General features: G+C 72.0%; 55 protein-coding genes and 1 riboswitch (1 of these 56 running past the window's edge). Of the genes, 29 read left to right on the top strand and 26 right to left on the bottom strand.

The window, feature by feature from the left end; genetic code table 11:
• The 3 genes from ACFQ87_RS12685 to ACFQ87_RS12675 all read right to left on the bottom strand — a co-directional run.
• A protein-coding gene (locus tag ACFQ87_RS12685; RefSeq protein WP_380610795.1) for a metallophosphoesterase family protein crosses the window boundary here: on the bottom strand, positions 1-538 show its 5' portion. It extends 314 nt beyond the left edge of the window; 538 of the gene's 852 nt are visible here — the first part of the coding sequence; its start codon is at positions 536-538; its stop codon lies off the left edge, out of view.
• A 226-nt stretch (positions 539-764) separates the two neighbouring features.
• A complete protein-coding gene (locus ACFQ87_RS12680; RefSeq protein ID WP_380610685.1) occupies positions 765-1,115 on the bottom strand; it encodes a DUF4190 domain-containing protein in 351 nt (116 codons plus the stop codon).
• A 61-nt stretch (positions 1,116-1,176) separates the two neighbouring features.
• Entirely contained in the window at positions 1,177-1,332 is a 156-nt protein-coding gene (locus tag ACFQ87_RS12675; RefSeq protein ID WP_380610684.1) for a hypothetical protein, read from the bottom strand.
• 132 nt (positions 1,333-1,464) lie between these two features.
• Between ACFQ87_RS12675 and ACFQ87_RS12670 the strand changes: the two genes are divergently transcribed.
• The 6 genes from ACFQ87_RS12670 to ACFQ87_RS12645 all read left to right on the top strand — a co-directional run bounded on the left by ACFQ87_RS12670 (position 1,465) and on the right by ACFQ87_RS12645 (position 8,288).
• The gene (locus ACFQ87_RS12670; RefSeq protein ID WP_380610683.1) at positions 1,465-2,094 is read left to right on the top strand and encodes a TetR family transcriptional regulator; all 630 of its coding nucleotides are present in this window, start codon (positions 1,465-1,467) and stop codon (positions 2,092-2,094) included.
• 141 nt (positions 2,095-2,235) lie between these two features.
• Positions 2,236-3,177 carry a trypsin-like serine peptidase gene (locus tag ACFQ87_RS12665; RefSeq protein ID WP_380610682.1) on the top strand — a complete coding sequence of 314 codons (942 nt, stop codon included), beginning with the start codon at positions 2,236-2,238 and terminating at the stop codon, positions 3,175-3,177.
• Positions 3,178-3,430: 253 nt separating this feature from the next.
• On the top strand, positions 3,431-4,927 hold the full coding sequence (locus tag ACFQ87_RS12660) for a S28 family serine protease (protein WP_380610681.1): 1,497 nt from the start codon (positions 3,431-3,433) through the stop codon (positions 4,925-4,927).
• A gap of 184 nt (positions 4,928-5,111) precedes the next feature.
• Complete coding sequence (locus ACFQ87_RS12655) at positions 5,112-5,765, top strand: TetR/AcrR family transcriptional regulator (protein WP_380610680.1); 654 nt, start codon at positions 5,112-5,114, stop codon at positions 5,763-5,765.
• The gene (locus ACFQ87_RS12650; protein WP_380610679.1) at positions 5,749-7,383 is read left to right on the top strand and encodes an acyl-CoA dehydrogenase family protein; all 1,635 of its coding nucleotides are present in this window, start codon (positions 5,749-5,751) and stop codon (positions 7,381-7,383) included. The genes ACFQ87_RS12655 and ACFQ87_RS12650 overlap by 17 nt, the downstream gene beginning before the upstream one ends.
• Before the next feature lie 23 nt (positions 7,384-7,406).
• Positions 7,407-8,288, top strand: coding sequence for an amidohydrolase family protein (locus ACFQ87_RS12645; RefSeq protein ID WP_380610677.1), 882 nt, complete (start codon positions 7,407-7,409; stop codon positions 8,286-8,288).
• Here the strand turns inward: ACFQ87_RS12645 and ACFQ87_RS12640 are convergent.
• Positions 8,281-9,087 (bottom strand): inositol monophosphatase family protein, encoded by an 807-nt coding sequence (locus ACFQ87_RS12640; RefSeq protein WP_380610675.1) that lies wholly within the window; start codon positions 9,085-9,087, stop codon positions 8,281-8,283. The two genes, ACFQ87_RS12645 and ACFQ87_RS12640, sit on opposite strands and share 8 nt — an antisense overlap.
• 114 nt (positions 9,088-9,201) lie before the next feature.
• Here ACFQ87_RS12640 and ACFQ87_RS12635 point away from each other — a divergent pair, with 114 nt between their 5' ends.
• Positions 9,202-10,191: an Lrp/AsnC family transcriptional regulator gene (locus tag ACFQ87_RS12635; RefSeq protein WP_380610674.1), complete on the top strand. Its 990-nt coding sequence runs from the start codon at positions 9,202-9,204 to the stop codon at positions 10,189-10,191.
• A 70-nt stretch (positions 10,192-10,261) separates the two neighbouring features.
• Here the strand turns inward: ACFQ87_RS12635 and ACFQ87_RS12630 are convergent, their stop codons facing one another.
• From ACFQ87_RS12630 to ACFQ87_RS12615, 4 genes are all read right to left on the bottom strand, one after another.
• Entirely contained in the window at positions 10,262-11,095 is an 834-nt protein-coding gene (locus ACFQ87_RS12630) for a helix-turn-helix domain-containing protein (RefSeq protein WP_380610673.1), read from the bottom strand.
• Positions 11,096-11,167: 72 nt separating this feature from the next.
• Positions 11,168-11,650, bottom strand: a complete 483-nt coding sequence (locus ACFQ87_RS12625; protein WP_380610672.1) for a DUF2269 family protein — start codon at positions 11,648-11,650, stop codon at positions 11,168-11,170.
• A gap of 133 nt (positions 11,651-11,783) precedes the next feature.
• Positions 11,784-12,491 (bottom strand): 4'-phosphopantetheinyl transferase family protein, encoded by a 708-nt coding sequence (locus ACFQ87_RS12620; protein ID WP_380610671.1) that lies wholly within the window; start codon positions 12,489-12,491, stop codon positions 11,784-11,786.
• Between the two features lie 212 nt (positions 12,492-12,703).
• Positions 12,704-13,333: a TetR/AcrR family transcriptional regulator gene (locus ACFQ87_RS12615; protein WP_380610670.1), complete on the bottom strand. Its 630-nt coding sequence runs from the start codon at positions 13,331-13,333 to the stop codon at positions 12,704-12,706.
• Between the two features lie 76 nt (positions 13,334-13,409).
• Between ACFQ87_RS12615 and ACFQ87_RS12610 the strand changes: the two genes are divergently transcribed.
• Positions 13,410-14,372 (top strand): hypothetical protein, encoded by a 963-nt coding sequence (locus tag ACFQ87_RS12610; RefSeq protein ID WP_380610669.1) that lies wholly within the window; start codon positions 13,410-13,412, stop codon positions 14,370-14,372.
• A gap of 1 nt (position 14,373) precedes the next feature.
• Here ACFQ87_RS12610 and ACFQ87_RS12605 read toward each other — a convergent pair whose 3' ends face one another.
• The 3 genes from ACFQ87_RS12605 to ACFQ87_RS12595 all read right to left on the bottom strand — a co-directional run bounded on the left by ACFQ87_RS12605 (position 14,374) and on the right by ACFQ87_RS12595 (position 16,833).
• Entirely contained in the window at positions 14,374-14,496 is a 123-nt protein-coding gene (locus ACFQ87_RS12605) for a hypothetical protein (protein WP_380610668.1), read from the bottom strand.
• A 191-nt stretch (positions 14,497-14,687) separates the two neighbouring features.
• On the bottom strand, positions 14,688-15,914 hold the full coding sequence (kynU, locus tag ACFQ87_RS12600) for a kynureninase (RefSeq protein WP_380610667.1): 1,227 nt from the start codon (positions 15,912-15,914) through the stop codon (positions 14,688-14,690).
• A gap of 88 nt (positions 15,915-16,002) precedes the next feature.
• The gene (locus ACFQ87_RS12595) at positions 16,003-16,833 is read right to left on the bottom strand and encodes a tryptophan 2,3-dioxygenase (RefSeq protein WP_380610666.1); all 831 of its coding nucleotides are present in this window, start codon (positions 16,831-16,833) and stop codon (positions 16,003-16,005) included.
• A 221-nt stretch (positions 16,834-17,054) separates the two neighbouring features.
• Here ACFQ87_RS12595 and ACFQ87_RS12590 point away from each other — a divergent pair, with 221 nt between their 5' ends.
• The 5 genes from ACFQ87_RS12590 (at position 17,055) to ACFQ87_RS12570 (ending at position 21,627) form a co-directional block, all read left to right on the top strand.
• Positions 17,055-17,489 carry an Lrp/AsnC family transcriptional regulator gene (locus tag ACFQ87_RS12590; RefSeq protein ID WP_380610665.1) on the top strand — a complete coding sequence of 145 codons (435 nt, stop codon included), beginning with the start codon at positions 17,055-17,057 and terminating at the stop codon, positions 17,487-17,489.
• A gap of 50 nt (positions 17,490-17,539) precedes the next feature.
• Positions 17,540-18,079: an NADPH-dependent FMN reductase gene (locus ACFQ87_RS12585; protein WP_380610664.1), complete on the top strand. Its 540-nt coding sequence runs from the start codon at positions 17,540-17,542 to the stop codon at positions 18,077-18,079.
• A 166-nt stretch (positions 18,080-18,245) separates the two neighbouring features.
• Positions 18,246-18,806, top strand: coding sequence for a DoxX family protein (locus ACFQ87_RS12580; protein ID WP_380610663.1), 561 nt, complete (start codon positions 18,246-18,248; stop codon positions 18,804-18,806).
• Positions 18,807-19,013: 207 nt separating this feature from the next.
• Complete coding sequence (locus ACFQ87_RS12575; RefSeq protein WP_380610662.1) at positions 19,014-19,550, top strand: FxLYD domain-containing protein; 537 nt, start codon at positions 19,014-19,016, stop codon at positions 19,548-19,550.
• A 292-nt stretch (positions 19,551-19,842) separates the two neighbouring features.
• Positions 19,843-21,627, top strand: a complete 1,785-nt coding sequence (locus ACFQ87_RS12570; RefSeq protein WP_380610661.1) for a glycosyl hydrolase family 18 protein — start codon at positions 19,843-19,845, stop codon at positions 21,625-21,627.
• 118 nt (positions 21,628-21,745) lie between these two features.
• On the opposite strand, the gene ACFQ87_RS12565 is transcribed toward ACFQ87_RS12570, so the two are convergent.
• Positions 21,746-22,327, bottom strand: a complete 582-nt coding sequence (locus ACFQ87_RS12565; RefSeq protein WP_380610660.1) for a MarR family winged helix-turn-helix transcriptional regulator — start codon at positions 22,325-22,327, stop codon at positions 21,746-21,748.
• 154 nt (positions 22,328-22,481) lie between these two features.
• Here ACFQ87_RS12565 and ACFQ87_RS12560 point away from each other — a divergent pair, with 154 nt between their 5' ends.
• The 5 genes from ACFQ87_RS12560 to ACFQ87_RS12540 all read left to right on the top strand — a co-directional run bounded on the left by ACFQ87_RS12560 (position 22,482) and on the right by ACFQ87_RS12540 (position 28,870).
• Positions 22,482-23,789 carry an MFS transporter gene (locus ACFQ87_RS12560; protein WP_380610659.1) on the top strand — a complete coding sequence of 436 codons (1,308 nt, stop codon included), beginning with the start codon at positions 22,482-22,484 and terminating at the stop codon, positions 23,787-23,789.
• Between the two features lie 409 nt (positions 23,790-24,198).
• On the top strand, positions 24,199-25,368 hold the full coding sequence (locus tag ACFQ87_RS12555; RefSeq protein WP_380610658.1) for an RNA-guided endonuclease InsQ/TnpB family protein: 1,170 nt from the start codon (positions 24,199-24,201) through the stop codon (positions 25,366-25,368).
• Between the two features lie 286 nt (positions 25,369-25,654).
• The gene (locus ACFQ87_RS12550) at positions 25,655-27,265 is read left to right on the top strand and encodes a dolichyl-phosphate-mannose--protein mannosyltransferase (RefSeq protein ID WP_380610657.1); all 1,611 of its coding nucleotides are present in this window, start codon (positions 25,655-25,657) and stop codon (positions 27,263-27,265) included.
• On the top strand, positions 27,265-28,047 hold the full coding sequence (locus ACFQ87_RS12545; protein ID WP_380610794.1) for an ABC transporter permease: 783 nt from the start codon (positions 27,265-27,267) through the stop codon (positions 28,045-28,047). The genes ACFQ87_RS12550 and ACFQ87_RS12545 overlap by 1 nt, the downstream gene beginning before the upstream one ends.
• 235 nt (positions 28,048-28,282) lie before the next feature.
• Positions 28,283-28,870, top strand: coding sequence for a TMEM165/GDT1 family protein (locus ACFQ87_RS12540; protein ID WP_380610793.1), 588 nt, complete (start codon positions 28,283-28,285; stop codon positions 28,868-28,870).
• A 37-nt stretch (positions 28,871-28,907) separates the two neighbouring features.
• Here ACFQ87_RS12540 and ACFQ87_RS12535 read toward each other — a convergent pair whose 3' ends face one another.
• A complete protein-coding gene (locus ACFQ87_RS12535) occupies positions 28,908-30,017 on the bottom strand; it encodes a peptidoglycan-binding domain-containing protein (protein WP_380610655.1) in 1,110 nt (369 codons plus the stop codon).
• Between the two features lie 388 nt (positions 30,018-30,405).
• Between ACFQ87_RS12535 and ACFQ87_RS12530 the strand changes: the two genes are divergently transcribed.
• Positions 30,406-32,481: an MFS transporter gene (locus ACFQ87_RS12530; RefSeq protein ID WP_380610654.1), complete on the top strand. Its 2,076-nt coding sequence runs from the start codon at positions 30,406-30,408 to the stop codon at positions 32,479-32,481.
• On the opposite strand, the gene ACFQ87_RS12525 is transcribed toward ACFQ87_RS12530, so the two are convergent.
• On the bottom strand, positions 32,478-33,476 hold the full coding sequence (locus ACFQ87_RS12525; protein WP_380610653.1) for a S41 family peptidase: 999 nt from the start codon (positions 33,474-33,476) through the stop codon (positions 32,478-32,480). The two genes, ACFQ87_RS12530 and ACFQ87_RS12525, sit on opposite strands and share 4 nt — an antisense overlap.
• A 40-nt stretch (positions 33,477-33,516) precedes the next feature.
• On the bottom strand, positions 33,517-34,008 hold the full coding sequence (locus ACFQ87_RS12520; RefSeq protein WP_380610652.1) for a MarR family winged helix-turn-helix transcriptional regulator: 492 nt from the start codon (positions 34,006-34,008) through the stop codon (positions 33,517-33,519).
• A 53-nt stretch (positions 34,009-34,061) separates the two neighbouring features.
• Here ACFQ87_RS12520 and ACFQ87_RS12515 point away from each other — a divergent pair, with 53 nt between their 5' ends.
• Both ACFQ87_RS12515 and ACFQ87_RS12510 read left to right on the top strand, forming a co-directional pair.
• The gene (locus ACFQ87_RS12515; protein WP_380610651.1) at positions 34,062-34,466 is read left to right on the top strand and encodes a cupin domain-containing protein; all 405 of its coding nucleotides are present in this window, start codon (positions 34,062-34,064) and stop codon (positions 34,464-34,466) included.
• Positions 34,467-34,558: 92 nt separating this feature from the next.
• Positions 34,559-34,882, top strand: coding sequence for an antibiotic biosynthesis monooxygenase family protein (locus ACFQ87_RS12510; protein WP_380610650.1), 324 nt, complete (start codon positions 34,559-34,561; stop codon positions 34,880-34,882).
• Positions 34,883-34,987: 105 nt separating this feature from the next.
• On the opposite strand, the gene ACFQ87_RS12505 is transcribed toward ACFQ87_RS12510, so the two are convergent.
• Positions 34,988-36,232 carry a hypothetical protein gene (locus tag ACFQ87_RS12505; RefSeq protein ID WP_380610649.1) on the bottom strand — a complete coding sequence of 415 codons (1,245 nt, stop codon included), beginning with the start codon at positions 36,230-36,232 and terminating at the stop codon, positions 34,988-34,990.
• Between the two features lie 323 nt (positions 36,233-36,555).
• On the opposite strand from ACFQ87_RS12505, the gene ACFQ87_RS12500 reads away from it, so the two are divergent.
• Positions 36,556-36,891: a putative quinol monooxygenase gene (locus ACFQ87_RS12500; protein ID WP_380610648.1), complete on the top strand. Its 336-nt coding sequence runs from the start codon at positions 36,556-36,558 to the stop codon at positions 36,889-36,891.
• 192 nt (positions 36,892-37,083) lie between these two features.
• Here the strand turns inward: ACFQ87_RS12500 and ACFQ87_RS12495 are convergent, their stop codons facing one another.
• From ACFQ87_RS12495 to ACFQ87_RS12485, 3 genes are read right to left on the bottom strand one after another with little or no spacing between them, the layout of a single operon-like run.
• On the bottom strand, positions 37,084-37,782 hold the full coding sequence (locus ACFQ87_RS12495; RefSeq protein ID WP_380610647.1) for a pentapeptide repeat-containing protein: 699 nt from the start codon (positions 37,780-37,782) through the stop codon (positions 37,084-37,086).
• A 58-nt stretch (positions 37,783-37,840) separates the two neighbouring features.
• Complete coding sequence (locus ACFQ87_RS12490) at positions 37,841-38,314, bottom strand: NUDIX domain-containing protein (RefSeq protein ID WP_380610646.1); 474 nt, start codon at positions 38,312-38,314, stop codon at positions 37,841-37,843.
• 27 nt (positions 38,315-38,341) lie between these two features.
• On the bottom strand, positions 38,342-39,556 hold the full coding sequence (locus tag ACFQ87_RS12485) for a helix-turn-helix domain-containing protein (protein WP_380610645.1): 1,215 nt from the start codon (positions 39,554-39,556) through the stop codon (positions 38,342-38,344).
• A 262-nt stretch (positions 39,557-39,818) separates the two neighbouring features.
• Here ACFQ87_RS12485 and ACFQ87_RS12480 point away from each other — a divergent pair, with 262 nt between their 5' ends.
• From ACFQ87_RS12480 to ACFQ87_RS12465, 4 genes are all read left to right on the top strand, one after another.
• Entirely contained in the window at positions 39,819-39,977 is a 159-nt protein-coding gene (locus ACFQ87_RS12480; protein ID WP_380610643.1) for a hypothetical protein, read from the top strand.
• Between the two features lie 386 nt (positions 39,978-40,363).
• On the top strand, positions 40,364-40,516 hold the full coding sequence (locus tag ACFQ87_RS12475) for a hypothetical protein (RefSeq protein ID WP_380610642.1): 153 nt from the start codon (positions 40,364-40,366) through the stop codon (positions 40,514-40,516).
• A gap of 13 nt (positions 40,517-40,529) precedes the next feature.
• Positions 40,530-41,618: a methyltransferase domain-containing protein gene (locus ACFQ87_RS12470; RefSeq protein ID WP_380610641.1), complete on the top strand. Its 1,089-nt coding sequence runs from the start codon at positions 40,530-40,532 to the stop codon at positions 41,616-41,618.
• A 224-nt stretch (positions 41,619-41,842) separates the two neighbouring features.
• Complete coding sequence (locus tag ACFQ87_RS12465; protein WP_380610640.1) at positions 41,843-42,658, top strand: helix-turn-helix domain-containing protein; 816 nt, start codon at positions 41,843-41,845, stop codon at positions 42,656-42,658.
• Here the strand turns inward: ACFQ87_RS12465 and ACFQ87_RS12460 are convergent.
• The 7 genes from ACFQ87_RS12460 to ACFQ87_RS12430 form a co-directional block, all read right to left on the bottom strand.
• Entirely contained in the window at positions 42,631-43,617 is a 987-nt protein-coding gene (locus tag ACFQ87_RS12460; protein WP_380610639.1) for an RICIN domain-containing protein, read from the bottom strand. The genes ACFQ87_RS12465 and ACFQ87_RS12460 overlap by 28 nt on opposite strands.
• A 63-nt stretch (positions 43,618-43,680) precedes the next feature.
• Positions 43,681-44,520 (bottom strand): ECF transporter S component, encoded by an 840-nt coding sequence (locus ACFQ87_RS12455; protein WP_380610638.1) that lies wholly within the window; start codon positions 44,518-44,520, stop codon positions 43,681-43,683.
• The gene (locus tag ACFQ87_RS12450; protein WP_380610637.1) at positions 44,517-46,118 is read right to left on the bottom strand and encodes an ABC transporter ATP-binding protein; all 1,602 of its coding nucleotides are present in this window, start codon (positions 46,116-46,118) and stop codon (positions 44,517-44,519) included. Before ACFQ87_RS12450 ends, ACFQ87_RS12455 begins: the two co-directional genes overlap by 4 nt.
• Positions 46,115-47,221, bottom strand: coding sequence for an energy-coupling factor transporter transmembrane protein EcfT (locus ACFQ87_RS12445; RefSeq protein ID WP_380610636.1), 1,107 nt, complete (start codon positions 47,219-47,221; stop codon positions 46,115-46,117). Before ACFQ87_RS12445 ends, ACFQ87_RS12450 begins: the two co-directional genes overlap by 4 nt.
• Positions 47,222-47,276: 55 nt before the next feature.
• Complete coding sequence (locus tag ACFQ87_RS12440) at positions 47,277-47,987, bottom strand: SCO2322 family protein (protein WP_380610635.1); 711 nt, start codon at positions 47,985-47,987, stop codon at positions 47,277-47,279.
• Positions 47,987-49,291, bottom strand: a complete 1,305-nt coding sequence (locus ACFQ87_RS12435; RefSeq protein ID WP_380610634.1) for a prenyltransferase/squalene oxidase repeat-containing protein — start codon at positions 49,289-49,291, stop codon at positions 47,987-47,989. Before ACFQ87_RS12435 ends, ACFQ87_RS12440 begins: the two co-directional genes overlap by 1 nt.
• A gap of 108 nt (positions 49,292-49,399) precedes the next feature.
• Positions 49,400-49,484: riboswitch (cobalamin riboswitch) on the bottom strand.
• Between the two features lie 102 nt (positions 49,485-49,586).
• Positions 49,587-50,186 (bottom strand): TetR family transcriptional regulator, encoded by a 600-nt coding sequence (locus tag ACFQ87_RS12430; RefSeq protein WP_380610632.1) that lies wholly within the window; start codon positions 50,184-50,186, stop codon positions 49,587-49,589.
• A 272-nt stretch (positions 50,187-50,458) separates the two neighbouring features.
• Here ACFQ87_RS12430 and ACFQ87_RS12425 point away from each other — a divergent pair, with 272 nt between their 5' ends.
• From ACFQ87_RS12425 to ACFQ87_RS12415, 3 genes are all read left to right on the top strand, one after another.
• Complete coding sequence (locus ACFQ87_RS12425; RefSeq protein ID WP_380610631.1) at positions 50,459-51,769, top strand: glycosyltransferase family 4 protein; 1,311 nt, start codon at positions 50,459-50,461, stop codon at positions 51,767-51,769.
• A 139-nt stretch (positions 51,770-51,908) separates the two neighbouring features.
• Complete coding sequence (locus ACFQ87_RS12420; RefSeq protein WP_380610629.1) at positions 51,909-52,658, top strand: class I SAM-dependent methyltransferase; 750 nt, start codon at positions 51,909-51,911, stop codon at positions 52,656-52,658.
• Positions 52,655-53,716, top strand: coding sequence for a prenyltransferase (locus tag ACFQ87_RS12415; protein WP_380610628.1), 1,062 nt, complete (start codon positions 52,655-52,657; stop codon positions 53,714-53,716). The genes ACFQ87_RS12420 and ACFQ87_RS12415 overlap by 4 nt, the downstream gene beginning before the upstream one ends.
• Positions 53,717-53,884: the final 168 nt, after the last annotated feature.

Here is a 53,884-nt window from a genome sequence, read left to right as displayed (position 1 = left end):
CGGTCAGCCGGACGCGCTCGCGGCACCAGGAGTCCAGGTCCGGGAACGGGTCCGGGTGGAGCATCCGCTCGTCGGCGCAGACGATGCCGCTCTCGTAGGCGGCCGCCAGGGACTCCTCTTTGGTGGTCGTGCCGGGCGCGCGGAAGGAGTAGTCGTACAGGAGGAAGAGCGGGGCGATGCGGACGGGGCCTCCGGCGCCCTGCCAGAGCGGGTACGGGTCCTCGGGGGTGACGACGCCGAGGCCGCGGCACAGTTCCACCAGGTGCTCGTAGCGGGCCACGCCGCGGAGCTGGACCGGGTCCTCGGGGTGGGTCCACAGCTCGTGGTTGCCGGGCGCCCACACCACGCGGGCGAAGCGTTCGGCGAGCAGGCCGAGCGCCCACTCGATGCTGGTGGTCAGCTCGCCGACGTCCCCGGCGACGAGTAGCCAGTCGTCGGGGTGGGTGGGCTGGAGCTTCTCCACCAGGTCGCGGTTCTCCTGGTAGGAGATGTGCAGATCGCTCACCGCGAGCAGCCGCCCGCCCGCCCCGGTGCGCATCAGCTGTGCGTCGCTGTGGATCTCGGTAGTCACTCCTGCCCCCTGTGTTCACCCGGCCAATGGGGCCACCCTACGTGGCCGTCCAGGGTCGTGGGCGGGGTTGACGGGATCGGCTGTTCGAGGGCTGAGACAAGGGGTTGAGGCCCGCTCAGGGGCGGACCTCAAGCAGCACTCCTCTGGGGTGGGCCTAAGAGGTGGGCCCCGGAGGAGGGTCCCAGGGGTGGACTCAGGAGCTGATGTCGATGAGCACACCGTGGGAGGTGGCGGTGGTGACGGCGAGGATGACGAGGGAGGCGATGCCGAGGGCCAGGCCGAGGAAGGCGCGTCCGCGACGGCTGGTGCCACGGACCAGGGCCAGAGTGGCGAGGGTGATGGCGATCGGGCCCAGGACGATGTTGAAGAGCAGCAGGCCCGGGAGGCCGAGGAGGAAGGAGGCGATGGCCAGGTTGTCGGCCTCGGCGGTGCCCTGACGGTCGGCGCCCTGGATGCTGGTGCCCTGACGGTCGGTGGCAGCTCGGTTTGCGGCGCGATCGGTGGCAGCGCGCTGGGTGACGGCGCTTTCGGTGACGGTGCTCATGGCGGTGGCGGGTCCTCTCGGCGGAGTGGACGGGTCGGCTGGAGTGGCCGGAGCGGCCTGGTCAGCGGTGCCGCAGGCGGGCGATGCCCTCGCGGGCGCCGAAGCCGAGCAGCCAGGCGGTGATCGCGGCGGCGGCGGTGAGGAAGACCGGGAGGGGCAGGTGGGCGGCGGTGCCGATCAGGACGCCCATGGCGACCAGGGCGGAGAACAGGATCACGGCTGACTCCTTCAGCTGCGGGTGCGGCTGCGCCGGTTTCGGCTGTGTTTCGGTTGACAAGTGTTCACTGACTTCGGGCACCACTGTACGCCCGGCTGGCCAAGTTCGGCAAACGACTGTTTACTGAATGGCGTGAGTCACACCGTAGGGGCCAGACAGGCCCAGAAGCAGCAGAGTCGGCGGGCCTTGCTGGATGCCGGGCTGCACCTGTTGGCCGATCAGAACCTGGCGAGCCTGGGCGTCCGCGAGGTCACCCGCGAGGCCGGGCTGTCTCCGGCCGCCTTCTACCGGCACTTCCCGGACCTCGCCGCACTCGGCGTCGCGCTGGTCGAGGAGTCGCTGGCCAGCCTGCACGTCATGATCCGTTCGGTGCTCGCCGAGGCCGGCGGCGCCGAGGAGCTGATCGACCGGGCGGTCGGCGTGATCCAGCAGCACGTCCGCGAACACCGGTCGCACGTGCGCTTCCTGGCGCGCGAGCGACACGGCGGGGTCCGGCAGGTGCGCGAGGCGATCGACGCGGAACTCGGCCGCTTCGCCGCCGAGGTGGGCTCCGCCCTGGCGCTCCAGCCGGTCTCGCGAGGGTGGAGCGAGCAGGATCTGCGGATGCTCGCCGAGTTGTACGTGGACCACATGGTGTCGACGGCCTCCGCCTTCCTGGAGGCTCAGGAGGCGGATCCCGACCGCGAGCGGCGGATCGCCGCCACGGCCCGGCTCCAGCTGCGCCTGATCAGTCTCGGTCGGCATCACTGGCAAGGGAGTTGACCGTGCGGGTCGGCCGGAACCCCTGACGGTGCCCGACCGCTTGCCCTAGTGTGCCGAATGACCACTCCGTGATGGCGGACCCCTTGACATATCGTCATGTCCACGACAATTTTAGGGGACCCCCACACCGAGAGGTCTCTCATGAAGAAGCCGCTCATAGGCTTGCTCGCCGCGGTCCTGGTCGCCGGAGCCACCGTGCTGACCGGGGCCGTCCCGGCCCAGGCCGCCGCCGACACGATCACCAAGGTCGCCGAGGCCGCGAACGTCGAGGCCGCGAACGCCAAGGCCGCGAACGCCAAGGTCGTGAAAACCAGGGCCGCGAGCACCAGGGCCGCCGCCCGGCCCCTCGACGCCGTCGACTTCAGCGGCACGGTCGCGCTCAGCAACTGCTCGGGCTCGCTGGTCCGGATGCCCGGCTCGACCGGCAGCGACCCGGCGCTCGTGCTCACCAACGGCCACTGTCTGGAGACCGGAATGCCGGGCCCCGGTCAGGTGATCGTCAATCAGCCGTCCAGCCGCACCTTCACTCTGCTCGACGGCTCCGCCGGTGAGGTCGCCACGCTGACCGCCACCAAGGTGGTCTACAGCGCGATGACCGACACCGACGTGACGATCTACCAGCTCGACTCCAGCTACGACGCGATCCAGTCCCAGACCGGGATCTCCCCGCTGACCGTCTCCGCCGACCACCCCGTCCAGGGCGCCGACATCCGGGTGGTCTCCGGCTACTGGAAGCAGATCTACTCCTGCTCGATCGACGGCTTCGCCTACCAGCTCAAGGAAGCCGACTGGACGTTCAAGGACTCGGTCCGCTACACCTCCGGCTGCAACGTGATCGGCGGTACCTCCGGCTCGCCGGTCGTCGACGCGAACACCGGCCAGGTCGTCGCCGTCAACAACACGATCAACGAGAACGGCGAGTCCTGCACCCTCGACAACCCGTGCGAGGTCGACCAGGCCGGCGCGGTGACGGTCCACCAGGGCATCGGCTACGCCCAGGAGACCTACATCATCCCGGCCTGCTTCGGCGCCGGGAACAGCTTCGACCTGACCCTCCCGGGCTGCACCCTGGCCCGTCCGTAGGGCCGAACCCCGGCCGCAGGCGCGCCCCGTCCGTGAGTCCTGACCAGCCCGCGCGCACCCCATCAGCGGGCGACCACCCCGAGCAGCCGACGGAACCGAGGCAACCCCACTGACCAGCACCTTCCCCCGATGGACCACCCGCGACCAGGCGGGTGGTCCATTCGGCCGTCCACGAGGCGGCCGTCGCACCACCCGCACCGCAGAGTTGTGCCGACGAGGCAGCTGTCATGTTCGTTGACCAGATGGAGAGTTGATGACCACCAAGCTGAGAAGACTGCTGGTTTCCGTCCTGCTGATACCGCTGTTCGCGATCGGCGGCCTGGCCACCCCGGCCTCCGCCGCCGCCGGCCAGGGCGCCGAGACGGCCGGCGCCGCCCACGGCCGCAGCCCGGCCGACGACCCGAACGCCGACATCAAGGACCGCCTGGCGGCGATCCCCGGGGTGACCATCACCGAGGAGAAGCCGACCACCACCGGCCACCGCTACTTCCTGGCCACCTACACCCAGCCGATCGACCACTTCCGCCCCTGGCTGGGCACCTTCCAGCAGCGCTTCAGCGTGCTGCACCGCGGTTACGACCGCCCGACCGTCTTCTACACCAACGGCTACACGCTGGGCACCAGCCCGTCCCGCACCGAGCCGACCCGGCTGGTGGACGGCAACCAGATCTCCATCGAGTACCGCTACTTCACCCCCTCCCGCCCCGAGCCGGCCGACTGGTCCAAGGCCGGCATCCGCCAGCAGGCCGCCGACTCGCACGAGCTGGTGACCGCGCTGAAGCGGATCTACCAGCAGGAGTGGCTCTCCACCGGCGCCAGCAAGGGCGGCATGTCCTCCACCTACTACCGCCGGTTCTACCCGGACGACGTGGCGGGCACGATCGCCTACGTCGCGCCGAACAACACCGACGTCAACGACTACTCGGCCTACACCGAGTTCTTCCAGAACGTCGGCACTCCTGAGTGCCGGGCCGCGCTCGACGCCGTCCAGCGCGAGCTGCTGGTGCGCCGGGACCGGCTGGAGCCGCGCTTCGAGGCCGACAACAAGGCCGCCGGCTCCACGTTCAACGTGATCGGTTCGGTGGACCGGGCCTACGAGGGCAGCGTGCTCGACGTGGTCTGGGGCTTCTGGCAGTACAGCATGGAGTCCGACTGCGCCAAGGTCCCGGTGGCGGCCACCGCGACCGACGACGAGATCTACAAGTGGTTCGACGCGCAGGAAGGCGTGACCAGCGCCAGCGACCAGGGCCTGTCGAAGTACACCGCGTACTACTACCAAGCTGCGACCGAGCTCGGTGCGCCGTTCTTCGACGTCTCGTACCTGAAGGACCTCCTGCACTACGACTACAAGGAGCTGTACGCGCCGCGCGCGTACGTGCCCAAGGAGATCCCGACGACCTTCAACCCGAAGGCGATGCCCGACATCGACCGCTGGGTGAAGCACCACGCCGAGCGGATCATCTTCGTCTACGGCGGCAACGACCCGTGGGGCGCCAAGCCGTTCGAGCTGGGCCGGGGCAGCGACGACTGCTACGTCTACACCGTCCCGGGCGGCAACCACGGCTCGAACATCAGCAAGCTGCCGGCCGACGAGTCGGCCGAGGCGACCGCCAAGGTGCTGGAGTGGGCCGGCCTGGCCGGCGATCAGGGCACCGCGCGCTCGCTGGCCAAGTCGCCGCAGCTGGTGCCGCCCTTCGGCCCGCTCGACATCGAGGGCCAGCGGCTGGAGCAGGAGCGCCGCCCGCTGTAGCGCTCAGGAGCAGTCCAGCAGTCCAGCAGTCCAGCAGTCCAGCAGTCCCGCAGTCCCGCAGTACCAGGCAGAACCAGGAGGCCGCCCCGCCCGGGGCGGCCTCCCGTCGTTCGGCGCGGGGTAGCGCGGGGCGGCGCGCGCCGACCCCCTCCCCGAAGCAGTGAATCGGTGCTTCAATGCTTCCATGGCCTACCGACGCACCCCCGCCGTGCAAGCCCGCCTGGACGCCCAGCGCGAGGCGGTACTGCAGGCGGCGGTCGGCCTGCTCGCCGAGCGCGGCTACGGCGGCTGCACCATGGCCGCCGTCGCGGAGCGCGCCGGGGTCGCCACCGGCAGCCTCTACCAGCACTTCGCCAACAAGGCCGAGCTGTCGGTGCAGCTGTTCCGCCGGGTGGTCACCCGGGAGATCGAGGCGGTCAACGCCGCCGTCGCCCGACGGGACACCCCGCAGCGGCGGATCGCCGCCGTGGTCGAGACCTTCGCCGCCCGTGCGCTGCGCGCGCCCCGACTGGCGTACGCGCTGCTGGTCGAGCCGGCCGACGCGGTGGTGGACGGTGAGCGACTGGTCTTCCGTCGGGCGTTCCGGGACGTGATCGCCACCGAGATCGCCGCCGCCGTGGCGAACGGCGAACTCCCCGAGCAGGACCCGGTGCTGACCGCCGCCGCCCTGGTCGGCGCGGTCGGCGAGGCACTGGCCGGCCCGCTCGCCGCCGCGCCGGTCGAGAGCGTCGGGCCCCGACCCGGCGACAACCAGCACAGCGACAACACCACGGTGGTCCCCGCCCTGGTCTCCTTCACCCTGCGTGCCCTGGGAGGACGCGATGACAGCGACGCATGAGGTCACCAACCAGGTGCCCCTGCCGTACGGACACGACACCGCCGCCGACCCGACCCTGCTCGCCGCCCTGGACCGGGCCGGCGCCGGCTGGGCCGAGCCCGAGCTGCGCGAACTCGGCCGCCTGGCCGGCTCCGAGCAGGCCGCCGACTGGGGCCGGCTGGCCAACGAGAACCCGCCCGTGCTGCGCACCCACGACCGCTTCGGGCACCGGATCGACGAGGTCGAGTTCCACCCGTACTGGCACGAGCTGATGCGCACCGCCGTCTCGTACGGTCTGCACGCCGCGCCCTGGCGGGACGAGCGGCCCGGCGCCCACTCCGCGCGCGCCGCCAAGTTCTACGTCTGGGGCCAGGTCGAGGCGGGCCACACCTGCCCGATCTCGATGACCTACGCCGCCGTTCCGGCCCTGCGCCACAATCCCTCCCTGGCCGCCGAGTTGGAGCCGCTGCTGGCCGCCACCGAGTACGACTACGGGCTGCGCGAGCCGCGCACCAAGCGCGGGCTGATCGCCGGCATGTCGATGACCGAGAAGCAGGGCGGCTCGGACGTCCGCACCAACACCACCACCGCCGCCCCGCACGCCGACGGCACCTACCGGCTCACCGGCCACAAGTGGTTCACCTCGGCGCCGATGTCCGACCTCTTCCTGACCCTCGCCCAGGCGCCCGGCGGGCTCAGCTGCTTCATGCTGCCGCGCGTCCTCCCGGACGGCAGCCGCAACCGGCTGCACCTGATGCGGCTCAAGGACAAGCTCGGCAACAAGTCCAACGCCTCTGCCGAGCTGGAGTACGACGGCGCGGTCGGCTGGCTGGTCGGCGAGGAGGGCCGGGGCGTGCCGACCATCATCGAGATGGTCAACATGACCCGCCTGGACTGCACGATCGGCGCCGCCTCCGGCATGCGCTACGGCACCACCCGGGCGGTTCACCACGCCCTGCACCGCCGGGCGTTCGGCAAGGCGCTGGTCGACCAGCCGCTGATGCGCAACGTGCTGGCCGACCTGGTGGTGGAGTCCGAGGCCGCCACCGTGGTCGCGATGCGGCTCGCCCAGTCCACCGACCTCGCGCTGGCCGGGGACGAAACCGAGGCGCTGGTGCGGCGGTTGGGCCTGGCGGTGGCCAAGTACTGGGTGTGCAAGCGCGGTCCGGCGCACTCCGCCGAGGCGCTGGAGTGCCTGGGCGGCAACGGCTACGTGGAGGAGTCCGGGATGCCCCGGCTCTACCGCGAGGCGCCGCTGGTGTCGATCTGGGAGGGCTCCGGCAACGTCGCCGCCCTGGACGCGCTGCGCGCCATGGCCAAGCGCCCGGAGACGGTCGACGCCTTCCTCGGCGAACTCGACGCCGCCGCCGGCGCGGACCGCCGACTGGACGCGGCGGTCGCCGAACTGCGCAAGCAGCTCAGCGACCTGACCGACCTGGAGTACCGCACCCGGCGGCTGGTCGAGTCGATGGCGCTGGCCTTCCAGGGCTCGCTGCTGGTCCGGTACGGCGACCCGGCGGTGGCCGACGCCTTCTGCGCCACCCGCCTGGGCGGCGACCACGGCGCCGCCTTCGGCACCCTGCCGCCCGGCGTGGACACCGCCGCGATCATCGACCGCGCCCGCCCGGTGCCCGCGTGAGCGAACGAAGTGAGGTGGGCGCAATGAGCGTTCGGGAAGCCGAAGAGGTACGGGAGTTCTGGCAGTCCCTGGGGCTACCCGGACTGATCGACGTGCACACCCACTTCATGCCGAAGAACGTCCTCGACAAGGTGTGGGCGTACTTCGACGCGGCCGGCCCGCTGGTGAACCGCCCCTGGCCGATCACCTACCGCGAGGCCGAGGAGCAACGCGTGCGGCGGCTGCGGGAGTTCGGAGTCCGGGCGTTCACCTCGATGCTCTACCCGCACAAGCCCGGCATGGCCGAATGGCTCAACGCCTGGTCCGCCGACTTCGCCGCCCGTACCCCGGAATGCCTGCACACCGCGACCTTCCTCCCGGAACCCGGGGCGGCCGGGTACGTGGCACGGGCCGTCGAGGACGGCGCCCGGGTGTTCAAGGCGCACCTCCAGGTCGGCGGCTACGACCCGACGGACGCGCGGCTGGACGAGGTCTGGGGGTTGCTCGCCGATACCGGCACCCCGGTGGTCACCCACTGCGGATCCGGCCCGGTGCCGGGCAAGTTCACCGGGCCCGGCCCGATCGGCGAGGTGCTGGAGCGGCACCCCGGACTGGTCCTGGTGGTCGCCCACCTCGGCATGTCCGAGTACCGCGACTTCCTCGACCTGGCCGAGCGCCACCCGGCCGTCCGGCTGGACACCACCATGGCGTTCACCGACTTCGCCGAGGTCGACGCCCCGTTCCCGCGCGACGAACTGCCGCGGCTGCGGGCGCTCCAGGAGCGCGTCCTGCTCGGCAGCGACTTCCCCAACATCCCGTACCGGTACGTCCACCAGCTGGAGGCGCTGGCCGGGCTGGGCCTGGGGGAGGAGTGGCTGCGGGCGGTCTGCCACGACAACGCGGCCGCCCTGTTCGGGCTCAGCTGACCGCCCGCAGCACGCCCAGCGCGTCCGCGTGCAGCCCGGGCGCGGCGGCGAGGAAGCTGTCGGAGCCGGCCGTCCAGGCCGCCCCGGCGGCGTCCGTCACCGCCGCGCCCGCTTCGCTCGCGATCAGCGCGCCGGGCAGCAGGTTGCCCGCGTCCGCGCCGTACTCCCAGAACAGCGCCAGGTGCCCGGAGCCGACCTGGGCCACCTGGAGCGCGGTCGGGCCGAGGTTGCGCACCGCCAGCACCGCACCCGCCATCGCGGACAGCGACGCGCCCGCCCGGCGCAGCGCCACCGGGTCGTCGACCACCCGGGGCGGCTGGCTGGTGGCGGCGACGGTGACCGCCAACTCGCGCTCCAGCGGCGCGATCGGCCGCCCGTCCAGCTGCGCCCCGCCGCCCAGCACCGCCCGGTAGGTCCGGCCCGCGCCGAACAGCTCCGGGGCGTGCACCACGGCCAGCACCGCCGCGCCGTCCCGCACCAGCGTCGCGGTCACCGCCCAGTGCGGCTGCCCCAGCAGGTACTGCACCGCGCCGTCGGTCGCGTCGCACACCCACCACTCGCCCTGGCCGGGCACCGGGCCGTCCAGCTCCTCCGGCACCCACCCGGCCCCCGGGTGCAGCGCGCTCAGCCGCTCGCGCAGTTCGGCGGCGGCCGGGCCGTCCAGCTCCGCGAAGCGCGCCGCCGCCTCCGCCGCGGTCCGCGCCGGCGTCGGCTCGACCGGCCGACCGGCCGCCAGCCTTCCGCCGACCTCCCGCACCGCGGCCTCCACACCCTCCGCCAGCGTCCACAGTCCGTCCATCGCGCCGACTCCTCCGTTCCCTGGCCGGTTCGCTCCGGCCGTCCAGGACAAGGAGTACCGTCAGGGCTGCCGAACAGGACGCTCAAGCGGCCACAACGACGGAGATCGGACATCATGGACCTCGCCACGACCGATCCGGACACCGTGCTGGACACCCTCGACCGCCGCCTGGTCTGCGCGCTCCAGCTGGACGGACGGGCCGAGCCCGGCCGGATCGCCGAGGTGCTGGGCGTCTCCGCCCGGACGGTCACCCGGCGCCTCGGCCGGATGCGGCAGGCCGGGGTGCTGCGGGTGGTCCGGATGCCCGACGTCGAGGACGCCGCCGTGGGTGCGCTGCTGCTGCGGGTCCGGGTGCTGCGCGGCCGGGTGGACGCGATCGCCGAGGCGCTGGCCGCCCGCCCCGACGTGCCCTTCGTCGACGTGATGCTCGGCGGCCACGAGGTCGGCGCCGTCATGCTGAGCGACGCCGGCTCCCGCGACCGCCTGCTGTACGGGCAACTGCCCGCGACCGGCGCCGTCACCGAGACCACCACCCACGCCGTGCTGCACGCCTTCGCCGACGCCGGACAGTGGCAGGCCGGCTACCTGACCGAGCGGGAGGCCGCCGCACTCGCCCGGCCCGTCCCCCCGCGCCCCGCCGGGCCTCCGCCCCTGGACGGGCTCGACCGCGCGCTGCTGGACCGGCTGGGCGAGGACGCCCGGCAGTCCCACGCCGTGCTGGCCGGGGCGGTCGGCGCGCCCGAGTCGACCGTCCGGCGCCGGCTGCACCGGCTGGCCGAGGCCGGGCTGCTGCGCACCCACGCCACCGTGGACCCGCGGCTGCTCGGCATGGCCGTGGACGCCAATCTCTGGCTGGACGTGCCGCCCGGCCGGCTCGCCGAGGTCGGCACCGAGCTGGCCCGCCACCCGCAGGTGCACGGAGTCTTCGCCACCAGCGGCCCGACCAACCTGCTGGCGACGCTCTTCTGCCCGGACCACGGCGGCCTCTACCGCTTCCTCACCGACACCCTCGGCCCGCTCGGGGTCGCCCGCGCGGAGACCACGATCACCGCCCGCGCGGTGAAGCGGGCGGGCGTGCTGCTGCGCCGGCCGGGCCGAGCATGAGCTCCTGTTCGCCGTCCTGCAGCTCACCGCCCGGCGCCGGAACGACAGCCGGGCCCTTGCCGCCCAGGTGCTACGGGCGCCGGCGCTCCGGACCCGCCGCGGACTGCAGGAAGCGGACCGTCTCCGCGTCGGCCGGCAGGAAGGTCTCCATGGCCAGCTCGGAGACGGTCACGTCCAGCGGGGTGTTGAAGGTCGCGATGGTGGACAGGAAGGAGAGCACCCGCCCGTCGTGCCGGATCCGCAGCGGGAGCGCGAACGGGAAGCCGTCCTCCGGCGCCTCCCCGGCCGGGTCGCCGGCCGGCTCGGGGTAGCCGCTGACCTCCTCGTACAGCTGCCGCAGCGGCTCGGCGCGGACCAGTTCCAGCTGCTGTTCCATCCGTTCCAACAGGTGCTGCCGCCACTGCCGGTGGTTGACGATGCGCGGTGCCAGCCCGTCCGGGTGCAGGGTGACCCGGATCGCGTTGAACGGCGGTCGGAGCAGCTGCGGGGCGACGCCGTCCAGCAGCAGGGCGAGCGAGCGGTTGGCGGCCAGCACCCGGAAGGTCCCGTCGACCACCAGCGCCGGGTACGGGACGTGGGCGGCGAGCAGCCGCTCGATGCCGCCGCGCAGCGCGGCCATCGACGGGTCGTCGAGCGGCGTCTCGGGGTAGTGCGGGGCGTAACCGGCCGCCAGCAGCAGGGTGTTGCGCTCGCGCACCGGGACGTCCAGCTGCGCGGCCAGCCGCAGCACCAGTTCGCGGCTCGGGCGGCAGCGGCCGTTCTCGACGAAGCTGAGGTGCCGGGCCGAGGAGTCCGCCCGCAGTGCCAGTTGCAGTTGGCTGAGCTGTCGTCGCTCGCGCCAGCCGCGCAGCAGCGGGCCTACGCCGGTCCCCGTCGGGCTGCCCATGCCCGCCATGATCGTCATGGCCAAGGACGGTACCCGAACCGACCCGGTCGGCGGGAGGGGGGCAGGGTGGACCGGGCTCCGCGGGGCCGCTCAGGCTCCGGTGGTCGACCCCGGGCGGACGATCATCAGCACCACGACCACGGCCCACAGCAGGTTGAACACCCCCGCCGTCATCGGCAGCATCCGCAGCCCGCCGACCGCCTTGGTGCGCTGCTCGTCCTTCGGGTCGAGGCCGAGCGCGTCCACGGCGGCCTGCTGGCCGGGCAGCACGAAGAGCAGCAGCGAGAGCGCGGCGATCGCGGTGAGCACCATCGAGGCGATCAGCCAGGACTGCCCGAGCACGTCCATCACCTGCGCCAGGCCGATGCCCATCACCGGCACCGCGACGCCGAGCAGCGCGTAGACCTGGGTGATCCGGTGCAGGACGCGCAGCACGCCCGCGTCCGAGGCCTGGTCCGGCCCGCCGGCCAGGGCGGCCTTCGCCCGGCGCGGGAACATGCTGACGGCCACCGCGACCGGGCCTATGAACAGGACCGACGCGAGGACGTGCAGGCTCAGCAGGAACTTGGCCATGGCGGGGCACCCTTTGATCCGGTGGGCAGCTGGGTCGGCGGGCGCGCGCCGTCGGCGTGCCCACGACCAGGCACGCTAACACCGCTTATTCTCCGGCCCCGCGCTCGGGTGCCCTGGGAGACAGGCCCTGGCCCTACCCGGCCGCGGCCAGTTCCACGATGCGCGGCGGGGCGGTGCTGACCGCTGCGACGGCGGCGCCGTGCTCGGGGTCGGTCCAGTCGAGCAGGTGAAGGTCCTCGTGCCGGCTGCGCAGCGGGGCGCCGGGCGGGACGTCCAGTGGCAGGCCGGAGAGGTCGACCTGTCCGAGGGTGTCCAGGGTGGCCCGCCCGATCTTGATCAGCGACTCCTTGCGCACCCACTGCCGCAGGAAGGCCTGGTTCGGCTCCGGCGCCGCCTCGACCAGGGCCAGCTCGGCCGGGGCGAGCACCCGGCGGGCGACCGAGCGCAGCGATCCGCTGCGGGCGGCCAGCTCGACGTCCACGCCGACCGGCTGGTAGCCGGCTCCGGCCGCCACCACGCCCTTGGTGTGGGACAGGCTGACGTGCACCGCGGGGTGGTCCGGCAGGTACGGCTTGCCGTGGTCGGCGAGGCCGCAGTCCGGGCACTCCTGGGCGAGCACCATCTCGGCGGCCGGGACGCCGAGCAGCCGGGCGGCGCAGAGCCGGACCAGGACGTGCCCGGCGGTGAAGTCGGTCCGCCCGGACTCGTGCCGGAAGCGCGCGGCGCGCGCCCGCTCGATGTCGGTGAGCAGGTGCTCGCCCGCCTCGGGGTGGCGCAGTACGGCGTCGGCGGACGCGACGGCGACGAGCGGCGCGCTCTGGTCCTGGGCCTCGGTGGTCATGCCGTCCAACCTAGCCGGGGCGGCGGCCCGGCGGTTGCTCGGGCCGGGCGGGGGCTCGAAGACCGGAGCGTGCGCGGGCCGGGCCGGGCCGGGCCGGGCCGGGCTGGGCTGGGCGGGCCTTGGGCCCGATCGACCGATGCAGCCGTGTCCGGGGCCCGTTTTCGGACTCCCGGGCGGACGTCGCCGACGGCGAGGGTCTGAACCCCCCGGGGTCAGGGCTTCGGCGGATAGTCCGCGAGCCCCGAGGCGAGCAGTCCGAAGGCCCGTTCCACCGCCGCCTGGACCCGGCTGCGCACCGCCCCGGTCGGCTCGCCGGCGACCATCGCCCGCCGGATCTCGGCGAGCACCGCACGGTGGGCGCCGGCCACGGCGCCGGCCACCACCCGGGGGAGCGGGTCCTCCGTCCCGGCCCCCGACTCCTCGGCGAGGACGGCGGCCAGCGCCGCCTCGGAGCGCTCGCCGAGCTCCAGCAGTCGGGCCCGCAGCGCCGGGCTGTCGTCGATGATCCGCCAGAACGCCGTCACCTGCGGGTTCAGGCCGATCGTCGGCTCCCCGTCGGCGACGGCCGTCAGCAGGTCGGCCCGTACGGCGTCCACGGCGGAGCTGCCGGCGGGCCGTCCTCGGACGACCTCGGCCAGGTGGGCGACCACCGCGTCCTGCCGGTCGAAGAACAGGTCCTCCTTGGTCGGGAAGTAGTTGAACACCGTGTTGGGCGAGACCCCGGCGGCCCGGGCCACCTCGACCACCGTGACCCGCTCGAAGCCGCGCTCGGCGAACAGGCCCATGGCGGTGTCGGCCAGGAGCTCCCGGGTCTGCTGCTTCTTGCGTTCGCGAAGTCCCATGGCGGAATCCTACGGGCGAACCATGGTGTCGCACCAAACTTGCAGTGACACCAAAAATATCGGCTACGGTGTCGGCATGACCTTCACCTTCGGCATCTATCCCGGCGGGCTGCTCGGTGACGACACCGGCCTGATCGAACCCGCCCGTCCCGACGACCCCGCGCGGATCGCCGCCGCCCTGCGCGAACTCCAGGGTGACGCACCCGAGTTGATCGTCCGCGCCTACCGGCTGTTCCCGGACGGCGCGCACACCCCGGAGCGGCCCGAGCAGTACGCCGTCGAGGGCCGGAAGCTCGACCTCGTGCTCCAGTTCCGCGAGCGCGGCGGGGAGTTGGCGGGCTGGCTGGACTTCGTCCGGCGCACGGTACGGGCCGAGGGCGGCCGGCTGGCCTGCGTGCAGATCTGCGAGGAGCCCAACGTCGACCTCCCGCCCGTGGACGGCAGCATCCCGAACGTCCGCCGGGCGCTGGTCGAGGGCGTCATCGCGGCCAAGGAGGAGGCATCGGCCTGCGGCTACGACCGGCTGGCGGTCGGCTTCAATGCGGCGCCGTCCTTCGGCGCCGCCGCCGACACCTTCTGGGGTGAGCTCGGCAAGCTCGCCGACGAACGCTTCCACCGCGCCCTGGACTACGTCGGCGTGGACTTCTTCCCGGACGTCTTCCGGTCCGTCCCGTCCGACCAACTCGCCGGCGCCGTACGGGCGGTGCTCACCGCCTTCCGTGGCGACGCGCTGCCCCGGGCCGGGATCGGCCCCACCGTCCCGCTGCGGATCTGCGAGAACGGCTGGCCCACCGGCCCCGGGCGGAGCGAGGCGCGGCAGGCCGAGGTGGTCGAGGAGGTGGTCCGGACGGCCGCCGGGCTGGCCGCCGAACTCACCATCACCGGTTACACCTTCTTCGCCCTGCGCGACGCCGACAGTGCGGGCCCGGGGCTGTTCCACCACTTCGGCCTGCTGCGCGACGACTACACCCGCAAGCCGGCCTTCGACGTCTACCGGGAGCTCGTCGGGGAGTTGACGCTCGGCTCGGACGCGCCGTAGTTCAGTGGGCCTCGAAGAACCGGTCCACCGTGCGCCGCTCGGCGGCGATCCGGGCGTAGCCGGTGGCGAGCAGCTGCTCACGGTCGCGGATGCCTGCGGCGCGGGCATCCGCGACCTCCGCCACGCCGTCTGACGAACAGGCAAGAAGCGGGTTTCCCTGATGCGGTGACGGTCGAACGTTCACTCGACCATGACCTGCGTCGCTTCACGTGCCCTGCGGTGTCACTGTCCCATGACGTGGCGGACCGTCGGCCCGGTGGTCCAGCCGCCGTCCCCGCCGACTCGGCGCCGGGACGACGGACCGGACCTCTCCGGTTACGTCACCTCGCCCCGGCGGGAGAAGCGCTCCTCCCGCCACTCGCCGCTCGCCAGCACCTCGGCCAGCTGCCGGGCCGCGTCCCAGACCTCGGTGTGCGAGAGGTAGAGCGGCGTGAAGCCGAAGCGCATCAGGTCCGGCGCGCGGAAGTCCCCGATCACCCCGCGCGCGATCAGCGCCTGCACCACCGGGTACCCGTCGGCGTGCCGCAGCGCGACCTGGCTGCCGCGCCGGGCGTGCTCGCGCGGGGTCGCCACCTCCACCCCGTCCAGGCCCTCGACCAGCGAGATGAACAGGTCGGTCAGCGCCAGGCTCTTCGCCCGCACGGCCGCCAGGTCGGCCCGCTCCCAGACGTCCAGCGAGGCGCCCAGCGCGGCCTGGCCGAGCAGCGAGGGCGAGCTGGTCAGGAACCGGCCGATGCCCGGCTTGGGGTCGTACCCGGGCTCGAAGGCGAACGGGCGGGCGTGCCCGAACCAGCCGCTCAGCGGCTGCACCGGACCGGCCGCCAGATGCCGCTCGGCGACGTACAGGAAGGCCGGTGAGCCGGGGCCGCCGTTCAGGTACTTGTAGGTGCAGCCGATCGCGAAGTCCGCGTTCGCGGCCGCGAGCTCGACCGGCAGCGCGCCCACCGAGTGGCACACGTCCCAGATCATCAGGGCGCCCGCGGCCTGCACCCGGGCGGTGATCCCGGGCATGTCCAGCAGCTCGCCGGTGCGGTAGTCCACGTGGGAGAGGACCACCGCGGCCACGTCCCCGTCCAGGTGCCCGTCCAGCTCCTCCGGGCGGACCAGCAGGCTGCGCCCGCCCTCGACCAGGCCGGTCATGCCCTCGGCGATGTACAGGTCGGTCGGGAAGGCCTCGGCGTCGCCGAGCACCGTACGCCGCCCGGGGCGCAGCGTGAGCGCCGCCGAGAGCACCTTGAACAGGTTCACCGAGGTGGTGTCGCAGACGACCACCTCCGTCGGATCGACGCCGATCAGCGGCGCGATCCGCTGCCCCAGCCGGTACGGCTGCTCGAACCAGCCAGCGTCGTTCCAGCTGCGGATCAGCTCCCGGCCCCACTCCTCCTCGACCACCTGCCGCACCCGCTCCGGGGTGCGCGCCGGCAGTGCGCCCAGCGAGTTGCCGTCCAGGTAGATCACCCCGTCCGGCAGGGTGAACTCCTTGCGGAACGCCGCCAGCGGGTCGACGGCGTCCAGCGCCGCGCACTCCTCGCGCGTGATCATGCCCATTCCTCGGTCCCCTCGCTCGCAACCAGTCCCGTCACCGCTCCGCCGCCCGTCACCGCTTCGCCGCTCGTCACGGTTCGTCCCGTCACAGCTCGTCCCGGATCGTCCACAGCTCCGGGAAGACGTCCTGCTCGGCCGACTTGCGCAGCCAGGTCAGCCCGCTGGAGCCGCCCGAGCCGGGCTTGCCGCCCATGGTCCGCTTGACCGCGGTCAGGTGGCGCTGGCGCCAGCGGGTGACCCGCTCGGCCACGTCCAGCAGCGCCTCGCCGAGCGGCTGCAGGGCGGCGAACTCCGGGTCGGTGTAGACCCGGCGCCAGGCCGCCTCGACCTCCTCGGAGGGCTGGTAGCGATGCTCGGAGGTCTCCGGGCGCGCCGCCAGACCACGCCGGGCCAGCAGGGCCAGCGCCTCGTCGTACAGGCCGGGGGCGCGCAGCGCCTCGGCCAGCTCGGCCCGCGTCCCGGGCATCTCCGCGTACATGTTCAGCAGCGCGGCGTTCTTGTTGCCGAGCATGAACTCCAGGTGCAGGAAGGCCGAGGACTGGAAGCCGGAGGCCTCGCCGAACAGCGCGCGGAAGGAGTTGAACTCCTGCGGGGTCATGGTGGCCAGCAGGTCCCAGGACTCCACCAGCACGTCCTGCACGTGGGTGCCGCGACGCAGCGCGGCCAGCGCGGCGGTCAGGTCGTCCTCGCGCAGCGCCTCCCGGGCCTGCGTCCACTCGTGCCGCAGCAGGTCGAAGAGCAGCTCCATCACCTGGGTGGTGACGATGAACGACAGCTCGGCAGGCTCCTTGCTGCGCGGGTGCTGCAGGCTGTGCAGCTCCTCCAGACGCACGTACTGTGCGTACGGGGTGCCTCGACCCGGCTCGCCGCCCCGACCGAACGACAGGTTGGGTGTCTCCACCGTGTCGTGCCCCATCCCGATCCCTCCTGATCCGTCCGGGCCTCGTCGCCCGGGGCCGGCGGGAGCGAACGGACGTCCTGGTTCCGCCGGGGAGCCCATTGTGCGGCGCCATGGCCCCCGGCTTGAATGGCCGACGGACACCGTAACCGCGCTCCGGGCTGTCGTTCGCGAGGCGTTTGGGCGATCCGCTTTATGAATGAAAAACCGCTGATCACAACCGCTTTTCGGGAGTCGCCATGGACGCCGTCGACCGCCGCCTGCTGGCCGAGCTGCAGGCCGACGCCAGGCTCTCGTACAACGAACTCTCCCGCCGGGTGAGCCTGTCCGCACCCGCGGTGGCCGAACGGGTCCGCCGTCTGGAGGCCGACGGGGTGATCAGCGGCTACCACGCCCACGTCGACCTCACCCGGGCCGGGCTGCCGATCACCGCGCTGGTCCAGATCCAGTGCTACGGCCCGCGCTGCGTGCTGCGCGACCCCGAGGTGGAGACCTGGCCGGAGGTGCTCCAGCTGCACCGGGTCACCGGCGGGGCCTGCTGCGTGCTGCTGGTCGCGGTGTCCACGATGGCCGAGTTCGAGGCGCTGTGCGACCGGCTCGGCGGCTACGGCCAGCCGTCCAGCTCGATGATCCTCTCCAGCCCGGTGCCCTGGCGGCCGGTGGAGCTGCGGTAGGCCCACGACGGCTGGCCTTGACGTGGGCGTCAAGGAGTAGGTTCCCCGGCATGTCGAACGAGCGCCACATCCTGCTGCTGCCCGGGAGCCTGCGGGCCGGCTCCTCCAACGAGAGCGTGCTGCGCACCGCCGCCTCCCTGGCCGACGCCCTGCCCGGCGTCCGCACCACGTACTACGCCGGGCTGGCAGGGCTGCCGCACTTCAACCCGGACCACGACACCGACCCGCTGCCGGAGCCGGTGACCGCGCTGCGGGCCGCGATCGGGGCCGCCGACGCGCTGCTGGTCTGTACTCCGGAGTACGCCGGGACGCTGCCGGGTTCGTTCAAGAACCTGCTGGACTGGACGGTCGGCGGGGTCGAGATCTCGGACAAGCCCACGGGCTGGATCAACTGCGCCGCCCCGGGCCGTGGCCAGGGCGCCGAGGCCACCCTCCGCACCGTGCTCGGCTACACCGGCGCGGCCGTGGTGGACGAGGCCTGCGCGCGGATCCCGCTGGAGCGCTCGGCGGTCGGCCCGGACGGGCTGGTCGCCGACCCGTCGGTGTGCGAACGGATCGGCGCGGTGCTGACCCGGCTGGCGGCGGGCTGACGGCCCCGGGCGGGGGCCGGCACGGTCGGGGGCCCGAATCGCCGCGCGGGTTGGTTCATTCCTCGCTGCCGGAGATTCGCCCGGATGGCGGTCCCGGCTCGAACGGGTGCGCGCTCTCGGGTGCCATGGAGGTACGACCACTCCTTGGCGGAAACGAGGATGCGACATGTGCCTGAACCGTAAGGACCTGGGCCTGCTGGCCCTGCGCGGCGCGGTCGGCGGGGTGCTGATCGCGCACGGCACCCAGAAGCTGTTCGGCTGGTTCGGTGGTGGCGGCCTGGAGGGCACCACCAAGGCCATGGACCAGATGGGTTTCCACCCGGCCCGGGAAAGCGCCATCGCGGCGGGCCTCGGCGAGGCCGGCGGCGGTGCGCTGGTGGTGGCCGGGTTGGCCACCCCGGCGGCCGGCGCGGTGGTGGCCGGGACGATGGCCACCGCGGTGGCGGTGCACGCCCCGGCGGGCTTCTTCGCGATGTCCGGCGGCTACGAGTACCCGGCTTTCCTCGGCGCGACCGGGCTGGCGATCGGCCTGGCGGGGCCCGGACGGTACTCGCTGGACCACCTGGCCGGGCACGTCTTCGACCGGCCGTGGACGGGCGTGCTGGCCTTCCTGGCGAGCGCGGCCGGCGCGTACGGGGTGGTCGCCCGGCGGCGCCACGTGGTGCGGCTGCGCGAGGAGCGGGCGGCGGTGGAGGCGGACGAGCAGGAGGGCTCCGGGCTGTCGTAACCGTCGGTCCGACGGCCTCGTCACCCGGAGGAAGCACCCCTGCTGGCGGTGGTTCCCGGGCCCTCGGAGGGTGGGCGGGGAGGTGTGCCGGGCAGCCCGGCGCCGGGCAGAAACGAGGACCGAATGGACCGCCAGCCGCTCACCCGAGCCACCCCGCCGCGCGTCACCGCGCGGCCTCCGGGGCGGCTGGGCGATCATCGTCGTCGGGTGGCGGCAGGGACGTTGGCCGCAGTCGTGCTCGGTGCGGCGGTGTTGGCGGGCTGCTCCTCCGGCAAGAGCGCGAACAGCAAGGCCTCCGAGGCGGCGGGCGCGGTGCAGAAGGCGGCGAGCGTCGCCGCCTCCGCCGCCTCGGAGTTGGCCTCGGCGGTGGGCGGGGCGGGCGGGGTGGGCGGGGCGATCGCCTCGGCGGAGGCCGAGGCCTCGGCGGCGATCTCGGCCGCCTCCTCGGCGGTCGCCGGGATCAAGGGCGGGCTGGACGCCAAGGCGGACGTGGCCGTCGGGGCGGTGACCATCGGGTCGGACGGCAAGGCGCAGGCGAAGCTGACCGTCACCAACCACGGCCAGCAGTCCTACCGGTACGTGATCCAGCTGAACTTCACCGACGGGAGCGGCAAGCTGCTGGACGCGACCGCGGTGACCGTCCAGGACGTGGCGGCCGGCCAGAGTGCCCAGGCCACCGCGCGCAGCCACCTGGACCTCTCGGGCACGGTCAAGGCCGAGGTGGGGAACGCCGTCCGCTACTGAAATCCCTGCTCGGCGCGAGGGATGAACCTTAAGCGCGGCTCAAGGGCCAACGGCCCCCCTTGACGGGGGAGTTGGTCTAGTCCATTTTTATTGCCCAGGTGCAGGGAGCCCCTGAACCGGCGTCACCGGCCTCGTGTCGGGGGCGCCGGTTCGGCGCATCCCGGTGTCCGTCACGGCCTGATCCCGCTCGATTCCCCCACCAGACCTGTCATGTCCCGGTCGTCCGGCCCCATCCCGGACGTGCAACTTCACCGGGACGACGGCATCCCCCACAACCAGGAGTCACGCACCCATGCTGCGCTCACGCATTGAAAGGGCCGGGGCCCCGGCTCCGGGCGGCGCCCGTCGGCGCCGCCCGAAGGGCCTGGCCGCCGTCGCGGCCGGCACCGCCGCCTCCCTGCTGCTCGGCGCGGGCCTCGCGCTGTCCGGCGGCGCCGCGGCCAACGCCGCGACCACCAACTCCACCGGCGCACCCGCCACCAGCGGCGGCATCAAGGTCGCCTACTTCGACCAGTGGTCGGTCTACGCGAACGCGTACTACCCGAAGACGATCCAGGACACCGGCGTGGCCGGGAAGCTGGACTACCTGATCTACGACTTCGCCAACATCAACCCGACCGACCTGGGGTGTTTCGAGGCCACCAAGGCCGCCGACACGAACGACAACAACCCCAACGCGGGTGACGGCGCGGGCGACGCGTTCGCCGACTACCAGAAGAGCTTCGGCGCGGACATCTCGGTCGACGGCGTCGGCGACGTCTGGAACCAGCCGATCGCGGGCAACTTCAACCAGCTGAAGAAGCTGAAGGCGAAGAACCCCAACCTCAAGGTCCTGCTCTCGATCGGTGGTTGGACCTACTCCAAGTACTTCTCGCAGGCGGCCGCGACCGACGCCTCGCGCAAGCACCTGGTGTCGTCCTGCATCGACATGTTCATCAAGGGCAACCTCCCGACCGACGCCGGCTACGGCGGCCCGGGCTCGGGTGCCGGCATCTTCGACGGCATCGACATCGACTGGGAGTACCCGGGCGGCGGCGGCCACACCGGCAACATCTCCAGTCCGGCCGACAAGCAGAACTTCACCCTGCTGCTGCAGGAGTTCCGCAACCAGCTGGACGCTCAGGGCAAGGCCGACAACAAGACCTACGCCCTGTCGGCGGCGGTCGGCGCCGGCCAGGACAAGATCATGAACGTCGAGACCGACAAGATCGGTCAGTACCTGACCTTCCTCGACGTCATGACCTACGACATGCACGGCGGTTGGGACCCGCAGGGTCCGACCAACCACCAGGCCCCGCTGTACTCCGGCCCGAACGACCCGTCGACCCCGGCCAAGCCGGGCAACGGCAAGTACTCGATCGACAACGCGATCAAGGCGTGGACGGTCGGCGACGCGCAGTACGGCATCCCCGGCGGCTTCCCGGCCAACAAGATCAACATGGGTGTGCCGTTCTACTACCGCGGCTGGACCGGCGTCCAGAACAACGGCAAGAACGGCCTCTTCCAGCCCGCCACCGGCCCGGCGGCCGGCGCCGCGATGTCCGGCAACGTCCCCGGCATCCAGATGTACAAGGAGCTGGGCGGCTTCGTCGACAACCCGTCCAAGACCTTCTGGGACGACGCCGCCAAGGCCACCTACTTCTACGACGGCACCACCTTCTGGAGCGGTGAGGACTCCCGGTCCATCCAGGCCAAGCTGGACTACGCGCACTGCAACGGCCTGGGCGGTTCCTTCGCCTTCTCGCTCTACGACCTTGGTACCAACACCACCCTGTTCGACACGATGGTGAACGCCACCAACGGCTCCGCCGCCGGCTGCCCGGCCCCGCCGACCGGCACGCCGTCGCCGACCCAGACCCCGACCGGCACTCCGACCGGCACGCCCACGGGCACCCCGACCGGCACCCCGACCGCCTGCCCGGCCGCCCCGAGCTGGAACCCCGACACCACCTACGCGGCCGGCGGCACCAAGGTCTCGTGGAAGGGCCACTACTACACCAACAAGTGGTGGACCAAGGGCGAGGACCCGAGCCTGAGCGGCCAGTGGGGCGTCTGGGCCGACAACGGCCCCTGCTGATCGGCCGACCGCCTGATCGGCTGACCGCCCGGGGCCCTGACGGACCTCACGGCACCTGTACGAAGCACCGATGGTCCGGCCCGCCGGGGGAGCGTCCCCTGCGGGCCGGACCGCGTTGCTACGCCAGGTCGGCGGTGCGCCCCAGCGCGTCCGGCTGGCTCTGCTCGATCCGCCGCAGCATCCGGGCCAGCAGGCCGGAGAGCGCGGCGCGCTCCTCGCCCGTGATGTCCTGCAGCAGCTCCTCCTCGAACACGGCTGCCATCCGCATCGACTCCAGCCACTTGTCGCGGCCGTTCTCGGTCAGTTCGATGATCACCCGCACCCGGTTGGACTCGTCCCGCTCCCGGGTGACCAGGTCCTCGGCGACCATCCGGTCGATCCGGTGCGTCATCGCGGCCGGGGTGAGCCCCAGCCGCTTGGCCAGCTCGCCGGGCCCCAGTCGGTACGGGCTGCCGGCCACCACCAGCGCCTTGAGCACCTCCCACTCCGCGGAGGTGATTCCCAGCACAGTCAGCTGCCGGTCGTACGCGACGCCCATCCGCCGGGCGACCCGGGACAGGGTCTGCACGATCGTCTCCACCTGGGGGTCCACGGTGGGGAATTCCCGCTGGTAGAGGGCCACCTGCTCGGCGATGCCGAGCTCCAGGGGGGTGGCCGGCAGGGGCTTGTCGGCAGCCGGCGCCGGCTTGTCCGTAGTCATGCCGACAGTGTCGCACGCGGGCGTGCATCTCTTAAGCCTTTGACTCAGCAGTCTTCCGGTGCTAAGACTTTATCTCGTCAAACTTTAGCTCTGAAATCTTCCGGCCTTAAGAGTTCAACTCGACAGTCCGGACGACCTGGAAGGGATGTGCACGGTGACCGGCACGGTGAAGCAGCAGAGGCAGCAGCGACGTGGGGCGGGCGGCCCGCTGCGCCGCGTCCAGATCGGCAACGCGCTCAGTGCGTTCGGCAGCGGGTTCACGATGCCGTACATGTTCGTGTACGTGGACCAGGTGCGCGGGCTCGGCTCGCTGGCGGCCGGGATGGTGTTCACCGTCTTCGCGCTGGCGGCGCTGGCCGTCCTCCCGTTCACCGGGCGCGGCATCGACCGGTACGGTCCCCGTCCGGTGCTGCTGGCGGGTGCCGCGCTCGCCGCCACCGGCGCGTTCGCCTTCGGTCACGCCACCGGCACCCCGGCCCTGCTGGTGTCGTCCTTCCTGTTCGGCGCGGGTGTCACCACCTGCCAGCCGGCGCTGGCCACGATGATCGTCCGCTGCTCGACGGCGGCGACCCGCTCGCACGCCTTCGCGCTGCAGTTCACCCTGGTCAACCTGGGCATGGGCATCGGCGCGCTGGTCGGCGGGCAGATCGTCGACGTCGCCGACCCGGCCAGCCTCACCCGGCTGTTCACCATCGAGGCGGCGACCTTCCTGGGCCTGGCCCTGGTCACCGGCACCGCCCGGATGCCCAAGGTCCGGCTGAGCGTCGTCCAGGAGCAGGCCGACGGTCCGACCGGCCTGCGCGCCCTGTTCGCCGACAAGGCGATGGTGCGGCTCTGCGTCCTCGCCGGGCTGATCTTCTTCACCTGCTACGGCCAGTTCGAGTCCGGTGTCGCGGCCTTCGCCACCGACACCGTCGGCACCGCGCCGTCCACCCTGGGCTTCGCGATCGGCGCCAACGCGCTGACCATCGTGGTCCTGCAGATGTTCATGGTGCGCGTCACCGCGCGCCGCCGCCGCACCACCGCGATGGCCGCGGCCGGCCTGGTCTGGCTCGGCGCCTGGGCGATGGCCCTGGTGGCCGGTCTGATCCGGACCGAGACCATGGCCGCCACGGTCGCGATCGTCTCGATCTACGCCCTGTTCGGCGTCGGCGAGTCGCTGCTCGCGCCCACCATGGGCCCGATCGTCGCGGACCTCGCCCCGGCCCGGCTGCTCGGCACCTACAACGCCGGGTACGCCCTGGTGAAGCAGATCGCCATCGCGGTCGGCCCGGCCGTCGGCGTGCTGCTGGTCGGCTCCGGCACCTGGCCGTTCTACCTGGCGGCCATGGCGGGCTCGACGCTGCTGATCGTCATGCTGGCGCTGCGGCTGCGCCTGTACCTCACGGCGGAGCAGGACAACGCGGCCCCGGCCGTGGTCCGCACGGCGGTCCCGGTCCGGGAGCTGGAGACCGCCGCCTAACGGATATTCGGTGAGGAAGCGGGCGCCGGCCAGGTCACCTGGTCGGCGCCCGTCGCGCTTGGCTTCCCGGGCACCGCCACCAGATCGATCGCACAGGGTGGTTCTGCCCTTCGATGTACTGATGCAGAACGCATATCGGAGCCCCGCCGACCGATCCGGCGAAGTATGACCTCGGCCAGAGGCGCTGCGCTCGTCAGTAGTGCTCGACCGGCTCCGTCTCGAAGTCCTGGCATACGCTCCGCATGATCTCTTTGATTGGCTCAAGTGCGGTTGGCGAACGGCTTGCGGCAGTACTTTGTAACGAAAGAATCAAATGTGTATTCAGCATGAAAGTGCAGTGTCCGCCGGTGCGGGTCTTCGGGATTCTGATATCGGGTCATAAATCAAAAAAATGCCGTAGGGTGATCGTGTGCAGCTCCGGTACTCCTTCCGTATCCACCCAGCAGTGGGTCAGCGTAAGTCGCTGGACTGCGCGTTCGGGTGCGCACGGGTGGTGTGGAACGATGCGCTGCGTATCCGACGGGACGCGCACGACGCCGGGCTTCCGTTCCCAAAGACCGCCGATCTGTCCAAGTCGCTGATCACACAGGCGAAGAAGACCCCGGAGCGGGCTTGGCTGTCCGGCGCTCCTGTCGGTGTCCTGCAGCAGGCGTTGCGAGACCAGGACCGGGCGTGGCGGAACTTCTTCGACAGCATCAAGGGCAAGCGCCCCGGACCGAAGATCGAAGAGCCCCGCTTCAAGTCCAAGAGGGACCGTCGGCAGGCCGCCCGGTACACCCGCTCGGACCGCTGGTCGATCACCGGCACCGGGCAGCTTCGCCTGCCGAAGGTCGGCGATGTGAAGGTCACGTGGTCGCGGCAGCTGCCGTCCGGACCGTCGTCGGTAACGGTGATCAAGGACCCGGCCGGAAGGTACTTCGCCAGCTTCGTCGTGGAGACCGACCCTGCCGACAACCTGACCACCATGCCGGAGACCACAGCGGAGATCGGCGTCGACCTCGGGCTGACGCACTACGCGATCCTCTCCACCGGCCAGAAGATCAAAAACCCCCGGTGGCTGCGCCGCGCCGAGAAGAAGATCAAGCGCGCACAGCGCGAACTGTCGCGCAAACGGAAAGGAAGTAGGAACCAGGACAAGGCCCGTATCAAGGTCGCCCGCGCCCACGCGCACGCGGCCAACGCCCGCCGGGACTGGCAGCACAAGCTCTCCACCGAGATCATGCGCGAGAACCAAGCCGTGACCGTGGAGACCCTTGGCGTGCTCGGCCTGGCGCGCGGCCGCAACGCCAAATCCGTGCACGATGCCGCGTGGGGACGGTTCGTCACGATGTTGGAGTACAAGGCGGCTCGGTACGGGCGCGCACTGACCAAGGTCGCCCGCGACTTCCCGAGCACACAGATCTGCTCACACTGCCGATACCGGCCGGGGAAACTCCCTCTGCACGTCCGCACGTGGACCTGTACCGCCTGCGGCACCATCCACGACCGCGACCACAACGCGGCCAAGAACCTGCATGACGAGGGTCGGCTCATGCGCGCCGCCCGCATACCGGGGGACGTACCGGCCCCAACCGGGTAACCGAGTTGGGTAAACGCCTGCGGAGCGCTGTGAGACCTCATCCGGTCGGAAATCGGAAGGCACGCGCGCAACCCCCGGCGACGGGGAGGAAACAGGAACCGACCGTCACGCCAGCGCGCGGCGATGCCGCGCGCAGCGTGACAGGGAATCCCCGGCATTCATTGCCGGGGAGATCGGGAGTCAAATAGTGTCAGTGGCTGTTGACCGCCCGGCCCCAGCCCGGGCAGCAGACCCGGGCCCGGAGCAGTACCCGGCGGGCCCCGCAGACAGTCGAATCGGCGAGGCTATGACGCAAGCGGCGCTCACGCACCCCCCGGCGGCCCAGGCCCCCGCCGACCCCGCACCGGCCCGGGGCGGGCTGCTCCGCTGGGCGGCCGACCGCTCCGGCTGGCTCGGCCCGATCGCCGTCGCCCTGTTCGCCGGCCTGCTGCGGTTCTGGAACCTCGGCTACCCCAACGCCTTCGTCTTCGACGAGACGTACTACCCCAAGGACGCCTGGTCGCTGCTCCAGCAGGGCTACGAGGGCACCTGGCCCGACCACGCCAACACCGACATCCTGGCCGTCCCGCAGTCCGTCCCGCTCAGCTCCGTGCCCGAGTTCATCGCCCACCCGCCACTCGGCAAATGGGTGTTGGCGATCGGCGAGCAGCTGTTCGGCCTGCACCCCTTCGGCTGGCGGTTCATGACCGCCCTGCTCGGCACCCTCACCGTGCTGATGCTGGCCCGGATCGGCCGCCGGCTCTTCGGCTCCACCCTGGTCGGCTGCACCGCCGCGCTGCTGATGTCCGTCGACGGCCTCCAGCTGGTGATGAGCCGGGTCGGCCTGCTCGACGGCATCCAGATGTTCTTCGTGCTCGCCTCCTTCGGCGCCCTGCTGATCGACCGCGACCACGCCCGGGCGAAGCTGGCCGCCGTGACCGATGCCGACCGGGCGAGCCTCGGGCTGCGCCCCTGGCGGATCGCCGCCGGGGTGCTCATCGGCGCGGCCTGCGCGGTCAAGTGGAACGGCGCCCCGATCCTCGCCGCCTTCGGCATCCTGACCGTGCTCTGGGACCAGTCCGGCCGCCGCGGCGCCGGAGCCCGCCACCCGTGGCGGGCCATGCTGCGCCGGGACGCCGTACCGGCCTTCCTCGCCATGGTCGGCTCCGCCCTGGTGGTGTACGTCGGCGCCTGGAGCGGCTGGCTGGCCAGCGGCGCGGGCGGCGACGGCGGCTACGACCGGCACTGGGCCGACGGCCGCGCCGGGCTCTCCCCGGACCACGCCTTCGGCATCCCGCTGCCGCAGGTCCCGATGAGCTGGGTGCCCGCGTCGTTGCGCAGCCTGTGGCACTACCACTCGCAGATGTACGACTTCAACACCGGCCTGAGCACCCCGCACACCTACCAGTCCAACCCCTTCGCCTGGCTGGTCGACGGCCGCCCGGTCTCGATGTACTGGGAGCAGGTCCCGAGCGGGACGCGCGGCTGCACCTCCTCCGGCGGCTGCGCGGCGCAGATCCTGGGCCTGGGCACCCCGTTCCTGTGGTGGGCGGCCTGCTTCGCGCTGGTCTACCTGCTGTGGCGCTGGTTCTTCCGCCGGGACTGGCGCTCGGGCGCCGTGCTGTGTGCGGTGGCCGGGATCTACCTGCCCTGGTTCCAGTACCAGCAACGGACGATCTTCTCCTTCTACATGGTCGTGCTGGTGCCGTTCCTGTGCCTGGCCGTCGCCCAGATGCTCGGGGCGATCCTCGGCCCGGTCGGCAGCAGTCCCGAGCGCCGCCGCTACGGGGCGATCGGCGCCGGGCTGATCGTGCTCGCGATCGTCGGCTGCTTCGCCTTCTTCTACCCGCTGTACACGGCGGAGGTGATCCCGATGTCGTCCTGGCAGGACCGGATGTGGTTCACCAGCTGGATCTGATGCCGGTTCCGTCGGCGGCGTCCGGCGGGCAGCTGCTGCCGGTCACCCCGGTGCTCGGGGTGGTCACCGCGGCGCTGCTGCTGGCCGCGGTGGCGGTGGCCGGGTGGGGCCTGCTCGGCCACGGGCACGCGGTGGTGCGGGCCGGGCTGCGGGCGGTCGTCCAGCTGGCCGCCGTCGCCGCGGTGATCAGCTGGGTGGTCGGCTCGCTCTGGCGGTCGGCGCTGTTCGTGCTGCTGATGTTCGCGGTCGCGGTGCGCACGGCCGGGCGGCGGATGACCCGGGGCCCCGGCTGGGTCTGGGCGGCCGCCCCGATCGGCGTCGGCGTGCTGCCGGTGCTCGTCCTGCTGCTGGTCGTCGGGCTGCTGCCGCCCAAGGGCCTGTCGGTGATCCCGGTCGCGGGCATCCTGATCGGCGGCGGGCTCACCGCAACCTCGCTGGCCGGACGGCGGGCCCTGGACGAGCTGCGGCAGCGGCGCGGCGAGGTGGAGGCGGCGCTGGCGCTCGGCTTCGAGGAGCGCGACGCCCGACTGGAGATCTGCCGTACGGCGGCCGCGACCTCGCTCGTCCCGGCACTGGACCAGACCCGTACGGTCGGGCTGGTCACCCTGCCGGGCGCCTTCGTCGGCATGCTGCTCGGCGGCGCCTCGCCCGTCCAGGCGGGGGCGGTGCAGCTGTTCGTGCTGATCGGGTTGCTGGCGGTGGAGGCGACGGCGATCGTGGTGGTGCTGGAGCTGGTCGGGCGGGGACTGGTGACGGCGTGGCCGTCCAACGGCGTCGGGTAGGCTTGGGCGCGTTGAAGGGGAGTAGCCCTCCACCGGACCGTCGACATACTGGCCCTCACGGGCCCGGCGCCCGGGGCACCTCGGCGAGCCATCCGATCCGGTCGATGCGGATGGTTCGGACGGACGGTGCCGGCGAGACCTTCGGCCGCAGTGCTGTGACCGTTTCCAGTGCTGTCGGGCCGAAGCGACCCCTGACGGAGCTGCGGAGGCCGGGCAGCCCGACCGAGGGATTCCTCTGATGAGTTTGACCGTTGCCGCGTTGACGTTCGGCGTCATCTTCCTGGCCGAACTGCCGGACAAGACCGCGCTGGCCAGTCTGGTGCTCGGTACCAAGTACCGCGCGAGCTACGTCTTCGCGGGCATCGCGGCCGCCTTCGCCCTCCAGGTGGGCCTGGCCCTGGCTGCCGGCCACCTGCTCTCGCTGCTGCCGCACCGCTGGGTGGAGGGCATCACCGGCGCGCTGTTCCTGGTCGGCGCGGCGATGCTGCTGTTCCACGGCGGCGAGGACGACGACGAGCACGCCGCCAAGGAGCCGTCCTCGAACAGCTTCTGGAAGGTGGCCGGGGCCAGCTTCGTGGTCGTCGCGATCGCCGAGTTCGGTGACCTGACCCAGATCATGACCGCCAACCTGGCCGCCAAGTACGCCGATCCGCTGGCCGTCGGCATCGGCTCCTGGCTGGCGCTCTGCGCGGTCGGCGGGATCGCCATCGTGGGCGGGCAGAAGCTGCTCAAGTACGTGCCGATGAAGCTGATCATCCGGGTGGCTGCGGGGATCATGGTGGTGCTGGCGGGCGTCAGCATCTTTGGGGCGATCGCCGGCTGATTCGGGGCGAGCCCCGACCGGCGGCGGTCGCCCCGGCTCAGCAGCCGGGGTCGGCAGTCAGGACGGCCTGGGTCTTGGGGCCGTAGACGCCGTTCTCGCCCTTGATCCGGTTCGCGCGCTGGTAGCTGATGAGTGTCGACCGGGTCTGGTCGTCGAAAGTGCCGGTGACGATCGAACTGTCGACGAATCCGCACCCGGCGGCGTAGAGCTGCTGCTGCATCGCCTTGACGTCGGGCCCGCTCATCCCGATCTGGAGCAACCGTGGCGTGGGCGTCGGGGTGGGCGTGGGGGTCGGCGTCGGCGTGGGGGTGGGCGTGGGCGTCGGGGTGGGGGTCGGCGTCGGGGTGGGGGTCGGCGTCGGCGTGGGCGTGGGGGTCCGGGTCGGACTGGGTCTGCTCGTCCGGGTCGGGGTCGGGCTCGGCGTGTCGCTGGTGGGGGCCGGGGAGGCCGGGGGCGGGGCGGCCTGGCTGGGCGGGTCCGACGGCGCGGGCGCGAGCGTGGTGACGGGCAGCGGGTCCGCCCGGCGGCTCGGCGCGGACGAGGGCGTCACGGCGTACGCGAGGCCCACGGTGAGCGCCAGCAGGCCCGCGCCGACGCCCGCGATCAGCAGCTTGTGCTGGGCGAATGGGCTCTGCGCGGACTGCTCGGCCGCCCGCCGTGCGGCCCGTCCGCCGACGGGCCCGGACCCGGGCTCCGGTGCCTGGTTCTCGAACGGGAAGTAGCCGAGGTCCTCGCCCGCGCCGGGCGGGACCGGAGGCAGGGCGGTGGTGGCGTACGCGTCCGGCGCGGGGCCCGGTACGGGCGGCAGCACGGTCGTCGCGTAGGCGTCCGCGTCCGGCCCGAGCGGGGGCGTGACGGGCGGCTGCGCCGACTGCATGGGCTGCGTCGGCGGCATGGGTTGCACCGGCGGGACCGGCTGGACCGGCGGGAGCGGCTGGACCGGCGGCAGGACGGTGGTCGCGAACGGGTCCCCGGCCGGCGGCGGCTCCTCCGCCACCTGGCCGGCCGACTGCGGCACGTACGGGCGGACCAGCGGCGGGCCTTCGACGTGCGGGAGGACGGTGGTCTCGTCCAGGCTCGGATCCGGGAGGCAGCCGCACCCGGTTGAGCGTGCGATGCCGCACGTCGGGCAGTGCTGGTCCGGCATCGGCCGGTCCTCCTCGGGTGTCGGTCCTCGGTTCTCAGGTCTCGCGAACGGGCCTGATTATGCAGGACGTCCCGGAGAGTGGACAGGGGCGTCCGGCCTCCGGCGGGGGTGTTGTGCCGGTTGGTGGTGGTTGGCTCCCGAGGAAACCGCTGAAACGAGAGGGACGGACCCGGCGCTTACGTTCGAGTGGTTGGCTCCCGAGGAAACCGCTGAAACGAGAGGGACGGACCCGGCGCTTACGTTCGGCTCAACCCGGCGGAACAAACCAGGACATATCTGCCAGCATGGGGAACGGGGAGTGATCATCCGACGGGAGTGATGATCCGACGGGCGTCCGGTCGTCGGCCCCGCGACCCTACGGAGAGGCCGTGCCGCCTGTGGAGACGCCATGACGGACCCGCTCGCCGCGTCCGACCGGAGCCCGGCGAACGAGCCCGGCCCGCCGGAGGCCACCGTCCCCAACCTGTGGGTGCCGATCGGCGCCCTCCTGCTGGCGATGCTGCTCGCCGCCCTCGACCAGACCATCGTCTCCACCGCGCTGCCCACCATCGTCAGTGACCTCGGCGGCCTGGACCACCTGTCCTGGGTGGTCACCGCCTACCTGCTGGCCTCCACCGCCGCCACCCCGCTGTGGGGCAAGCTCGGCGACATGTACGGCCGGAAGCGCTTCTTCCAGGCCTCCATCGTGATCTTCCTGCTCGGCTCGGTGCTGTGCGGAATCGCCCAGGACATGGGCGAGCTGATCGCCTTCCGCGCGCTCCAGGGCCTGGGGGGCGGTGGCCTGATGGTGCTCTCCCAGGCGATCGTCGGCGACCTGGTCTCGCCGCGGGACCGCGGCAAGTACCAGGGCCTCTTCGGAGCCGTCTTCGGCGTCACCAGCGTGCTCGGTCCGCTGCTCGGCGGGCTGTTCGTCGACCACCTCAGCTGGCGCTGGGTCTTCTACATCAACCTGCCGATCGGCGTGGTCGCCCTGGTGGTGATCGCCGCGGTGCTGCACGGGCGGGAGGTGCGGCGCGAACACCGGATCGACTACCTGGGCACCGCGTTGATCGCCGCCGTCGCCACCTGCCTGGTGCTGATGACCTCGCTCGGCGGCACCACCTGGGCCTGGAGCTCCTGGCAGATCGTCGGCCTGGGCGTACTGGGCCTGGTGCTGCTGGTCGCCTTCGTCGAGGTCGAGCGCACCGCCGTGGAGCCCGTCCTGCCGCTGCGGCTGTTCCGCTCGCAGACCTTCAGCCTGGTCGCGGTGATCTCCTTCGTGGTCGGCTTCGCGATGTTCGGCGCGCTCACCTACCTGCCGACCTTCCTCCAGGTGGTCCACCAGGTCTCGCCCACCATGTCCGGCATCCACATGCTGCCGATGGTGCTCGGCATGCTGGTCTCCTCGATCGGCTCCGGCCAGATCGTCGCCCGCACCGGCCACTACCGTGCCTTCCCGATCGCCGGGACGGCCGTCACCACGGTCGGACTGCTACTGCTCTCCCGGCTGGACGAGCACAGCAGTACGGCCGAGATGAGCCTCTACTTCCTGGTCTTCGGCCTCGGGCTGGGCCTGGTGATGCAGGTGCTGGTGCTGATCGTGCAGAACTCGGTCGGCTACCAGGACCTCGGCGTGGCCACCGCGGGCGCCACCTTCTTCCGCTCCATCGGCGCCTCCTTCGGCGTCTCCGTCTTCGGGACGATCTTCGCCGGCGGCCTGCGCTCCCGGCTCGCCGACGCCCTGGTCGGCCAACCGCTGCCGCCGGGCTTCCACGTCGAGGCGATCACCTCCGACCCCCGGCTGATCACCCGGCTGCCGGGCGCCGCCCGCGCCGGGGTCCACCACGCGTACGCCGATTCGATCACCCGGGTCTTCCTGTACGCGGTGCCCGTGGCGGCGGTCGCGTTCGTCCTCTCGCTCTTCCTGCGCGAGCAGAAGCTCCGCTCCACGGTCACCGCGCCCGACCTCAGCGAGTCCATCGGCCTCAACCCGGTCGAGCGCAGCTCGCTGGACGAAATCGCCCGCGCCCTCTCGGTGTTGAGCACCCGCGAGGCCCGGCGCGACCTGTTCCGCCGGATCACCGCCACCGCCGGGCTCGACCTGCTGCCCGCCTCCAGCTGGCTACTGCTCCAGATGCACCACCACGGCTCGGTGGAGCCCGCCGAACTCGCCGAGCGGCGGATCGTCCCGATCGCGGCCGTCGAGGAGGCGGTCCGCGAGGTGGAGGGCCGAGGCCTCGCCGCCCGCACCGGCAGCCGGTTGCTGCGCCTCACCGAAGCGGGGGAGGAGATGGCGCTGCGCCTGGTCGAGGCCCGGCGCACCCAGCTCTCGGAGCTGCTGGGCGACTGGGACGAGAAACGGTACGCGGACCTCGCCGAACTGCTCACCCAGCTCAGCGCCACCCTCTGCGCCGACCAGCGCGACCGCCCGGATCCGCCCCTCGGCCCCCAGCCGCCGTACCAGGGCGAGGGACGGTCGTTCTAGCGGTCGGCGCTCCTGTCGCTCTGCTTGCAAGCCGTTTGCCGTGACAGCCACTCGACGGCGGCGGCGAGCGTCGGGTCGTCGTCCTTGCGGGGGTCGACGAACTCGTCCGGCTCGATCGGGCCCTCGTGGACGCGGCCGGTGCGGTCGGCCTCGGCGGCGCCGGTGAGCAGCAGGACGGCGCCGTCGGAGAGGCGGTACGGGTCGTTGCCGGTGGGCACCCCGTAGGTGGGAGCGCCGAAGCTGCGTGTGTCCGGGCGGCCGATGAAGGCGATGGTGACGGCCTCGCCCGCGCTGCCCGTCGCCGGGCCGGTGAGGACGGCGACCGGCGGGACGGCGGCGGTGCTGTTGCCGGTGTCCGGTACGGCCTGCGGGGCGTCGTCCAGGTACGGCACGCCGCCGCGCATCGACCAGGTGCTGCGGGTGCCGTCCGCGGTGACGAAGGCACCGAGCGGGCCGTCGCCGAGCAGCGGCGCGGCGACGGCGAGCGGCGCCCACATCCCGCCGCCGGTCTCCCGGCGCAGGTCCACCACCCAGCCGCAGGCTTCCGCGCCCGAGACCGCGGTGCGGCCGCGGGTGACGTACTCGGTGTAGGTGCGCTCCGAGCCGTTCACGGCCGGGAGGCTCAAGTGGGCGATGCGGCCGCGCAGTTGGGCGACCGTCGGGGCGTCGACGGTCGCCGGGTCGGCAGTGAGTGCGGCGGCCTGCCCGGGCGGGTAGAACCGGCTGTGCCGATCGCCGAGGGCGGCCACGGCGGTGCGGATCGCGGCGTGGGTGTCGGCCGGGGTGCGGGCCGCGGCAGCCTGGGCGAAGGCCCGACTGCGGACCGTCGGCCAGTCCACCTTCGCGGTGTTCAGGGACTTCCGCTGGAGCAGGTCCAGCGCCTCGGACAGGTAGGTGCGGGCCTGCGGGGACATCGGCCGGGAGCCCGAGAGTGTCGACGAGCAAGCCGTGAGCAGCAGGATGGTGGCCACCGTGATGGCCGTGCGGGCTCTCATCCGATCCCCCCATTCGGTCCGTACGCACCCCGATTGTTGCTCACGGACCGCCGAACCAGCGAGGGGTGTCGAGCCGGAACGGGTCCCCGGGGGCGAGCCGCCGCAGGCCGTCCTCGACCTGCCGGAGGTGCTCCTCGCCGAGGGCCTGTGACCACTCCGCGCGTAGCTCGTCGAAGATCCGCGCCGAGCGCACCAGGCAGTCCACCCCCCGGTCGGTGAGCCGGACCACCTTGCGCCGGGCGTCGGCCGGGTCGCTGCCGCGCTCGACGTAGCCGAGCTGCTCCAGGTTCTCGACGGTCTTGCCCGCCGCCTGCTTGGAGACGCCGAGCCGGCGGCCGAGTTCGACGGCGGTGGTGCCGTCCGGGCCGATCGCCTGGAGGGCGAAGCCGTGCATGGGGCGCAGGTCGGGGTGCCCCTCGCGGGCGATCCGCTCGTGCAGCTCGTCGATGATCGTCCGAAAGGCGGACAGCAGGCGCAGCGGCAGCTCGAAGCCGGGCGGGGCGGGCTCAGTTGACACGGTAGACAACCTCATTGACTATATAGACAACGTCATTGTCCATCTTAGGGGGTTCCTTCGCCATGCCCGTGATCCGTTCAGCCGGCGCCCGCCGCACCGAGACCCCGAACGCCGTCATGACCACCTTCGCTTCGCCCACCCAGGGCTCGGCATCCCTCGCCCTGTGGCGAGTTGAGATGCCGGCCGACAAGCAGGGGCCGCTGCACGCGATGGACGCCGAGCAGATCTGGACCTTCCTGGCCGGCACCGTGACGGTGGACCTGGCCGGGGAGTCCCACACCCTCGGCGCCGGCGACACCCTCGTCCTCCCCGCCGACGCGCCCCGCCGGATCTCCACCACCGACGGCTTCACCGCCCTCGTCGCCTCCACCTCCCCCTCCCACGCCTACAACCCCGACGCCGTCACCCCGCCCGGCGCCTGCGCCCTCGCCCCGCGCGACGACCAGCGCGTCCTCCCGCCGTGGGTTGCCTGACCTGCCCGCGTGAGGTGTAGGAGACTGCTGACCGTAGGCAGCAACCGAGCCGGAGCCCGCACCCCGGACCCCGGCGGAGCAGAAGGAGCGGCATGTCCGTCGTCAAGATCAACGTACTGACTGTCCCCGCCGAGCAGCGCGAGACTCTGGAGCAGCGCTTCGCCCACCGTGCGCACGCCGTCGAAAACTCCGACGGTTTCGAGTGGTTCGAGCTGCTCCGTCCGGTCGAGGGCACCGACGAGTACCTCGTCTACACCCGCTGGCGTGACGAGGAGTCCTTCCAGGCCTGGATGGAGGGGCCGATGAAGGCGGCCCACCAGGGCGGCGCCGAGGGTGAGGCCCCGAAGCGCCCGGCCGCCTCGGGCTCCACGCTGTGGTCCTTCGAGGTCGTCCAGTCGGCGGGCCCGAAGGCCTGACGTCAGGGCATGGTGAACGGCGCGCCCCGGTCTTCCGGGGCGCGCCGTTCCCCATGTGCGCCCGACGACAGGCACTTCGGGCCGACCGGCCCCGCGCCCGTGTGCTCAGCCGGTGGTGAAGTAGCCGGTCAGGTCGGTGATGACGTCCGCCGGGCCGCCGGAGTTGACCATGGAGAAGGCGGTGATGTCCTTGTCGAGGCCGGTGGTGACCGAGTTGGCCACGGTCTGTCCGGGGGCGTAGTTGAGGGTGGAGGTGTTCGGGACGTTCCACCCGGCCGTGCTCGGAAACACCGTGAGGTGGCCGGCGGAGTCGGCGTTGGTGGCGGTGACGTTGACCTCCGCGCCCACGCCCTTCGGGTCCATCTCGATGCCGAGCCCCATCTCGGTCGGGCCGGTCATCTTGAAGCCCGTGGTCCGGGTGTCGTTCAGGCGGACGGGAGTCTTGAGCGCCTGGAACAGCCCGGTGCCCGAGGGGCCGTAGTAGCCGAGGAGGTCGACGATCACATTGACCGAGCCGAGGTGGTTGTAGATGTCGATCTTCCCGTCGGCCCCGACCGGCACCACGACCTGGTTCGCGACGTCGCGCCGGACCGGAACGGTGACGTTCGAGCCCTCGGACGGGCGCGCGGTGCCGGTCGGGTAGACGGTCAGGAAGCTGTTCGCGGTGCCGTCGGTGGCGGTGACGTTGAGGACCACCGCACGGGCGTCCTGGTCGCCGAGTTCGGGCCGGGCGACCTGGATCGAGCGGGTGGCGAAGCTGCCGAGGCGGCCGGTGCCGTCGGTCCGGCTGTCGGCGATGCGGGTCGGGTGCAGGGGGGCGTACTTGTCGGTCGCGCCGGGCACGTAGTAGCCGACCACGTCGAGGACGACGTCGGTCGTCCCGGCGCTGTTGTAGGCGCTGATGAAGGGTCGGACGGAGTCCTGGCCGAGCGCGACCGTGACCAGGTTGGACACCGTCTGGCCGGGCGTGAAGTTGAGGCTGGAGGTACCCGGAGCGCCGACCTCGGGCCTCGAGGTGGGGCCGAGCGAGAGGTAGCCCGTGGCGGTGGGGTTGGTCGCGGTCACGTTGACCACGACGGCCGTCGCCTCGTGCGGGACCACGTCCACCACCGCGTGGTAGTACTCTCCCGGGCCGAGCGGGGTGAAGCCGGTGTGGTACGGCGTGTTGGCGGTGCGGGTGTCCAGGACGCGGGTCGGGCTCATCCCGACGAAGCCGGCCGGGGCGGTGACGTCGTCGGTCCAACTCGCCGTCGCGGCCGGGGCGGCGAGGGCCGGGGACGCGGCGAGGGCCGGGACGGTCAAGGTGAGGGCCGTCAGAACGGCCATGGTGGTGGCGGTACGGGCACGCATGCTTGGTTCCCCCCAAGTACGGCTGGTGCAGTGGTGGTTCCGGAGACTCCGGTATCTCTTGGACGTCTGAACCTGCCGGGGGTTGCAGGTCGACCGGAAACTTTTTTCGGGGGCATGTGAGAGGCCCGCCGTCCGGAAGCCGACCAGCAGTCCGGTGCCGCGTACGTCCACGACCCGCTTACCGCACTTTTGGACCGGGCCCGCGGCCACCTCGGGGCCTGACATGAGGATGATCCCGCTCAACAATGCCTTCTTGGTGGGCGATTGAGCGCCTCGTGGTGTGCGCTGCCTGTCACGCGTTCCCGCGGACCAACGTGGATAACATGATCATCTCGACACCATTGGAGATCCACATGCCCGTTGTCATCGCCACGATCAAGACCAAGCCCGGCCGCCGCGACGAAGTCCTGGCCGCCTTCGAGCAGCACACCCCCGCCATCCACACCGAGGACGGCTGCGAGCTCTACGCCGTCCACGCCGGCACCGACCGCGTCACCGTGGTCGAGAAGTGGGTCGACCAGGCCACCCTGGACGCCCACGGCTCCGGCGCCCCCCTGGCCGCCATCGCCGCCGCCATCGGCGACGCACTCGCCGAGCCCCTCGACATCGCGGCCATGGAGCCCTTCCCCGCCGGCGACGGGGCCAAGGGCCTGCTCTGACCCTCGCATGGCTCCGTGGCCCCGGCCGGGCGGCCGAGGCGCACGGTTTGTGGCTGTGGCGGCGGTCGACCCGATGCCGTGATCGCTACAGAACTCCGTCCTCGAAACGGCTGTCGCCTTGCACCGTTCGGACGCCGGCTACTTGGGTACGAGCTTTGAGAGCGGTGCGGGAGGTAAACGCGATCTGGAGGCTCATAGCGCCCTCCGGGGCTCGGTTTCGTCCAGGTCGTCCCCAAAGGTCACGTCCAGCTCCGTCATGAGAGCTTGTGTCAGCTCGATCTGCTGGGCGCGGTCGATGACGACCTTCGTGAGGTTGCCGATGCCTCGGAGGGCGGTGAGATCGTTGCCGCGCAGGTCGGTCGCCTTGTAGGTGCCACGGCCGAATTCGGTGTCTCGCAGTGTGCAGTCGTTGAAGACGCTGGCGGTGAGGTCGCATCCGGTGAACGTCGACTCGGTGAGAACGCAGCGAGCGAAGGCGAGCGGACCTGTGGCGCGGACCTTCTCGAACGTGGAGTAGTCCAGCTTGCAGTTGTCGAACAGCACGTTGTCGAGGGTGAGGCCGCTGATATTGCTGGCCATGAGCTTGCAGTTTCTGAAGACCACGCGCGACAACTTGCTGTCGACCCACTGAAGATTGCCGAGGTCGCAGCCGTTGAACTCGACCGAGTCGATACGTACTTCGATGAGGCGTACGCGGGACGCGTGCAGGTTGGTGATCCGGCCAGTGAGGAGACGGGCGTTCGCGAGGTCGAGGTCCCGCAGGTCGGTGTCGGCGTAGTTGAAGTCCTGGACGGTGCCCCGGCCGCCTTCCAGAGAGGCCACGTTGGAGAGATAGCCGTCGGCCAGATCCGGCAGGGTGACGCTGATGCGACCGAAGGTACGGCTGGTCATGGTGCGTGCTCGCTCTCAGTGGGGCCGAGCCCGCACCGGGAAGCGCGGGCAAGCGGGGTCACGTGCGGGGAACGCCGTGCTCCAGATAGACGGTCTCGGTGCGGGCCCGGGCGGTGCAGGCAGCGTGGACTCGGCGGGCCAGACGCGGGACGAGGAGTGCGTCGAGCTGGTCGCGGGAGTGGAAGGCGTGTTCGCTGATCTCGACCTGGTCGACAGCGATCTGGTTGAGCAGACCGGACGGGAGGACTCCGCCGTCGAAGACGAAGAGGAGTTTGTCGCCCTCGGTGGGGTGGGGTGCCCAGTCGGCGACCAGGAGGGGGCCGATCGGCGGCGTGATGCCGAGTTCCTCCTTGACTTCCCGGGCCGCTCCCGCGCTTGGGGTCTCGCCCGCGTGCAGGTAGCCGCCGGGGATCTCCCAACCGGGTTTGTAGGTCGGCTTCACGAGGAGTACGCGGTCGTCCCCGTCGAAGAACAGCACGCCGGCTGCGGAGCGCGGCTGAGCCACGACCTCGTTGAACTGGGAGTTGTTCATGGCGATGACTGTAGCCGCCGGTGGTCATCACCCGACGATCCCGAGCCGGTGCGCGACGCCCGCAAGAAGGTAGCTTGGACGGCCTCGCTGTTGGCGGACCCAGCCGGTCACCAGTTGCCTGGGGATGAAGTGGTAGCGGATTTGTTCGGGGGCTAGTTCCTCGGCGTCCAGCACAAGAGCGAGCGCCTCATCCATGCGGTTCTGCGCGCTGAAGGCTCGGGCGATCTCGAGTGAGTGTCGAATGCGGCGCTCAAGGGGCAATGCGGAGGAGTCCACGCGCGGGCCCTGATCGGCGGCGAGCTGGACGTCGCCCAGCTCCATGGCGGTCGAGACCCGATGGATGGCCACATTGGTGGGTCCGAAGGCTGTCCACATGTGGTTGGCGTCTCGGCCGAGGCGCTGTGCGACCCTGTCCGCTTCGGCAAGGAACTCGCGCACGGTGTTCCGATCCTCGGACCTCGCTGCGGCCGTCGAGCCGACGAGGAACAGGGTGCCGTACACCGATAGGTGGGCGGGATCTGTGTTGTCCAGTGTGACCTTCAGACTAGATGCCGCGCTTGTGACGAGTTCTTCTGCTGCCGTGAGGCGCCCGTTGGCTAGCAGGCAATGTGTGACCGAACGGAACAACGAACAGGTGGCAGCCATGTTGTCCGATTCCTGGGCAGCCGATAGTCCACGGTCGGCCGCGACCCATGCGAGATCGGCTTCGCCTATCTTCGTCAAAACCATCGCCGCGCCTTGGTAGGCCATGGCCAGCAGCGCTTTGGCCTGCAGTTGTTGATTGCCTTCGTGCATTCGTACAGCACGATGGGCCTGGGTGAGGATGTCGGGAATGAGCCGGGTTGCTCGGGAGTACTTGGCGTCCTGGTAGGCGGACCAGGCGGAGCCGACTGCTGCGCGCAGGATCTTGAGGTCGGGCTTCTCGTCGGTGGTGTCGGCGGCCAGGAGTGGCGACACCTGCTTGTAGTCCGTGAGAGCCTCGCGGAGCGCAGCTAGGTTGTGAGGGGCTCCGAGGATCGAGCTGAGCTCTGACGGTTCTGCTAATAGGTCGCTGAGTTGCACGCCAAGGGCGTTGGCGAGCAATTTGATGACTGAAAGGCGGTCGAGTTCGATCCTGCCATTTTCGGCTTTGCTCAACCAATCGGCAGTTCGTCCGACCTGGCCTGCCAGAACCTCCTGAGACATACCTCGTCGACGGCGATACCAGGCAACGCGCTCGCCGATGGTCAGCATCTCAGTCATCTCACGCATGCTCCTCAGCCTGGCAGCACTTCGATTGCCTACCCCGGAAGGATTTTCCGCCTTCCCCTCAAGTCATCCCTTTAGCGTTCGTCATGTCGTCAGCCGAGAGTGTCTGGCGGATAGGTGAGTTGCAACGAAGGGTAGCGTCATGGCTCATCGAAACGGGCGTGTGAGTGCGGGGGCGTCGACGGTTCGGGAGCTGGAACCGAGGTCCACGCACGGGTATGGCATCCGCTGGGATCCGGCAGCCCGGGTTCATCGTGTGCGCGATGAGGTCGCGGGGGAGTGGCTGCGGGACGACGACGGCTTCGTCCGGGCCTTCGTGCGGTTCGACGACGCGTACGGCGAGTGGTACCGGGTTCGTCGTGAGGGGCTGGAAGCCCGGGTGCGTGAGATGAACCGGTGGTCCCGGTGGAACTGATCTCCGTCCGGCAGGGTGTAGCTCCGTTGCCGGTCGAGGGTTGTGAGCGGTGCGCCGAACTGGATCTCCACGAGGCGGAATCGGTTGCGCGATTCGACTACTCCGCCGCCGTCGACGCCCGAGTTCTGATGCGCAGACATCACGAGAGCGCACATCCGTGACGCATGACCCGACAAGCGGCGGGCGCCAATCGCTCCTCGCCGCCTGCGCGGTATCGGTCGCGGGCGCGGTCGTGCTCACGGCGATGCTCCTGGCGCAGCCTGGAACAAGGGAGACACCGATATGAGCACCCCGGCACCCCCGCCGCCGCAACCCGAGCGGCGGCAGACCCCCAGGCCGGCCGACCGGTGACCACAGATACGCAACAGCATTGAGAGGAGCAGCACATGGGCAAGCACGGCGGAGGTCCCGGCGCTGACGGTCCCGGTAAGTCGGGCGGAGGAAAGGGCGGTGGCCACTCCGGGAAGCCGGACACCGCGCCGCACGACGGCAAGCGGGACGCGTCGCCCACCAACCTGCCCAAGCCGTCGAAGCCCTGAGGAGGGCAGTCACATGGACTGGGACACCTTGGTCGACGACCTCCGGAAGTCAGAGGCGCTGTCGGCCGACTGGGAGCCGGCGTTTCGAGCCGTGCCGCGCCGGTTGTTCGTTCCGGACCGGATCCGCCACCACGGTGAGTGGATCGACCGGACCGAACAGCCCGTCCAGTGGTACGAGTTGGTCGGATCCGATCTCCCGCTCGTGACCCGGCTGGACGAGGACGGCACCACGCCCTCCTCGTCCAGCTCGATGCCTACCGTCGTGGCCCAGATGCTCCGGCACCTCGAAGTCGCCGACGGCACGCGGGTGCTGGACATCGGCACCGGAACGGGCTGGACGGCGGCGCTGCTGGCTCACCGGCTCGGGATGCAGAACGTCACCACCGTCGAGCTGGACCGTGACCTCTCCGAGGACGCGCGGTGCCGACTGGTCGCAAATCGCTTGCCGGTAACGACCGTTGTAGGTGACGGAACGCTCGGCCACCCAGTCGGTGCGCCGTACGACCGGGTGCACGTCACTGCTGCCGTGCAACGTGTCCCCGGCGGGCTGATCGAGCAGACGGCACCCGGCGGCATCATCGTGGTCCCGTACGGCACGGCGTTCTGCAACGGCGGGCTGCTGAAACTCACCGTCGCCGAGGACGGCCGCTCCGCGAGCGGCCCGTTCGTCGAGGACGTTGCCTTCATGTGGGTGCGGGACCAGCGCCCCGGGAGTGGCGAGTTCGAGATCGAGGAAGTCCGGCACGGTCCGTCCAAGTTCGACCCGGCGACTGTGGCCGAGCACACGGACGCCGCGTTCGCGATCGGACTGCGGCTGCCGGGCCTGTTTCGGCAGGAGGTCTCGATCGACTACGACCGGCTCGGCACCGGCCGGTTCGAGGTCTGGGACGGCGTATCGTACGCCCACTGTCGCCTCGCCGACTGGGATGGCAAGCACGCCGTCTCCCAGGCGGGTCCCCGCAACCTGTGGGACGAGGTGACCGCCGCCCACGCCTGGTGGCAACGCCAGGGCGCTCCGGGTCTTGACCGGTTCGGTCTGACGGGCACCGTCGCGGGCGAGCAGCGGGTGTGGTTGGACGAGCCGGACCACGTGATCGGCTGACAGTGCGGTTGCGAGGCGCGCCCCGGACTCGTGGAGCCCGGGGCGCGCTGGGTTGTTTGCGCGTGCGCCGCCCGAATGGGTGATGTGGATCAAAGTTTGACGGTTCATCCCTGACTTAGGGTGAACATTGCGGCGCGGGCACTTGGTTGAGTGCCTCGCAAACAGTGAGCCCCGGCGGTGCGCCAACACCCCGGGGTATGGCACCAGGAGTGAAAGGCTCCCGAATGCAGATTCATCGTATCCCGCAGCACTCTCCCGGGTACACGATCCTGGACAACGGGCATGTCGTCCGTAAGCACTCGCTGAGTTGGGCGGCCCGAGGGCTCCTGGGCTACCTGCTCAGCCTGCCGGACGGGGCACGCGAGGATGTCCGCACGCTCGCGGCGAAGAGCTTTGAGGGGCGGACGACCGTCGCGCGGGCGTTGCGGGAGTTGGAGGCGGCTGGGCACTACGTCCGGCGGACGATTCGGGATCCCCTGACGGGGCAGGTGCGGACGGTTGTTTCGGTGCATGAGGTGCCGGTGGCGGGCAAAGCCGTTCATACGGTGCCGCCGGTTCCCGTGTCTCCGGCCGCCGGGTCGCCTGGAGCTGGGGTGGCGGGCGGCGGGATCGCGGGAAGCCCTTCCAAGGAACTGAGGGTCAAGGAAGTGGAAGTCCCTTCCGTCCCTCCGTCCGAGAAGTTGTCGGCCGGGATGTCCCTGCTGCTCGAACTTGGGCGCCGGGAGCCGCGCATGGCGTTGGCGGGGAAGCCGTTGACCGACCAGGCCCAGCGAGTTGAGGGGTTGCTCGCGGGTGGGTGGAGCCGGGAGGCGCTGGCGGGGATTCTGGCGGCACCGTTGCCGGAACGAGTCACGCACAGCGTGGGGGCGATCGTGGCGGCGCGGATCAGCAAGGTGCCGCCGGTTCCGGTCGGGCGATGGGGCGACGACGGGCCGCGCCGGCATGAGTGTCCCGGGCGGGACGGGATGTGCGGGCGGCCCGTCGCGATCGCCGGGCAGGCGTGCGTCGCCTGTCAGAGGGTGTCGCGGACCTTGATGTAGCCGTTTTCGACCACGAACTTCTGGTTGGAGTTGGCAGCGCCGCAGGTGTACAGGGAGACGTTGTCGCCGTTGTTACGGTCCGAGCCGACGTCGATGCACATCTCGTCGGCGGTCCCGACGGTCCGCTGCAGGACGAACGACCCCTCGCGCAGCAGCCAGGTCTGGTTGGCGTGGGCGGCCTGGGAGTACTCGCAGGCCCAGATCCGTACGCTGTCGCCGTTCTCGCCCGTGTAGTCGGCGTCGAGGCACATCTCCTGCGCCGTACCGACCGTGTCGGCGACCTTCACCCGCCCGCCGTCCAGGACGAAGCGCTGGTTGGTGTGGTTCAGGCAGTCCCAGACCCGCACGTAGTCGGCGTTGTTGCGGGTGTTGCCGACGTCCAGGCACTTGGCGGTCGAGGTTCGAGGCGGTGTACGGACGTTGAGGGTGCCGTTGTCGATGGTGTACAGCGTCCCGTTGTTGGGGTCGGTGTAGCGGAAGCTGCCGGTGCCCCGGGGAAGGGCGGTGTCCTCCGGCGCGTACGGGTCGACGGTGACCTGCGGGGAGAAGCGGAAGTAGCCGTTGGACGGCCAGCCGCTGTTGCCGCCGTTGCGGCCGTAGCCCTCGCAGGTGAGGGTGCGGTTTCCGTTGCTGAGGGTGCAGTTGCGCAGGCCGACGTTGTTGCCGGTCCAGGACGTGCCGTCGCCGCTGTATTCGGTGGGGATGGTGGCCTGGGCGGGAAAGGTGGTGTTGCCGGGGGCGGTGAAGACTGCCGTCATGCCGGAGGACGGGAGCAGGCCGGCTCCGCCGGTGTTCTGGTACGTCCACGGCACCGCGCCGGTCTGGCCGGGGGCGATGGTGACGGTGGTGGGCACATCGCGGCCGATGAAGGTGACGGCGGCGGCGGGGGAGGCGAGAGCGACGGCGAGGGTGAGCGCCGTCGTGGCGATGGTGGTGGTGCGGGCGAGGGTTCGGATCACGGTCGTGATGATCGTGGACGAACAGGAGGGAAGAAGGCGTACGGCGCGCGAGGAAACGGCGGTTCACCCGGCTGGCGGCGGGCGGAAGGTGACCGGCGCGTCGAAGGCCGCACGCCGCGTGGTGCGGCGCAGCGCGCGCAGTACGGGCGTGCCGAGGGTGAGGCACAGGACGACCGTGAGCGCCGCGCGCGGCAGGTCCCAACCCAGTGACGTGGTCAGGCAGTAGGCGGCGAAGCGGACCAGGTTGGCGGGCAGCGGGTCGCCGGGGACGAAGGAGATGGAGCCGGCCATTCCACCGATGTACGGCCAGCCCTGGAGGTTCATGATCGTGCCGTACAGAACGGCAGACAGGGCGCCGTAGACCGCCAGCAGCAGCAGTTCGCGGCGGCCGCGCAAGGTGGCGGAACCGGGCAGCAGCCCCGCGCCGAGGCAGACCCACCCCATCGCGAGCATCTGGAACGGCAGCCATGGCCCGACCCCACCCGTGAGCAGCGCGGAGGCGAACATCGACAGCGAGCCGAGGACGAAGCCGAAGCCGGGCCCCAGCACCCGCCCCGACAGCACCATCAGGAAGAACATCGGCTCCAGCCCCGCCGTCCCCGCGCCGAGCGGCCGCAGGGCCGCGCCGGCTGCCGCCAACACACCCAGCAGCGCTACGGACTTGGCGTCCAGCCCCGGTGCCCCGCCACCCGCCGACCGCCCCTCGGAGATCTGGGCGATCACGACGGCGAGCAACAACGGCAGCAACAGCGCGAACAGCCAAGGCGCGTCCGCGGAGTGCCCCACCAGCGCCGACTTGGTCGAGGCGAGCAGCGGCCAGCCGAAGGCCGTCACGCCGACGAACGAAACCAGCATCAGCGCCGCAATCGACCGGCGCCCGAGCGGAACAGGACGGCTGCTCATGCGCTCAGCGCCTCCGCGACCTGCTGGACGGTGAGCCACGGCCCGGGCGCCAGCACCTTGGAGACCTGCGGCGCGAAGGCCGGCGAGGAGACCACCACCTCCGCCGTCGGGCCGTCCGCGACGATCTCGCCCTCGGCCAGGATCACCGTCCGGTGGGCCAGTTCGGCGGCCAGCTCGACGTCGTGGGTGGCCAGCAGGACGGCGTGGCCCTCGGCCGCGAGCCCGCGCAGGATCTCCACCAGCCGGGCCTTGGCCGCGTAGTCCAGGCCGCGGGTCGGCTCGTCCAGGAGCAGCAGCGGGGGCCGGGCGGTGAGGACGACGGCGAGGGCGAGGGTGAGGCGCTGGCCCTCGGAGAGGTCGCGGGGGTGGGTGGTGTCGGCGATGCCGGGCAGCAGGCGTTCGACCAGGGCGCGACACGAACCCGCGGCAGCACCCGCGTCCGCGTCCGCGGCGGCGCATTCGGCGGTGACGCTCTCGCCGTACAGGAGGTCGCGCGGGTCCTGGGGGACCAGGCCGACCTGGCGGATCAGTTCGGCGGGGCGGGTGCGGTGCGGGGTGCGGCCGCCGACGGTGACGCTGCCGGAGGCGGGGGCGTGCAGGCCGACCAGGCTGCCGAGCAGGGTGGACTTGCCGGCGCCGTTGCGGCCCATCAGGGCGGTGATCTCGCCGGGGCGCAGCGCGAGGTCCACCCCGCGCAGGGCCTGCACCGGGCCGCGTCGGACGGCGAGGCGGTCGCAGACGGCGATCGGCGCACCACCCGAGACGGCGCCCGCGGCGGGCACCCGACCGTCCAGCTCGGTACGCAACGACGCCGCCTTGCGGCGCGCGTCGCGCACGGACAGCGGCAGCGGCCGCCAGCCCGCGAGCCGGCCGAGGCCGACCACCGGCGGGTGCACCGGCGATTGCGCCATCACCTCGGCCGGTTCGCCCAGCACCGGGGGCGCGCCCGGGGTCAGCAGCAGCACCTGGTCGGCGTACTGGACGACCCGTTCCAGCCGGTGTTCGGCCATCAGCACGGTGGTGCCGAGGTCGTGCACCAGCCGCTGGAGGACGGCGAGCACCTCCTCGGCCGCGCCCGGGTCGAGGGCCGAGGTGGGCTCGTCCAGGACCAGCACGCGCGGGTGGACGGTGAGCACCGAGCCGATCGCGACGCGCTGCTGCTGGCCGCCGGAGAGCGAGCCCAGTGCCCGGTCGCGCAGGTCGGCGAGGCCGAGCAGGTCGAGGGTCTCCTCGACGCGGCGCCGCATGACGTCGCTCGGCAGGCCCAAGGACTCCATGCCGTAGGCGAGTTCGTCCTCCACGGTGTCGGTGACGAACTGCGCCGACGGGTCCTGGCCGACGGTGCCGACCAGGTCGGCGAGGTCGCGCGGACGGTGCTCGCGGGTGTCCCGGCCACCGACGGTGACCCGGCCGTGCAGCACGCCGCCGGTGAAGTGCGGCACCAGCCCGCTGACCGTCCCCAGCAGGGTGGACTTGCCGGAGCCCGACGGGCCGACCAGCAGGCAGAGTTCGCCCTCCGGGACGGTGAGGTCGACGTCGTTCAGCGCGGGCGCTGCGGAGTCCGCGTACCGTACGGAGACCTGCTCGAAGGTGATCACGAAGCCCTCCGGGGCGGGGTCGGGGCGGCGAACGCCGGTACCAGGCCGAGGAGTACGGCCAGGACGGCGGCCAGTGGCAGCTCGGGGACGGTCGGCGGGACGACGGTGGGGGCGAAGGCGGCCGGGTCCTGGGTGGCCAGGTAGGTGGTGAGGGCCGCCACGGCGGCGCCGGAGCCCGCGGTCAGCCACTCCGGCAGGGCCCAGGGATCCGGCCGGTAACGGGTTCTGGCGGATCGTCGGTTGCCGAGAAGCAGCCCGGCGAAGGCGGCGGCCAGGCCGAGCAGGAGGACGGGCAGCGCCCAGCCGGCGCCTCCGGCGGTGAGCAGCCCGTACGCGGCCAGGCAGACCCCGAGCAGTCCGGCCAGGGTGAGCGCGGCGGTGGCCCGGGCGAGCGGGCGCGGGACGTCGGCGGTGCGGCCGAAGCCTCGGGTGTCCATCGCCGCCGCGAGGGCGATGGACCGCTCCAACGCGCCCTCCAGGACAGGGAGTCCGACGCTCAGCACGGCCGCGATGCCCTTGTCGGAGCGGCCGCGCAGGCGCCGGGCGGCGCGCAGTCGGCGGACGTCGGCGACCAGGTTCGGCGCGAAGGTCATCGCCACCACCACGGCCACGCCCGCCTCGTAGAGTGCGCCGGGCAGGGCGCGCAGCAGACGGGCCGGACTGGCGAGGGAGTTGGCGGCGCCGACGCAGACCAGCAGAGTGGCCAGCCGCAGCCCGTCGTACAGTGCGGCGAGCAGGCCCTCGACGGTGACCCGCCCGCCGATCCGCACGCCCTGCGCCCAGGCGGGGAGCGGGACTTCGGGCAGGGTGAGCAGCACGTGGGTGCCGGGGATCGGCGAGCCGAGCAGGACGGCGAAGACCAGGCGGATGCCCAGCACCAGCAGGCCGAGCCGCAGGAACGCCCCGTACGAGCGGGACCAGGGCGCATCGCCGCGCCGCGCCGCGACCACGTAACCGGCGGTCGCGGCGAGCAGCAGCAGGATCGCCGGGTTGGTGGTGCGGGTCGCCGCCGCGCCCAGCCCGAGCGCCCACAACCACCAGGCCCCGGGGTGCAGTTGGCGGGGGCCGGTGGGCGGTCGGGTGCGGCGGGCGGTGCTGCTCAAGGAATCTGTCCTGGGAGACGGGGGCAGGAGACTAGGCCGGGGCCGGGCGGCGTGGTCAGGGGTTGCGGCGGCGGCGAGCCTGCCGGACGGCGCCCCCGGTGAGGACGGCGACCAGCGCGCCGCCCGCGACCAGGCCGATGTCCGGGCCGCCGCTGCCGGCGCCGTCACCGCCGCTCTGCCGGGCTGCCTTGGCGCTGCTGCCCGGCTGTGCGGCGGCCGCGCCCAACTGCTCGGCGCACCCCGCCTTCGGGTAGCCGGCGATGGCGCACAGCAGCCCGTTGGTGTCGTACCGCAGCGGCGGTGCGACGGCGGCCAGCACCTCGGCCGAGCTGGCGTGCGGCGCGACGCTGGCGCAGGCGTTCCGCTGCTCGGGCGGCTGCGCGGCGGAGGCCCCGGCGTCCTCGGCGGTGCCGAAGTCCAGTACGACGGCCACCCGCTTGCGGCCGTCCTGGGTGGGGGTGTTCGCGCAGATCTCGTCGAAGTGCGCCTGCGCGCGGGGCTTCGCGGCGTCCTGCCCGCCGTCGGGGCTGACGGCGAACCGCCAGCCGTCGACCGCGCCGTCCGGCGGCACGGCGATCGCGGGCCCCTGCTGCTGGTACGTCCACGCCCCGCCGTCGGCCCCGCGCCAGAACGACCAGTACCGGTATCCGGAGGCGGCCTGCGCGGGCGCGGCGCCGGCGACCAGCAGCAGCGTTCCGATCAGCGGGAGGAGGACGGCCAGCGGCCGCCGCCCGACCGCCGGGAGGCCGTGAACCACCGAGCGCATCAGAGGTTGGGGTTGCGCTTGCGCTGGAGGCTGAGCAGCAGGCCGCCGCCGACGCCGACGAGCAGGCCGACGATGATCAGCCAGAACTGGCCCATGCCTTCGCTCTTCTTCTTCACCGGGGTGGCGTCCGCCGAGGCGGCGTGGCCCTTGGGGGCCGGGCCGAGGGCGGTGAGCTGGCCGGTGAGGTCGGCGGTGTCGCGGTGGGCGGCCTGGGTGACCAGGAGGAGGGTGGCGGTGGCGGCGGCGTCGGTGCCGTTCTTGGTCCAGGTGGCGCCCTGTCCCTCAAGCCAGCTCACGGCGCCGGTGGCCTCGTCGGGGTGGCCGCTCTGGGTGAGGGCGAGCGCGGCCCAGGCGGTCGCGGTGTAGTCGGGCTTGGGTTCGGCGCCCGGCGTGGTGAGGGTGAGGTGCTCGCCGCCCGCCGACAGCTGGGCGTTGAGGTAGGCACCGACGGCCTCGCCGGCCTCGGCGTGCGGGACGGTGGCGGGCGCGGAGCCGTCGGCGCAGGCGAGGGGCTTGGGCGCCGAGTCGGCGCGCACCGAGGCGGTGACCGGCAGGTGCCCGCCGGCGGCGGCGAGCGCGGCCTGGGCGGTGGCCAGGGTGTTGGGGGCGAGGGTGCCGGCGGCCGGGTCCGGCTGGAAGGCGAAGGCGCCGCGCTGGTCGGCGGGGGCGGTGCAGCCGAGCTGGAAGCGGGCGAGACCGTCGAAGGCGTTCTTGCCGGCCGCGCCCCCGCTGCCCGCCTTGGCGATGCTCGCCGGGTCGGTCCTGGCCGCGAACAGCGCGTTGACGGCCAGGCCGGTGGAGTTGGCGTCGCCGGGGTTGCCGGGGTTGTAGGGCCAGCTGCCGTCGGCGTTCTGGTTGGCCTTGAGCCACTGCACGCCCTTGTCGACGGCCGGCTGGTGCCCGCCGAGGGCCACCAGTGCCTGGATGGCGACGGCGGTGGCGTTGCTGTCCTCGGTCTTGGCGTCGCAGGCCGCGCCGGCCGCCCGGTAGGAGGGCCAGCCGCCGTCGTCGCATTGCTGACCGGTGAGCCACGCGACGGCGGAGTCGGCCGGGGTGACCTTGGCCGCCGACAGCGCGGTCAGCGCCAGCGACTGCCGCCAGACGCCGTCGTACGTCGGGTCGCTCTTGCCGTAGAGGCCGTCCGGGACGGCCGGGGCCGCCGGAGTGGCCGGAGCGGCGGGGGCCGCCGGAGTGGCCGGGCCGTCGGAGGGCGAGGGGCTGTCGGCGAGGGCCGGTCCGGCGGCGACGCCGGCGAGCAGCGCGGCGGACAGGGCGGCGGCGCCCAGTCGGGCGGCGTTCAGCATGGTGCGGGTGTGCCTTTCGGTGAGCGGTGGTGGCCCGGGCGGGGCCGTTCCGTAGTCCTCGACGGGTGCCGGGCGGGGCACGCCCGGTCTTGCCGCTCGCCCCTCCCCGGGTGCTCCGACTCGTCCGGGCCGCGTGGTGCGGCCGCCGGGCTCACGGTTGCGGGGTCAGCGCCGGATTCGCACCGGCTTCCCCCGGGGGAGGAGCGGGATGGAGTTGTGCTGCCCGTCGACTCTAGCCGCCGGGCCGGGCCGGACGAGCCCTCGGCAGCAGGAACAGGTTCCAATCCACGAGGGCTCAGGTCAGCGTCAGCAGCCGGGCGGCCGTGTGGAGGTCGGCCCGCACCTCGGCGATCGAGGCGCGCCCGGAGAGCCAGGCGACCAGGGCCGAGTGCCAGGTGTGCTCGATCACCCGGACGGCCGCCCGCTGGCCCTCGCTGGGCGGCGCGGACTGGCCGATCGCATCCAGGATGAGCTGTCCGGTGGCGGCGCTGATCCGGTCCACCACGGCCGCGACCGAGCGGTCGGCGAAGCACATCGAGCGGACCATCGCCTCGGCCAGCAGCGGTTCGCGCTGCAGCGCGTGGAAGGCACGGGTGAGCGCGTCGGCGACCCGCAGGGCCGGCTCCTGGTCGGTCGGCGGGTGCCGCCGGATGTGCTCCTGGAGGCCCTGCAGCTGCTCCAGCATGACCGCGACCAGCAGGTGGACCTTGGAGGGGAAGTACCGGTACAGCGTCCCGAGGGCGACCTGCGCGCTCTCCGCGACCTCCCGCATCTGCACCGCCTCGTACCCGCCGCGGGCGGCCAGCGCGGTGGCGGCGCGCAGGATCCGGCGGCGTCGCTCGGCCTGGCGCGCGGTCAGCGGCGGCTCGCCGGAGGACGCGGGGGTGGGGCTCACGGACGTGGTCGGCGACGGCAAGGCTGCTCCCGGGGGCGCGTGGGTGGCGGCGTGCTCCAGAAAGGTCGACACGAAGTCGACCCGCGGTCGGTCGGGCCGGCGTGGCGGGAATCACCAACCCTGGCTCCTGAGCGAAAGCTACGGGCCGGTATCTTCGAGGTCTCTCATTGTTCACACGGTCGATGAAGAGTTCCACAGCCACTGAAACCTGATCTACTTTAGCGACCGGCAGCACCAATAGCACCGATAGCAGCCAGAGATGAGGGCCGAGGATGACCGCGCAGCCGCTGCGGATTGCCCTGCTGTCATACCGCGGGGACCCGTTCTGCGGCGGTCAGGGCGTGTACGTACGGCACCTCTCCCGTGAGCTGGCCAGGCTCGGCCACCACGTGGACGTGATCGGCGCCCAGCCCTACCCCGTACTGGACGAGGTCGAGGGGCCCGGTTCGGTGCGCCTGGTCGAGCTGCCCAGCCTGGACCTCTACCGCGCCGACGACCCCTTCCGCACGCCCGCCCGCGGCGAGTTCCGGGGGCCGGTGGACGTGCTGGAGTTCGCCACCATGCGCACCGGCGGCTTCCCCGAGCCGCTCACCTTCTCGCTGCGCGCCCGCCAGTACCTGGCCCGGCACAAGGGCCGCTACGACGTGGTGCACGACAACCAGACCCTCGGCTACGGCCTGCTGGGCCTGGCCCGGCACGGCTTCCCGCTGGTCACCACGGTCCACCACCCGATCACCGTGGACCGGCAGTTGGAGCTGGACGCCGCCACCACCCGGCTGAAGCGGCTGTCGCTGCGTCGCTGGTACGCCTTCACCCGGATGCAGCGCCGGGTCGCCGCCCGGCTGGACCACGTGATCACCGTCTCCGGCTCCTCGCAGCGCGAGATCGCCGAGCACCTGGGCGCCGCCCCCGGCGCGATCTCGGTGGTCCCGATCGGCGCCGACACCCGGCTCTGGTCGCCCTCGGCGGAGGTCGAGCGGGTCCCCGGCCGGATCGTCACCACCTCCAGCGCGGACGTGCCGCTCAAGGGCCTGGTCTTCCTGGTCGAGGCGCTGGCCAAGGTCCGCACCGAGCGCGACGCGCACCTGGTGGTGGTCGGCAAGCCGCAGAAGGACGACGGGCCGGTGGCCGAGGCGGTGCGCCGCTTCGGGCTGGCGGAGCACATCGAGTTCCGCACCGGCCTGAGCGACGAGGAGCTGGTCGACCTGTACCGCTCGGCCGAGGTGGCCTGCGTCCCGTCGCTGTACGAGGGTTTCTCGCTGCCCGCCGCGGAGGCGATGGCCACCGGCACCCCGCTGGTCGCCACCACCGGCGGCGCGATCCCCGAGGTGGCCGGGCCGGACGGCGAGACCTGTCTGGCCGTGCCGCCGGGGGAGGCGGACGCGCTGGCCGCCGCGCTCGGCCGGCTGCTGGACGACCCGCGGCTGCGCGCCGAACTCGGCGCGGCCGGGCGGGAGCGGGTACTGGCCCGGTTCACCTGGGAGCGGGCCGCCGAGCTGACCGCCGAGGCGTACCGCGCGGCGATCGCCACCGGCGTCGGTGCCCGGGCCCGCTCCGGGCCCGGCTGGCGGTACGTGCCCTGAGCGACGTGCCCTGAGTGACGTGCCCTGAGTGACGTTCTCCTGAGCGACGTGCTCTTGAGCGACGCGCCCCGGGACGCCGGGCGAGGGGTCCGACGAAGCGTCAAGAATGCTTGGTAGCAATAGGAATGGGAGCCCTGCAGTGCTGACCGTCGATTTCTCGCGCTTCCCGCTCGCCCCCGGCGACCGGGTGCTCGACCTGGGCTGCGGCGGGGGCCGGCACGCGTTCGAGTGCTACCGCCGCGGCGCCAACGTGATCGCCCTCGACCAGAACGCCGAGGAGATCGCCGAGGTCAAGAAGTGGTTCGCCGCGATGGAGCTGGCCGGTGAGGCCCCCGAGGGCGCCTCGGCCGTCGCGATGGAGGGCAACGCGCTGGCGCTGCCGTTCGAGGACGAGTACTTCGACAAGATCATCATCTCCGAGGTGATGGAGCACATACCCGATGACAAGGGCGTGCTCAACGAGATGTTCCGGGTCCTCAAGCCGGGCGGCCTGCTCGCCGTCACCGTGCCGCGCTGGCTGCCGGAGAAGATCTGCTGGGCGCTGTCCGACGAGTACCACGAGGTCGAGGGCGGCCACATCCGGATCTACCGGGGCGACGAGCTGCTCGGCAAGCTCAAGGACGCCGGCCTGGAGCCGTACGGCACCCACCACGCGCACGCGCTCCACTCGCCGTACTGGTGGATCAAGTGCGCGGTCGGCGTGGACAACGACAAGGCGCTGCCGGTCAAGGCGTACCACCAGCTGCTGGTCTGGGACATCGTCGGCACCCCGGTGATCAGCACCCTCACCAAGGCCGCCGAGAAGGCGCTCAACCCGGTCATCGGCAAGAGCTTCGTGGCGTACGCCTCCAAGCCCAACCGCGCCGAGTCCGGCCGGGCGGGCGCATGACCGCCGCCGTCCCCGAGGTGCTGCTGCTCGACGGGGTGCTGGACGCCGAGCAGGCGGCCGGCACCGTCCGCAGCATCCTGGCCGAGCAGCGCCCCGACGGCGCCATACCGTGGTTCGCCGGCCACCACCTCGACCCCTGGGACCACACCGAGGCCGCGATGGCCCTCGACACCGCCGGCGAGCACGCCGCCGCCGAGGCCGCCTACCGCTGGCTCGCCGCCCAGCAGAACCCGGACGGCTCCTGGTACGCCGCCTACACCGACGGCGTGGTCACCGACCGCGCCAAGGAGAGCAACTTCTGCGCGTACATCGCGGTCGGGGTCTGGCACCACCACCTCAGCACCGGCGACGACGCCTTCCTGGAGTGGATCTGGCCGGTGGTCCGGCGGGCGCTGGACTTCATCGTCGGCCTGCGGCTGCCCGGCGGCCCGATCGCCTGGCGGGTCGACGAGGACGGCGCCGCCACCGACGAGGCGCTGCTCACCGGCTCGTCCAGCATCCTGCACGCGCTGCGCTGCGGCCTGGCCGTCGCCGACTACCTGGAGGAGCCCCAGCCCGACTGGGAGCTCGCGGCCGGGCGGCTGCGGCACGCCATCACCCACCACCCCGAGCGGTTCCTCGACAAGGGCCGCTACTCGATGGACTGGTACTACCCGGTGCTCGGCACCGGCCTGCGCGGCGACGCGGCGGTGGCCCGGATCGAGCGGGACTGGGACCGCTTCGTCGTCCCCGGCCTCGGCGTGCGCTGCGTCAGCGACCGCCCGTGGGTGACCGGCGGCGAGAGCGCCGAACTGGCCCTCGCGCTCTGGGCGATCGGGCAGTCCGACCGCGCGGTGGACATCCTGCGCTGGATCCAGAAGCACCTGCGGCACGAGGACGGCTCGTACTGGACCGGGTACGTCTTCGAGGACGACGCGATCTGGCCCGAGGAGCGCACCACCTGGACGGCCGGGGCGCTGCTGCTCGCGGTGGCCGCGCTCGGCGGGGACCCGGCGACGGTCACGGTCTTCGGCGGGGACCAGCTGCCGGCCGGGCTGGTGGTCCAGGACTGCTGCTGAGGGCGCCGGCTGAGGACTGCTGCCGAGGTCGTCAGCCGAGGGCGTGAACGCGGAAGGGGGGGGGGGGGGGGGGGCCCCCCCCCCCCCCCTCCCCCCGCGGTTGGGGTCAGAGGGTCTCGGGGGGCCGGGGGGGTGGCAGCCAAAAACGGGGGGTCTTCTTCAACTGCG

Source organism: Kitasatospora sp. NPDC056531, from assembly GCF_042794375.1.
Lineage (GTDB): Bacteria > Actinomycetota > Actinomycetes > Streptomycetales > Streptomycetaceae > Kitasatospora.
Note: the sequence above shows the minus strand (reverse complement) of the source record. Positions and strands in the feature narration are given on the sequence as shown.

What these genes read in the sequence shown, in the direction of transcription:
- ACFQ87_RS12680 (WP_380610685.1), bottom strand. Translation starts at nt 1,115, where the DNA reads ATGAGCACCGTCACCGAAAGCGCCGTCACCCAGCGCGCTGCCACCGAT.
- ACFQ87_RS12665 (WP_380610682.1), top strand. Translation starts at nt 2,236, where the DNA reads ATGAAGAAGCCGCTCATAGGCTTGCTCGCCGCGGTCCTGGTCGCCGGA.
- ACFQ87_RS12660 (WP_380610681.1), top strand. Translation starts at nt 3,431, where the DNA reads ATGACCACCAAGCTGAGAAGACTGCTGGTTTCCGTCCTGCTGATACCG.
- ACFQ87_RS12655 (WP_380610680.1), top strand. Translation starts at nt 5,112, where the DNA reads ATGGCCTACCGACGCACCCCCGCCGTGCAAGCCCGCCTGGACGCCCAG.
- ACFQ87_RS12650 (WP_380610679.1), top strand. Translation starts at nt 5,749, where the DNA reads ATGACAGCGACGCATGAGGTCACCAACCAGGTGCCCCTGCCGTACGGA.
- ACFQ87_RS12645 (WP_380610677.1), top strand. Translation starts at nt 7,407, where the DNA reads ATGAGCGTTCGGGAAGCCGAAGAGGTACGGGAGTTCTGGCAGTCCCTG.
- ACFQ87_RS12640 (WP_380610675.1), bottom strand. Translation starts at nt 9,087, where the DNA reads ATGGACGGACTGTGGACGCTGGCGGAGGGTGTGGAGGCCGCGGTGCGG.
- ACFQ87_RS12635 (WP_380610674.1), top strand. Translation starts at nt 9,202, where the DNA reads ATGGACCTCGCCACGACCGATCCGGACACCGTGCTGGACACCCTCGAC.
- ACFQ87_RS12630 (WP_380610673.1), bottom strand. Translation starts at nt 11,095, where the DNA reads ATGACGATCATGGCGGGCATGGGCAGCCCGACGGGGACCGGCGTAGGC.
- ACFQ87_RS12625 (WP_380610672.1), bottom strand. Translation starts at nt 11,650, where the DNA reads ATGGCCAAGTTCCTGCTGAGCCTGCACGTCCTCGCGTCGGTCCTGTTC.
- ACFQ87_RS12620 (WP_380610671.1), bottom strand. Translation starts at nt 12,491, where the DNA reads ATGACCACCGAGGCCCAGGACCAGAGCGCGCCGCTCGTCGCCGTCGCG.
- ACFQ87_RS12615 (WP_380610670.1), bottom strand. Translation starts at nt 13,333, where the DNA reads ATGGGACTTCGCGAACGCAAGAAGCAGCAGACCCGGGAGCTCCTGGCC.
- ACFQ87_RS12610 (WP_380610669.1), top strand. Translation starts at nt 13,410, where the DNA reads ATGACCTTCACCTTCGGCATCTATCCCGGCGGGCTGCTCGGTGACGAC.
- kynU (WP_380610667.1), bottom strand. Translation starts at nt 15,914, where the DNA reads ATGATCACGCGCGAGGAGTGCGCGGCGCTGGACGCCGTCGACCCGCTG.
- ACFQ87_RS12595 (WP_380610666.1), bottom strand. Translation starts at nt 16,833, where the DNA reads ATGGGGCACGACACGGTGGAGACACCCAACCTGTCGTTCGGTCGGGGC.
- ACFQ87_RS12590 (WP_380610665.1), top strand. Translation starts at nt 17,055, where the DNA reads ATGGACGCCGTCGACCGCCGCCTGCTGGCCGAGCTGCAGGCCGACGCC.
- ACFQ87_RS12585 (WP_380610664.1), top strand. Translation starts at nt 17,540, where the DNA reads ATGTCGAACGAGCGCCACATCCTGCTGCTGCCCGGGAGCCTGCGGGCC.
- ACFQ87_RS12580 (WP_380610663.1), top strand. Translation starts at nt 18,246, where the DNA reads ATGTGCCTGAACCGTAAGGACCTGGGCCTGCTGGCCCTGCGCGGCGCG.
- ACFQ87_RS12570 (WP_380610661.1), top strand. Translation starts at nt 19,843, where the DNA reads ATGCTGCGCTCACGCATTGAAAGGGCCGGGGCCCCGGCTCCGGGCGGC.
- ACFQ87_RS12565 (WP_380610660.1), bottom strand. Translation starts at nt 22,327, where the DNA reads ATGACTACGGACAAGCCGGCGCCGGCTGCCGACAAGCCCCTGCCGGCC.
- ACFQ87_RS12550 (WP_380610657.1), top strand. Translation starts at nt 25,655, where the DNA reads ATGACGCAAGCGGCGCTCACGCACCCCCCGGCGGCCCAGGCCCCCGCC.
- ACFQ87_RS12545 (WP_380610794.1), top strand. Translation starts at nt 27,265, where the DNA reads ATGCCGGTTCCGTCGGCGGCGTCCGGCGGGCAGCTGCTGCCGGTCACC.
- ACFQ87_RS12535 (WP_380610655.1), bottom strand. Translation starts at nt 30,017, where the DNA reads ATGCCGGACCAGCACTGCCCGACGTGCGGCATCGCACGCTCAACCGGG.
- ACFQ87_RS12530 (WP_380610654.1), top strand. Translation starts at nt 30,406, where the DNA reads ATGACGGACCCGCTCGCCGCGTCCGACCGGAGCCCGGCGAACGAGCCC.
- ACFQ87_RS12525 (WP_380610653.1), bottom strand. Translation starts at nt 33,476, where the DNA reads ATGAGAGCCCGCACGGCCATCACGGTGGCCACCATCCTGCTGCTCACG.
- ACFQ87_RS12520 (WP_380610652.1), bottom strand. Translation starts at nt 34,008, where the DNA reads ATGAGGTTGTCTACCGTGTCAACTGAGCCCGCCCCGCCCGGCTTCGAG.
- ACFQ87_RS12510 (WP_380610650.1), top strand. Translation starts at nt 34,559, where the DNA reads ATGTCCGTCGTCAAGATCAACGTACTGACTGTCCCCGCCGAGCAGCGC.
- ACFQ87_RS12505 (WP_380610649.1), bottom strand. Translation starts at nt 36,232, where the DNA reads ATGCGTGCCCGTACCGCCACCACCATGGCCGTTCTGACGGCCCTCACC.
- ACFQ87_RS12500 (WP_380610648.1), top strand. Translation starts at nt 36,556, where the DNA reads ATGATCATCTCGACACCATTGGAGATCCACATGCCCGTTGTCATCGCC.
- ACFQ87_RS12495 (WP_380610647.1), bottom strand. Translation starts at nt 37,782, where the DNA reads ATGACCAGCCGTACCTTCGGTCGCATCAGCGTCACCCTGCCGGATCTG.
- ACFQ87_RS12490 (WP_380610646.1), bottom strand. Translation starts at nt 38,314, where the DNA reads ATGAACAACTCCCAGTTCAACGAGGTCGTGGCTCAGCCGCGCTCCGCA.
- ACFQ87_RS12485 (WP_380610645.1), bottom strand. Translation starts at nt 39,556, where the DNA reads ATGACTGAGATGCTGACCATCGGCGAGCGCGTTGCCTGGTATCGCCGT.
- ACFQ87_RS12475 (WP_380610642.1), top strand. Translation starts at nt 40,364, where the DNA reads ATGGGCAAGCACGGCGGAGGTCCCGGCGCTGACGGTCCCGGTAAGTCG.
- ACFQ87_RS12470 (WP_380610641.1), top strand. Translation starts at nt 40,530, where the DNA reads ATGGACTGGGACACCTTGGTCGACGACCTCCGGAAGTCAGAGGCGCTG.
- ACFQ87_RS12465 (WP_380610640.1), top strand. Translation starts at nt 41,843, where the DNA reads ATGCAGATTCATCGTATCCCGCAGCACTCTCCCGGGTACACGATCCTG.
- ACFQ87_RS12455 (WP_380610638.1), bottom strand. Translation starts at nt 44,520, where the DNA reads ATGAGCAGCCGTCCTGTTCCGCTCGGGCGCCGGTCGATTGCGGCGCTG.
- ACFQ87_RS12440 (WP_380610635.1), bottom strand. Translation starts at nt 47,987, where the DNA reads ATGCGCTCGGTGGTTCACGGCCTCCCGGCGGTCGGGCGGCGGCCGCTG.
- ACFQ87_RS12435 (WP_380610634.1), bottom strand. Translation starts at nt 49,291, where the DNA reads ATGCTGAACGCCGCCCGACTGGGCGCCGCCGCCCTGTCCGCCGCGCTG.
- ACFQ87_RS12425 (WP_380610631.1), top strand. Translation starts at nt 50,459, where the DNA reads ATGACCGCGCAGCCGCTGCGGATTGCCCTGCTGTCATACCGCGGGGAC.
- ACFQ87_RS12415 (WP_380610628.1), top strand. Translation starts at nt 52,655, where the DNA reads ATGACCGCCGCCGTCCCCGAGGTGCTGCTGCTCGACGGGGTGCTGGAC.